The sequence below is a fragment of the Saccharothrix lopnurensis genome (assembly GCF_042658445.1).
Lineage (GTDB): Bacteria > Actinomycetota > Actinomycetes > Mycobacteriales > Pseudonocardiaceae > Actinosynnema > Actinosynnema lopnurensis.
The window spans coordinates 112731-170401 of sequence record NZ_JBHSQO010000016.1 but is presented as its reverse complement, the minus strand read 5'-3'; the positions used below and the strand labels follow the sequence as shown (position 1 = coordinate 170401).

Genomic DNA, 57671 nt, shown 5'->3' with positions numbered 1-57671 from the left:
GGATGCCGCCGGCGATGAACACCTCGTCGGGGGGTTAGTCCCACCGACCGCGGTGGCGCGGGCCGGGAGGACCCGGGCCGGTGGCGATCGCGCCGTTCGAACGGCCCGATCGCCGCGCGGCTGTTCGTCACCGGGAAAGCGGCGGGCAAACACATCGCGAACATCTTCGGGAAGTCGGACCCGCCGTTGTCCGAGGACGACAACCGACGGGTGCTCGCCGTACCCGCCTATTCGGATGGGGTGCAAATCGTTTCTCCGGCTAAGTACCATTTGGTTCAACTACGAAGGCGGAGGGTCTCCATGGGTACGACGGCGGAGTTGGCCGACGAACTGCTCGACGTGGTTCTCCGGCACTCACCGACCGGTGCGACGGTCCTCGGTGTGCCCGGTTACGACCACCTGCTCCCCGACCACCGCGCGGAGGCCGAGCAATCGCTGCGGGCGCGGGCCGCGGACATCGCGGAGCGCGCCCGCGCGCTGCCCTCCGACGACGACCCGGTGACCCGGGCGGTGGTCGTGCAGCAGGCCGGGGCGATGGTCGACCTGATCGACGCCCGCGGTGTCGAGTACACGATCACCGACACGTTCATGGGCGCCGTGGGCGAGCTGCTGACCGTCCTGCCGATGACCGTGCCGGGCGGCCCGGAGGGCGAGCAGGCGTACCTGGACCGGCTGGCCGGGGTCCCCGCGTTCCTGCGCGCGGTCGCCGAGCGGCACCTGGACGGGGCGGCGGCGGGCCGCACGCCGGTCCGGCACCTGGTGGCCAACGCCGTGGCCCACCTGGACCGCTACCTGGCCGCCGACGAGGACCCGCTGGCCAGGCCGGCGGGCGGCGAGGCGTTCGCCGCCGAGCGGGACCGGCTGCTGGCCGAGGTCGTGCGGCCCGCGGTGGCGGGCTACCGGGACGTCATCGCGGACATCGAGGGCCGCCCGGCCGACCGGGTCGGGGTGGGCCTGCTGCCCGGTGGCCAGGAGATCTACGCCGCGCTGGCCCGCCTGCACACCACCACCGACCGCACCCCCGACGACCTGCACCGGACCGGTCTGGAGCTGATCGCCGGGCTGGCCGCGGAGTACGCCGAGGTGGGGCGGCGGGTGTTCGGCACGTCGGACGTGGCCGAGGTGTTCTCCCGGATGCGCACCGACCCGGCGCTGCGCTGGGACTCGGCGGAGGAGCTGCTCACCGCCGCCCGCGCGGCCGTGGCCCGCGCCGAGGAGGCCGCGCCGCGCTGGTTCGGCCGGCTGCCCGAGCAGCGCTGCCGGGTCGAGCCGGTGCCCGAGGCCGACGCGCCCGGCCAGCCGATGGCGTTCTACGCCCCGCCGTCGCTGGACGGCCTGCGCCCCGGCACCTACTTCGCCAACACCCACCGGGTCGGGGAGCGGTTCCGCTACCAGTCGGAGGCCACCGCGTTCCACGAGGCGGTGCCGGGGCACCACTTCCAGTTCAGCCTGGCGCAGGGCCTGACCGGGCTGCCCGCTCTGCGCCGGTTCGCGCAGGTCACGGCCTACGCGGAGGGCTGGGGCCTCTACACCGAGCGGCTGGCCGACGAGATGGGCCTGTACTCCTCGGACGTGGCGCGGCTGGGCATGTTGGCGCTGGACTCGATGCGCGCGGGGCGGCTGGTGGTGGACACCGGGGTGCACGCGCACGGCTGGAGCCGGCAGCGGGCGGTGGACTACCTGGTCGAGCACACGCCGCTGGCCCTGGTGGAGATCGAGAACGAGGTCGACCGGTACATCGCCGCGCCGGGCCAGGCGCTGGCGTACATGGTGGGCAGGCTGGAGATCCAGCGGCTGCGGGCGGGGGCCGAGCGGGCGCTGGGCGACCGGTTCGACGTCCGGGACTTCCACGACCTGCTGCTCGGCGGCGGCCCGCTGCCGCTGGCCGTGCTCGACGAGGTGGTCACCGCGTGGGTGGCCGAGAGGTCCTGACGTGGTGGGGGACTCCGGTGGCGGGGTCCCCCTTCCGCGCGGCGCCGGGACCATGATCACCCGGTAGAAGGGTGAAACCGCGAACGGCGCAGGACGTGCCCCCGACGGGATTCGAACCCGTACTGTGACTCTTTTAAGGAGCCTGCCTCTTCCGATTGGGCTACGGGGGCAGCGGGGAGCTTAAGCCGTTACCGAGCGTTCGTGGGGCAGGTTCGATAGAAGTCGCCCGCACGGCTCAATGCGATCCGCTATTGCGCTCATTCAGGTAAAGGCCCCAGCGCGCTCATCCCGAGCACTACTTCGTGATAAGCGTCACACCGGAGTGCCTGTTCCAGGAGCTCATCCCGCAATGCTGCGGTGAAGCCGATACCAAAACCCATGGCCGTAGCAACCAGATATGCGGTTTGGGACAGATGTCCGACATCCATTTGCACAACGCGGTACGCGCGGGCCGTGTCGTAGCGCCAACTCGTCCGTTCCAGGACCCCGGTGTAGGCCAGGACGAGCGGCGCCCGGCCGACCCACTCCTGGTCCCCCGCCGCCCTCGCCATCTCGGCCGGCTCCCACGCCACCCCGAGGGGCTCCAGGGCGTGGGTGAGGCCGTCGTAGTGGTACCAGCCGGGCGCCAGGCCGTCGACGCCGCGCGCGTGCGCGTAGAGCTCCACCGGGTGCCGCCCGCCGCCGGACGGGCTGGTCTTGAACACCGTGCCGGAGCGGCCGATCCGGGAGCGCGCGGGCGACGGGCCCGCCAGCACGGCCAGCAGGTCGCCCACCCGGGTCACCGACATCCGGCCGGGGCCGAACTCCCGGGTGGTGCGGCGGGCCAGCAGCACCTCGCGCAAACCCCGGTCGCCCCACGCCGGTTCCTCCGAGGGCGGCGGCAGCAGCACGGCGGTGCCGCCGAGGCTGCGGAACGGGGCGGGGGCCGGGCGCACCGCCAGCTTGGCGTCCAGCGCCGCGTCGTGCTCGTCGGCGTCCTGGAACGGCGCGTCGACCAGGGTGCGGCTGGCGAAGTGGAAGTGCCGGGCCGCCTGGCCCCAGTCGCGCCAGCCCGCCAGCAGCCGGCGCTCCCGCTCGTGCCGCGGCGAGCCCTCCACCACCAGCACGCCCGCCTCGACCAGCTCGTCGACCACCTTGCGCAGCGCCGCGCGGTCGTCCTCGGCGAGCGGGGCCAGCAGCTCGTCCACGTCGGTGAACTCGGCGAACTTGCGGCACAGCAGCTCCGCCGTCTCGCTGATGGCGAACCGCCGGTGGTGCAGGTAGTCGTCCCAGACCACGGCGCCGTCCTGGTAGAACAGCGTCGCGTGCTCAGCGACCTTTGCCCGCACCCAAGAGCTCCTTGAACCGCGCCGCCACCCACTCGTGCACCGCCGCGGACACCCGGTGGTCCCCGGCGCGGTGCTCGAACCACCGCCAGTCGCAGTTGACGTTGACCTCCAGGAACACGTGGTCACCGCCCGCGACGAGCAGGTCGAACGCGGCCACCTGGAGGCGCCAGTGCCTGGCCAGCGCCAGCAGCCGGTCGGCCAACCCGCTCGGCACCTCGACGGGTGTCACCCGGACGGCCCCGGGGTCCACCCACAGCTGCGCCGGGTCCAGCTTGTCGACCTGGAAGGCCAGGCAGCTCTCCCCCACCACGAACACCCGCAGCTCGGTCTCGGCGGGCACGTACTCCTGCACGATCACCGGCGCGGACTCGGGCACGTCGCCGGCGCGGCTGGTCTCCAGGGGGCGCGGGAACAGGCCGTGCTGCCTGCCGGGGCGCGGCTCCAGCAGGTGGCGGCCCGAGGTCTTGACGATGCAGCGCCCGCCGCCCGGCCGGGTGCGACCGGGGCGGGTGGTGACGGTGGTGCGCGGCACGCGCAGGCCGAACGCGGCGGCGTCGGCCAGCTGGGTGAGCCGGTCGAGGTGGGCGGTGGCGCGGCTGGGGTTGACGTGCGCCCAGTCGCCGCGGCTGGCCAGCCAGTTCGCCACCGAACCCCACTGGTCCACGGCGTAGGCGCCGGCCAGGGTGCCCGGCTCGACCGGGATGGAGGCGAGTTCGAAGTGCCGCCGCCACACCAGCAGCGGGCGCAGCAGCCAGCGGTCCAGCTCCAGCAGCGGCTGGTCGGTGTAGACGGTGAGCGGCAGGTCGACCGAGCGGTCGGCGTCGATGCGGGCCATCCGGATGCCGCGCTCGGCGAGCGCCACGGACAGCTCGTTCATCTCCATGTCGGCGGCGCGGGCGAGCACCAGCACGCAGGGCACGGGGCCGCCGTCGCCCTCGTCGACCATGCCGAGGCGGTGGACCTGCTCCTGGAAGTCCAGGCACCGGGGCTGCGACCGGAAGAGGTAGTCCTGGCCCTGGAGGAGGAGCGGGACGGGTGGCGCCGGTGCGGCGGGCCGGGGCGCGGGCGGCGCGGCGGGCCCGGTTTCCGCAGGTCTGGCGACCTCGGGCGGTGGGACCCTCTCGTCCCCCCGCCCGGCGGCGGTCATCCTCAGTCGTCTTTCTTGCTGCAGAAACGCTTCTCCGCGGTGGCGTACTCGGCGGAGAACTCCGCCAGCGCGCGATCCTCGATCTCACCGCGGCGAAGCTGTGCGGCCAGCTCCTCGAGCGACATCGCGGTCACCTCTCTCCCACTGATGCATCACACATTCAGGCGATACATCAGCCGTATTCTTCGGATCACGTAACGCAATGTCAAGCCGATCGGAGCCTGGTTAGCCCGATCGGGTGCTCAAGTTGCGGCACTGAGCCAGATGGTCCTCGCCCGTGGCCACCCGAACGGCGCAGCGTGACGAGGACCGTTCGCGGATCAGCTCTTCACGGCCCGGTCGAACTCGGCCTTGGGCTCGTGGATCTGCCCGAGCGCGACCACCTCGCGGCCCGAGAACAGCGCCTGCGTCCAGTCCACGAAGACCCGGAACTTGCGGTTCACCGTGGGCATGAACATCACGTGGTAGCTGCGGTGCATGAACCAGGCGACGACGCCCTTGAAGCGCATCCCGTACACGTCCGCGACGCCCTTGTAGAGGCCGAGGCCGGCCACCGAGCCCACGTACTTGTGGTGGTAGTCCTTGGGCTTGTGGCCGCGCAGGGCGGCCACGATGTTCTTGCTCAGCAGCTTCGACTGGCGGATGGCGTGCTGCGCGTTGGGCACGCAGGTCGCCGACGGGTCCTCCTCGGTGCGCGAGAGGTCCGGCACGGCCGAGCAGTCGCCCGCGGCCCACACGCCCGGCAGGCCGACCACCTGCATGGCCGCCGTGCACTGCACCCGGCCGCGCGCGTCCAGCGGCAGGTCGGTGTTGCGCAGCACCGGGTTGGCCTTCATGCCCGCGGTCCAGATGATGGTGTCCGAGTCGAACTCGGTGCCGTCGTCGAGGACGACGTGGCCGCCCTCCATCGACTTCACCCGGGTGTCGAGGTAGCACCTGATGCCGCGCTTCTCCAACTGCTCGACGGTCCAGACGCCGAGCCGGGCGCTCACCTCGGGCATGATCCGGCTGGTCGCCTCGACCAGCACCCAGTGCATGTCCTCGGGCTTGAGGCCCTCGTAGTAGCGCAGCGCGTAGCGGGCCATGTCCTCCAGCTCCGCCAGCGTCTCGATGCCCGCGAAGCCGCCGCCGATCACCACGAAGCTCAGCAGTCGCCTGCGCAGCTCGGGGTCGTTGGTGCTGGCCGCCTGGTCCAGCCGCGACAGCACGTGGTTGCGCAGGTAGATGGCCTCGCCGATGGTCTTCATGCCGATGCCGACCTCGGGCAGGCCGGGGATCGGCAGGGTGCGCGAGATCGCGCCGAGCGCCGAGACCAGCACGTCGTACTCGAACTCCTCGACGTGCCCGTCGGCCAGCTCGACCGTCACGGCCTTGCGCGCGTGCTCGACCTTGGTGGCGCGGCCGGTGACGACGTGGCAGCGCTTGAGCACCTTGCGCAGGGGCACCACCACGTGGCGCGGCTCGATCGAGCCCGCCGCCGCCTCGGGGAGGAACGGCTGGTAGGTCATGTGCGGCTGGGGGTCGATCACCGTCACGGACGCCTCGCCGGAACGCAGCTTCCTCTGCAACCCCAGCGCGGTGTACATGCCGACGTACCCACCGCCGACGATCACGATCCGTGTGGGTTGCGACTTCACAGCAGCCATACACACATGGTCCCACCGGGGACCTGGTTCACGCGCATCGGAGCACCCCGTTGTGACCACTGTCGCCGGGTGACGCCCGACACCACCCGACTGACCAGCGCGTCCCGGAGAACCCGCTGAGAGGAACGATCCAGTTGTTCAGCTCGCGCTGAGCCGGGAGGCCCCTTTTCCTCAGCTCCTGCGGCGCAGCAGGAGCACGGTCACGAGCACCAGTCCCACCGCGCACGCCAGCCCGATCAGCTCGACCGGCGCGTCCGTTCGGCGGGCGGGCAGCAGGGTGACCAGACCGGCCAGCGCGAACACGGAGAGTTGGACGAGGGCGAACCGCCTCGCGGGTGCCCCTAGCGCTTCCGGGTGAATCCTGGAGTGGAGCGGGAGGACCGCCGCGTAGGCGCACAGCACGTGCACCAGGTGCAGCAGGACGACCAGCGCGAGGACCGCCGGCCAGGACGGGCCGTCGGTGGCGAACACGACGGCCACGGCCGGGTACCCGATCAGCAGCGCCGCCGCGGCGGTCGTCGGGATCGCCGCGGCGGCGACCGCGATCGCCAGGTAGAGCGCCAGGGCCGGGGACTCGACCCCGACGGCGGCGAGCACCGCCGCCACCGCGCCGCAGGTGAGCGCGATGGCGGCCCGCAGCACCCAGCCGGGGAGGCCGGGGCGCAGCTCGATGCGCTCGCCGGGGTTCGGGCTCGGCCTTCCTGGGGGCAGGTCGGGCTCACCGGGGCGCGGGTCCGGCCCTCCGGGGCGCGGGTCGGGGTTCGCCGCGCCGGTCCCGCTGTTCGCGGGGCCGCTCACCGGGCCGCTCACCGGGCCGGTCACCGGGCCGGTCACCGGGCCACCCGCCGGGCCGCCCGCGCCTGCCGCAGCACGCCCCCGATCGGCGCGCCCCACGACACCACGGCCACGCCGTGCTGCCGCATCGCCTCCAGCCGCACGTCGTGCTCCAGCCGGATCACCTTCATCGCGCTCTCCCCCCACACCGACTCCCCGTCGGCCCGCAACCGCTCCGGCAGCACGTCCACCGCCAGCACGAGGTTGCCGCGCCGGGCCGCGTGCACGGCCAGCTCCACCACGTCGGCGTCCAGGAACGGCGACAGCACCACCACCAGCGCGCCGTGCGGCACCTGCTCGGGCCGCAGCACCGGCCGCTGCGCCCAGCCCGCCCACCGCGCGCACACCACCAGCTGGTTGCGCAGCCGCAGCAGCTGCCGCCGCCCCACGCCCGCCCGCAGGCTCAGCCGGGGCCGGGCCAGGTCGACCAGGCTCACCCGGTCCCCCTGCCGCAGGTAGCCCGCCGCCAGCGAGGCCGCCGCCCGCACCGTCCGGTCGAGGGTGCCGCCGCGCCGGGCCGTGGTGTCGCGCAACGCCACCGCCCAGTCGCCGACGTCCTCGCCCAGGTCGACCCGGGTGTCCAGGGCCAGCACCACGTCGGCGTCGGCCTCCGCGTGGTGCTCGCGGACGTGCAGGGCCCCGGTGCGCACCGACACGCGCCAGTCGATCCGCCGCAGCCGGTCGCCCGGCTGGAACGCCCGGATGTCGCGCAGCTCCACCGAGTCGCCCGGTCGCCGCGCCCGGTGCGCGCCGACGACGACCGCCGCGCGGGCGGGCAGCAGGCCGGCCGGCAGCCGCTCGACCGGCGGCAGGATGACCCGGCCGCGCTCGGGCGCGGTGACCGGGCCGTGCACCAGCAGCGCGTCCGGGCCCGCCACCAGGTGGTCGGGGCGCAGGTCGACGCCCTCGCCCCAGGCGTCGCGGCGCAGCACGAACCCGATCTCGCGGGCCGAGGCCGGCAGCAGGTGCACCGGGCCGATGCCCTCGCCCGCCACCGGCAGGCGGATCGCCAGCACCTCCGCGCCGACACCGGCGTCGACCTCGACCGAGGACTTCGCCGCGCCGACCTCGCCGGTGAGGGGCAGGCCGCGGACCCCGACCACCGGCGTGCCGCCGACCGGGGTGACCAGCGCGAGCAGCGTGGAGATCAGCAGCGGCGCGCCGATCAGCACCAGCTCGACCCGGTGCAGCACCGCGCCCGCCACCACCAGGCCGACGCCCAGCACGAGCCCGCGCACCAGCGCGTCGGTGGGGTGCCACCGCGCGCCGCGCCCGCCGGTCAGCGCCTCCCGCAGCCGCTCCGCGCGGCTCACGAGCGGCTGCTCGCGGGACCCGCCACCCGGCCCAGCAGCTCCGTCACGACCTCGACGCCGGTGGTGCCGGAGGTCCACGTCTCCGGGCGCAGCGTGAGCCGGTGGGCCAGCGCGGGCACCGCGCACTCCTTGACGTCCTCGGGCAGCACGAAGTCCCGCCCGTCGAGCACCGCGAGGGCCCGGCCGACCAGCACCAGCGCCTGCGCGCCGCGCGGTGACGCGCCGACCTCGACGGCCTTGTGCCCGCGGGTCGCGGCGGCGAGGTCCACGCAGTAGCGCAGCACGTCGTCGTCCACGCCCACCCGCTCCACGCCCTGCTGGAGGGCGAGCAGCCGCTCGGTGTCGAGCACCGGCGGCACCTCGGTCTCCTCCTGCCGGCGGACCAGCCGGCGGCGCAGCACCTCGACCTCCTCCTCCGCCGGCGGGTAGCCGACGTCCAGCCGGAGCAGGAACCGGTCCAGCTGCGCCTCGGGCAGCGGGTAGGTGCCCTCGTACTCGACCGGGTTGGCGGTGGCCAGCACGTGGAACGGGCGCGGCAGCCGGAAGGTGCGGCCCTCGACCGTGACCTGGCGCTCCTGCATGGCCTCCAGCAGCGCCGACTGGGTCTTCGGCGGGGTGCGGTTGATCTCGTCGGCGAGCAGCAGGCCGGTGAACAGCGGGCCCTCGCGGAAGGCGAACTCGCGCGTGCCCGGGTCGTAGAGGAACGAGCCGGTCACGTCCGCCGGCAGCAGGTCGGGGGTGCACTGGAGGCGCGTGAAGTCCAGCCGCAGGGCCTGGGCGAGGCTGCGGGCCATCAGCGTCTTGCCCAGGCCGGGCACGTCCTCCAGCAGCACGTGGCCGCCCGCGAGGACGGCGGCCAGCGCGAGCCGCAGCGACCGCTCCCGGCCCACGACCACCGTGCCGACGGCGTCGAGCACGGCCCTGGCCTCGGCGGCGATGGTGCTGGTGTTCGGCGGCGTCACAGGTTCTCCAACAGGTCGGCGAGCCGCGCGGGCCCCGGCAGGGGCGCGCCCGGGTCGGTGAGCAGGCGGTGCAGTTCGGGGCCGAGCAGGCCCGGGGCCCGGGGGTCGTCGAGGTCGGGCACGCCGTGCCGCTGGCGCAGGCGCGCCTCGGCGAGGCGGCGCAGGCGGGGCTGGACGCGCCGGGCGAAGCGGGCCTGGTCGACCGCGGCCTCCGCGAACCGGCCGGCCAGCCCGCTCGCCCGGGTGGACGTGGCGCCCGCGACCTGCGCCGGGGGCGGCGCCCAGAGCACGTCGGTGGCCCGCGGCAGGCACGAGACGAGCAGCGCCAGCGCGCCGACGGGCAGCGCGAGGACCACCGCCCAGTGCACCGGCGCGCCCACGCGGTAGAAGACGAACCCGGTGACGACCACCCCGAGGAGCCCCACCGCGGCCGCCTTGCCCAGCGGGAGCAGCGGGGTCGCGGCGAACCCGGCCGCCCGGTCGCGCCCGGTCACCGCACGACCCCCTCCAGCCCCCACCCGGTCGCGCCCCGTCACCGCAGCCCCCGCACGATCGTCTCCAGCGCCTCGGTCGCGGCGCGGGCGTCATCCCGGGTCACCGCGGCCGTGCCGAAGCGGGCCCGCTGGTACGCGCGGCGCAGCGCGGCCGTCGCCGCCTCGTCGACCCGGTAGCGGGCCAGCAGGTCGCCGGTGAACTCGGTGGAGGTCTGGTGACCCCGCCGCGGCAACCCGCTGTCCCCGGCCGCCCGCTCCAGCGACAACCAGGCGGCGATCACCGCGTCACCCGGCGGGCCGTCACCCCGTTCCCGCAGCTCCCGCAGCGCCTCGGCGGCGCGCCGGACGAGGATCTCGGGCGGCGGCGCGTGCCCCTCGTCGAACTCCGGGTTCTCCACCCCGCGCCCCGTGGCCCGCCGCCGGCGGCGCCGGGCCTCGCCGAACGCGTAGAGCAGGACCGCCAGCACGCCGACGACCGCGACCACCACGACGACGAGCACGAACACCAGGAACGACCCGGCCGCGGTCGAGCCCTCCACGTCGCCGAGCGGGGCGGGGCTCCGGGAGGGCGGCGTCGGGGTGGGCGTGTCGTCACCGCCGCCACCCCCGCGGTCGACGTAGGTCACCGGCGACGTCCCGCGCGCGGCCAGCGCCACCAGGACGAGCGCGGAACCCACCGCGAGGGCGAGCGCGAGCCGGGGTTTCATGGCACCAGGATGCCCGGCACCCCCTGGTTCCCGCCGGGGTTTCGCGGCGGACGGGGTCCCGGACCGCCGCCCGCCACCCCCTCCCGCCACGCCTCCGACCACCAGCGGGCCCGGCAAGTGGTAACGCCTCCGCCCGGGGCGGAAAGCCCGCGCGGGACCGACCCCGCTCGTAGAGTTCCGGGCATGACCGACAAGGACACCGCCGACGAGCAGCCCGTCAACGACGAGTCCGCCGGCGCGGAGGACCTCCCCGCCGACGACCTCGTCACCACCCGGCACAGCATCACCGTCAAGCGGCGCAAGCTGAACTACACCGCGACCGCCGGCCGGGTCGTGCTGCGCCAGGAGGTGCTGACCGACGGCAAGTTCGACGGCCACCTGCCCAAGGCGGAGGTCTTCGTCACCGCCTACACCCTGGACGGGGCCGACCCCTCCCGCCGCCCGGTGACCTTCGCGTTCAACGGCGGCCCCGGCTCGTCCAGCGTGTGGCTGCACCTCGGCCTGCTCGGCCCGCGCCGGGTGGTCTCCGGCGACGCCGGCGCGCCCGTCCCGCCGCCGTACGACCTGGTCGACAACGCCGAGACCCTGCTCACGCACAGCGACCTGGTGTTCATCGACCCGGTGTCGACGGGCTACTCGCGCGCGGTCAAGGGCGAGAAGCCCGGCGCGTACCACGGGTTCCAGGGCGACCTGGAGTCCGTCGGCGAGGTGATCCGGCTGTGGACCTCCCGCAACGGCCGCTGGATGTCGCCGAAGTTCCTGGCCGGCGAGTCCTACGGCACCCTGCGCGCGGCCGGCCTCGCCGAGCACCTCCAGAGCCGCTACGGCATGTACCTCAACGGGCTGATGCTGATCTCCTCGGTGCTGGACTTCACCACCCTGGACTTCAGCGACAACAACGACGTGCCGCACACCCTGTTCCTGCCGACCTACGCGGCGATCGCGCACTACCACGGCCTGCACGGCGACCGGTCGCTGGAGGACGTGCTGGCCGACGCCGAGGACTTCGCCTCGCGCGACTACCCGTGGGCGCTGGCGCGCGGCAACCGGCTGTCCGCCGAGGAGCGCGCGGGCGCGGTGGCGCGGCTGGCGGCGCTGACGGGCCTGTCCGAGGACTACGTGGACCGGGTGGACCTGCGCGTCGAGCACGTGCGGTTCTTCACCGAGCTGCTGCGCTCGCGGCGCCTGGTGGTCGGCCGGCTGGACTCGCGGTTCACCGGGCCCGAGCACGACCACGGGCGCGAGCACTTCAGCCAGGACCCGTCGTACGCGGCGATCCTCGGGCCGTACACGGCGGCGCTGAACCACTACGTGCGCGTCGACCTCGGGTACGAGAACGACCTGCCCTACGAGATCCTGACCGGCAACGTGCGGCCCTGGTCGTACAAGGAGTTCGAGGGCGCGCACGTGTCGGTGGCGGACAAGCTGGCCACCGCGATGCGCGCCAACCCGCACCTGAAGGTGCACATCGCCTACGGCCACTACGACGGCGCGACGCCGTACTACGCGGCCGAGCACGTGGTGGCGCACCTGCGGATCCCCCAGGAGCTGCACGACAACATCGAGTCGGCGTACTACCCCGCCGGCCACATGATGTACGTCCACGAGCCGTCGCGGGTCCGGCAGTCGAAGGACCTGGCCGACTTCGTGCAGGCGTCCTCGAACCGCTGAACCCCGGTCCGCCCGGCCGGGGATCGACCCCCGGCCGGGTGACCGCGCGCCTCAGACCTGGGAGAACGCGATCCCGTCGAGGATGTCGTGCTCGCTCGCCACCAGCTCGGTCACGCCGCGCTCCGCCAGGTGGTCGGCCAGCGCGCGCACGATCAGCGCCCCACCGCAGATGACGTCCACCCGGCCGGGGTGCATCGACCCGAGCGCGGCCCGCTCGTCGTGGTCCATGGCGAGCAGCGCGGCCGTGGTCTCCCGGACCTGGTCGGTGGTCAGCCGGGCCAGGTGGATCTCGGCCGGGTCGTAGCGCGGCAGCCCCCTGGCCGCCGCGACCAGCGTGGTCACCGTGCCCGCGACGCCGATCCAGGTCTTCGCCCGGTCCACGGGCACGGCGTCGAACGCCTCGCCCAGCACCTCCCGCGTCACCCGGACGGCGTCCTCGACCTCGCGCCCGGTGGGCGGGTCGGAGCGCAGGCAGCGCTCGGTGAGCCGCACGCACCCGATGTCGACCGACCGGGCCGCCGCGACCTCGCCCCGGACGCCGTCCCAGTCGCCCAGCACCAGCTCGGTGGACCCGCCGCCGATGTCGGAGACCAGGAACGGGCCGTCCGCGCCGTCCAGGTCGGACACGGCGCCGGTGAAGGACAGCCGGGCCTCCTCGTCGCCGCTGATGACCTCGGCCTCGACGCCCAGCACCTCGCGGGTCATGGCGAAGAACTCGTCCTTGTTGGCCGCGTCGCGGGTGGCCGAGGTGGCGACCATGCGCACCCGCTCGGTCCCCTTGCGGCGCAGCACGCCCGTGTAGTCGACGAGCGCGGCCCTGGTGCGCGCCAACGCCTCCGTGTGCAGCTCGCCGGTCGCGTCCACGCCCTGGCCCAGGCGGACCACGCGCATCTCCCGGTGCACGTCGCGCAACCAGCGCGCGCCGTCGTCCGAGGTGGTCACGTCGGCGACGAGCAGGCGGATCGAGTTCGTCCCGCAGTCGATCGCGGCCACGCGCGCCATGCCTGGTCCCTCCGGTCGGTGGTCGTCCCACCGGCAGCGTAGTCCGCCGTTCAGGGGATCAGGCGGGCCGCATCGAGGAGGTCACCGACGAGGAACCCACCGACGAGCCCACCGACGAACCGGCCGACGAGCTGGACCCGGCCGACGAGCTCGCGCCCGGCGTGGAGGCCGGCCCGGTCGTCGCCGCGGAGCTCTCCGCGGCCGTGGTGGTGGCGGTGGTCGTCGTGGTGGTCGGCGTGGTCGTCGTCGGGCAGTTCGGCGGCACCGGCGCGGTCGTCGTGGTCGTCGTCGGGGACGTCGTGGTGGTGCTGGTCGGGGTCGGCGTCCCGGTCGGGCACTGCGGCGTGGTCGTCGTCGTGGTCGTGGTGGTCGTCGTCGGGTTCGACGGGACCAGCGTGATCGTGGTCGGGCTCGTCGACGGCGGGTTCGTGGTGCTCGGCGGGGTGCTCGTCGACGGCGGGTTCGACGAGCCCGGCGGGGTGCCGCCCGGCGAGTCGCTGCCGTCGTCGCCGAAGTCGTCGTCCGAGCCGATCACGTCGGGGGTCGGCGTCACACCGTTGGCGTACAGGTCGGCCCAGTACAGCACCGTCGCCACGTACGAGTTCGACTGGTTGTAGCGGAACACCGACCGGGCCCGCTGCTGCGGGTCGCCCAGGTCGGCGTCGTGGGCGCACAGGTAGTTGCCCGCGCCGATGGTGGCGTCGTAGACGTTGTTCGGGTTGCGCTCGCCGTCCTCGTTGCCGTCGGCCGCGTAGCCCGCCCAGGTCGAGGGGATGAACTGCATGGGCCCGACCGCGCGGTCCCACGTGGTGTCGGCGTCGAACCGGCCGCCGTCGGTGTCGCGGATCGCCGCGACGCCCGGCGAGCCGTTCAGCACCGGGCCGAGGATGCGCTCGACCGTGTCGCCGTTCTCCGCGACGCGCCCGCCCCTGGCGTGGCCGGACTCGATGCGGCCGATGCTCGCCAGCAGCGGCCAGTCCAGGTTGCAGCCGGGCGTGGTCTCGGCCAGCCGGTCGGCCGCCCTCAGGTACGCGTCGAGCATGACGCCGGGGATGCCGTGCTGGCCCTCGCGCAGGAAGCCGCCCTCCAGCGGGGGCAGGTCGTCCTCGAACCCGCCGGGGTCGTCCGCGTCGGCCAGCAGGGACGCGCTCAGCTCGTCGGTCTCCGGCAGCTGGCCGGTGGCGCCCAGCGCGCCCCCGTCCAGGGCGAGCGTGCCGAGCACGTCACCGGGCCCCGGTGGGACGGCCTCGATGTCGGTCCGGCCGGCCAGGTTGACCCAGTCGAGCGGGACGCCGCCGTGCAGCAGCGTGGGGACCAGCATCGCGCCGATCGCGGCGGACGCGAAGCCCCACTGCCGAGGCGTCATCGTGCCCGGCCGGACCCTCGTCCGCTTCCTCGCCCGTCGCTTGGACTTCGGCACAGCCACGAACTCCCCATCGCCTCGTCACCCGGCCCCGCGATCCAGCCTGCCTGATCCGAACGGCGGTGTCACGGTGATGTGCCCGCTTTGTGCGTGGAGAACTGCCCGTAGGGTCAGTTTTTCACCTTTGACGCGCAATCCCCTCCGGGCCACTCGTCCGCCAACAGGTCCAGGGCCTCGTCGCCGAACGGGTTCACGCCCCGGCCGGCGGCCAGCGAGTGCGCCACGTGCACGTGCAGGCACTTCACCCGGCTGGGCATCCCGCCGGCGGTCACGGTGGTGCCCAGCGACTCGATCGCGTCCCGCTCGGCCAGGTACGCCTCGTGCGCCCGGAGGTACCGGCCGGCCAGCTCCTCGTCGACCGCGAGCCGGTCGGTCATCCCCCTCATCACCCCGGCGCCCTCCAGCGTGCTGACCAGGGAGGTCAGCCGGGGGCAGGTCAGGTAGTAGAGGGTCGGGAACGGGGTGCCGTCCTCCAGCCTCGGGTTGGTCCGCACGACCGCCGGGTGCCCGCCGGGGCACCTCGCCGCGATCGCCCTCATGCCGCGCGGGGCGCGCCCCAACTGCGCCGCGACCGCCGCCCGGTCCTCGTCGCTCACCGTCATCGCGCCGCCGCCGAATCCCACAACTGCTCGTACCACGCCTTGTCCTCGGCCGGCTTGGTCGCCGGTCGTTGCTGTTCCAGTTCGCGTTCCGCGTCACCGGGGAGCTGCACCACGTACGGTGTCTCGCCGGGTCGGACGTAGTGCAGCCGGCGCCGGGCCTCGGCCTCCAGGTGCGCCGGGTCGGCCAGTTCCCGCTTGCGCTGCTCCAGCCGCTCGACCTCGGCGCGCAGCGTCTCCTGCGAGGCGCCGACCTCGCGCAGCTCCTCGCGCTGCGCCAGGTACGTGCGCAGCGGCACGGCGATGCTCAGCGCCAGCGCGCACACCACCATGGCCAGCAGCGCGGCGCGGCGGGTGCCGGTCATGCCGAACGCGCCGCCGGTGCCGGCGCCCGCGCCCGCCCTGGTCCGGGCCCTCGACTGGGGCCGCCGCGCCTGCGGGCGGGCCGTCGACCCACCCCCGGCGGTCCTGCCCCTCGGGACCGGACCCCTCTGAGCCGAACCCCTCGGAGCCGAACCCTTCGGGGCCGAACCCCCGGTGGTTGAACCCGGCGGCACCGAACCCGGCGTCGAACCCCGGGGAGCCGAACCCAGGGGGACGGGCCCGCCCTTGGGCGGCGTCGACCTGCCTGACGAGGGCGTCGGTCCGCCCTCGGAGGCCGCCGACCGCCGGGCCGCGCCCCCCGCCCGGTCGGTCCCCTGGCCGGGGGTCGCGCCCCCGGCGGTCCCGCCCCGGTCCGCGCGCTCGGCCGCCCGGCGGTCCCGGGCAGCCCGGGACCCCCGCGCGGCGTCGCGGTCGCGCACGGCGTCCCGGTCCCGACGTGCCATCAGCCCTCCGGCGTGTACCGCGGGAAGGCCAGGTCGCCGGCGTAGCGCGCGGCGTCGCCCAGTGCCTCCTCGATGCGCAGGAGCTGGTTGTACTTCGCGGTGCGCTCACCGCGGGCGGGGGCGCCGGTCTTGATCTGGCCCGCGCCGACGGCCACCGCGAGGTCGGCGATCGTGGTGTCCTCGGTCTCGCCGGAGCGGTGGGACATCATCGACTTGTAGCCGTAGGAGGTGGCCAGCGCGACCGCGTCCAGCGTCTCCGACAGGGTGCCGATCTGGTTGACCTTCACCAGCAGCGCGTTGGCCGCGCGGCGGGAGATGCCCTCCTCCAGCCGCTCCGGGTTGGTCACGAACAGGTCGTCGCCGACGATCTGCACGCGCTCGCCCAGCTCGGCGGTCATCTGCACCCAGCCGTCCCAGTCGTCCTCGGACAGCGGGTCCTCGATCGACACCATCGGGTAGGCGTTGACCAGCTCGGTGTAGTAGCCGGTCATCTGCTCGGCGCTGCGCTTGGTCTTCTCGAACGTGTAAGCGCCGTCCGAGAAGAACTCGGTGGCGGCCACGTCGAGGGCCAGCGCGATGTCGCGGCCGGGGGTGAAGCCGGCCTTCTCGATCGCGACCAGGATCAGGTCCAGCGCGTCGCGGTTGCTCGACAGGGACGGCGCGAAACCGCCCTCGTCGCCCAGACCCGTGCCCAGGCCCTTCGACTTCAGCACCGACTTCAGCGCGTGGTACGTCTCCGCGCCCCAGCGCAGGGCCTCGCGGAAGCTCTCCGCGCCGATCGGCGCGATCATGAACTCCTGGATGTCCACCTCGGTGTCGGCGTGCGCGCCGCCGTTGAGGATGTTGAGCATCGGCACCGGCAGGACGTGGGCGTTCGGGCCGCCGATGTAGCGGAACAGCTCCAGGCCGCTCGACTCCGCGGCCGCCTTCGCCACGGCGAGCGACACGCCCAGGATGGCGTTCGCGCCCAGGCGGGACTTGTCCGGCGTGCCGTCCAGGTCGACCAGCTTCTGGTCCACCACGCGCTGCTCGACGGCCTCGATGCCGACCAGCTCCGGACCGATCTCGTCGAGCACCGCGGCGACCGCGCGCTCCACGCCCTTGCCCAGGTAGCGCTTGGCGTCGCCGTCCCTCAGCTCCACCGCCTCGTGCTCACCGGTCGAAGCCCCCGACGGCACCGCGGCGCGCTCCAGCGTGCCGTCGTCCAGCGCCACCTCTACCTCGACGGTGGGGTTGCCTCGCGAGTCCAGGATCTCGCGGGCGCCGACCTGCTCGATGACCGCCACGTGCGCTCCCTAGTCAGACCATCTTCTGTATCGGTGACGAGCCTAGTTGGTGCAAGGTGTGGGACGGCCCCGGCTCGGGTGTTGGGGCCGGGGTCGGGAGGGGTTCACGCGTGGTTCACGTCTCGCGGGGTGGTGACGGCCCCCTGCTGGTGCTGCTGCACGGGCTGGGTGCGACGGGGTCGGTGTGGCGCGGAGCTGCGCGGACGTGGCCCGGGGCGTGGTTGGCGGTGGACCTGCCGGGGCACGGGCGGTCGGCGCCGCTGGAGCGCTACACGTTCGGCGCGCTGGCGGAGGCGGTGGCGACGGCGGTGCCCGCCGGGCAGGTCGCCGTGCTGGGGCACTCGCTGGGCGGCGTGGTGGCCCTGGAGCTGGCCGGCGGGTCGTCCGGGGTGGACGTGCGCGCCGCGGGCGCGGTCGGCGTGAAGCTCCGGTGGACCGACGACGAGCTGGCCAGGGCGGCGGGGCTGGCGGCGAAGCCGGCGCGGGTGCTCCCCACCCGGGAGGAGGCCGCGGCCTGGGCGGCGAGGCTGGCCGGCGTGCCGCTCCCGGACGGGGTGGTCGAGGCGGACGGCGGGTGGCGGGCGGCGCTCGACCCGGCGGCGTTCGGGGTGGGCGCGCCGGACGTGGACGGGCTGCTCGCGGCGGCCCGGTGCCCGGTGGTGCTGGCGGCCGGAGAGGAGGACCCGATGTGCCCGCCGGAGCACCTGCTCGCGGCCGACCCGGGTGGAATCGTGCTGCCGGGGGTGGGTCACAACGCCCACGTGGAGGACCCCGCGTCGATCACGCCGGTGCTGGAGCGGCTCCACCACGCTCTGGTGGCCTGACACGCCGGTCCCGTCATCCGGTCGGCTGTCGTACGCCGGGCGGGTGCGCGGGTAGCGTTGATCGGACCATGACTGACGGCACCTTCGAGGCGTTCCGCCGGGCCGAGGCGCTGCTCGCGGAACGCCGACCGCTGGAGGCGCTGCGCGAGCTCGCCGTCGTGCTCGAAGCGGCGCCGGAGCAGGCGGGCGTGCAGCTGCTCGCCGGGCGCGCCTACCTGGGGTCCGCGCAGCTCAAGCGGGCCGAGGCGGCGTTCCGGAAGGTGGTGGAGCTGGACCCGAGCGACCACTACGCGCGGTTCGCGCTGGGTCGGACGCTCCAGCGGCAGAGCCGGTTGCCGGAGGCGTTGACGCAGCTGCGGATGGCGGCGGCGATGAACCCGTCGCCGGAGTACCAGGAGGCGCTGGGCGAGGTCAGCGCGCGGATGGCGGTCGAGCGGGACCGCTGAGAGCGGCCGGTGCCGGCCCAGCCCTCAGCCCGGCTCCAGCCCTCAGCCCCGGTGCTGGCCCGACCCTCGGTCCGGACTCGGCCTCAGCCCCCGGCCCCAGCCCTCAGCCCCAGCCCCAGCCCGGCCTCAGCCCCTGGCCCCGGCCCCCGTTGCTGGCCCCCGGCCCGGCGTCAGCCCCCGGTGCTGGCCCGCGCGTAGGCGTCGGCCCCGCTGAAGACCTCCTGGCCGTACTCGGTCGAGTTGTTGTAGTCCAGCACCGCGTCCCACCAGCCGGCGCCCGTACCCAGGTCACGACCGCCCGAGCAGAGGTAGCGGGCGGCGGCCAGGGCCGCGTCGTCGATGTTCTGCGGGTCGGGCGCGGCGCCGTCGCCGTTCGCGCGGACCGCGTAGCGCGCCCACGTGGTGGGGATGAACTGCATCGGGCCCACCGCGCGGTCCCAGCGCGTGTCGCCGTCGAGGACCCCGCCGTCGCTGTCCGCGATGGCCCGGACGCCCGGTGACCCGTCCAGCGGGATGCCGACGATCGGGCTCGACGGACGGCCGTCCTCGCCCAGGCGCAGGCCGCCGATGGTGCCGTGGTGCGACTCGATGCGGCCGATGCCGGCCAGCGTCGCCCACGAGATGCGGCACGCCGGGTCCTGGGTCCGCATCGCCAGATCCGCGACGGCGTAGGCGCGCAGCGCGCGGGCCGGGACGTCGATCTTCTCCGACAGCGCGGCGGCCCACTGGCGCAGCGGCTCCGAGGTCTCGGTCACACCGGGTGAGACCCGGGGTTCACCTGAAGTGGGGACATCACCACCCGAACCGGGAACACCGGCACCCGGCTCGACCTCCTGGAACGGCACCGGGAACGGCGGGTCGGCGGCGTTCCCCGGCGCGGACCGGTTGAACGTGGCCAGGGCCCAGGCGCCACCGGCCACGAACGCCAGCAGGAGCGCGACCAGCGCCAATCGTCCGACGAGGTTGCCGATGCGGCCGCGCGCCGGCGGGCGCGGCTCCTCGGTTTTCGACGGCGGCGGAAGGACCACGACCCCAGGCTACGTGCTCGTGACGCGTACTCCGGGTCTCGACCCGAACAACCTCGCGTTCACGAACGGGGGACCTCGATTGGGGGACGGCCCAGGAGGAGTCAGGACCCGCCGGGTTCGGTCGTCGGCGCGCCGGCACCGGGCGCGGTCGGCGCGGTGGTGCCCGGGTCGGTGGTACCCGGGACCGTCGTGCCCGGATTGGTCATGCCCGGGTCGGTCGTGTCCGGGTCGGTCGTCCCGGGCGCGGTCGGGACCGGGGTGGTGGGTTCGGTCGCGGGCGGCGCGGTCGTCGGCGGGACGGTCGTCGACGCGGTGGTGGGCGCGGTCGTCGGGTCGTCCGGCGAGGTCGGCCGGGGCCTGGTGGGCCACCCGGTCAGCACGGCGGAGGACGGCCGCGGCGACAGCGGTGGCGGCGTCGACCGGGACGGCTCGCCCCGCGCCGGCCCGACGGGCACGGCGGGCGCCGAGGTGTCGGGCCGACCGGCCGGCACCTTCCCCCCTTGGAGCCCCCGGCGGTCCGCACCGACCCGGACCGCGCCCGCCCGCGGCTCCGGTGACCGCACGGGCGTGGCGGGCAGCGCGGTGGCCCGCGCGCTCACCGGCACCTGCCCGGTGACCCGCACGGCGTCGCCGGCCCCGGTGCGCGCCGGCGGCTCGGGCCGCGCGACCACCAGCACCAGCACGGCCAACCCGCCCACCGCGAACAGCGGCGCCAGCACCACCGCCGACAGGTACCCGCGACGACTCTGCGTCAACGAACGATGACTCAACGTAACCAACCCCTGCCCCGATCTGGTGATGTCCATTGATCGGGTTCAGCCCACCGGTCGCAATGACCCCGGTGTCACACGCCTGGGTGGACTCGATCGGGTAAGCCGCCTGACCTGGCCCAACCGGCACGACCGGCTCGCCCCGGCACGACCGGCCACCCCAGCCCACCCAGCTCCCCTCAGCGCTCCCCCGGCTCCCCCCAGCGCCTCTCCAGCTCCCCCCGGCTCACCCCAGCGGGGGCAGCTCGGGCGGGGTGGCGGCCGGGCGCGACTCCAGCGCCTCCAGCGCCAGCCGCACCGCCGTGTCCAGCTGCGGATCGCGTCCCGCCACCCGGTCCTGCGGCGTCACCACCACCTCGACGTCCGGGTCCACGCCGTGGTTCTCCACGCCCCACCCCGGCCCGGCGAACCACGTCGCGTACCGGGGCTGGGTCACCAGCGTCCCGTCCACCAGCGTGTACCGCATGTCGATGCCGATCACCCCGCCCCACGTGCGGGTGCCGACCACCGGCCCGATGCCCATCTCCCTGATCGCCACGTTCACGATGTCCCCGTCCGACCCGGCGAACTCGTCCGCGATCGCCACCACCGGCCCGCGCGGCGCGTCGTTCGGGTAGCTGTCGGCGGTGGTGTAACCGCGCGCCACCGACCAGCCGATGACCCGCCGCCCGAGCTTCTCCACGACCAGCTCCGAGGTGTGCCCGCCGCCGTTCTCGCGCACGTCCAGCACCACCGCCTCGCGCGCCAGCTCCACCCGCAGGTCGCGGTGCAGCTGCGCCCAGCCCGCGCCCGTCATGTCCGGCACGTGCAGGTACCCGACCCGCCCGTCGGACAGCTCGTGCGCCCGCGCCCGCCGGTCGGCCACCCACGCGTGGTAGCGCAGCGGCTCCTCGTCGGCCAGCGGCACCACCACCACGCGCCTCGGCCCGCCGCCACCGCCCGGCCGCACGGTCAGCTCCACCGGCTTGCCCGCCGTGCCCACCAGCAGCGGCGCGGGGCCGGTCACCGGGTCGACCTGCCGCCCGTCCACCGCCGTGATCGCGTCCCCCGCGCGCACCGCCACGCCGGGCGCGGCCAGCGGCGACCGCGCCGCCGGGTCCGACGTCTCGCCCGGGATCACCCGCGCGACCCGCCACGCGCCCTGCTCGTCCCGCTCCAGGTCCGCGCCCAGCAGGCCCACGGCCCGGCCGCGGGAACTCCCCGAGGGGATGACGTAGGCGTGGGACGTGCCCAGCTCGCCCTGCACCTCCCACAGCAGGTCCACCAGGTCGCCGTAGCCGCCCAGCCGGTCCACCAGCGGCCGGTAGCGCTCCAGCACGCCCGCCCAGTCCACGCCGCCCATGTCGGTGCGCCAGAAGTGGTCGCGCATGAGCCGACCGGCCTCGGCGTACGCCTGGCGCCACTCGGCCCCCCGGTCCACCACCACCCGCAGGCGGGACAGGTCGACGTCCACCGAGTCATTGTCCTCCGCGTCGACCTTGCGGTCGGCGGGCACCACCCGCAGCTCGTCGCCGTCCTGCACGACCACCCGCTGCCGGTCGCCGGTCACCTCGAACGCGTCGACGTCGTCCACCAGCGCTTCGGCCCGGCACCTGGTCAGGTCGAACCGCTCCAGCACGGCGCGCGGCGCGCGGGCGGCGGGGGTGGCCAGGTTGTCGCCCAGCACCCCGCGCAGCGGCGAGCGCAGCCACAGCAGGCCGCCCTTGGCGGCGGTGAGGCCGGCGTAGCGGGCGGCCGGCACGGGCACCGCCACCACCCGGTCGGCCAGGCCCTCCAGGTCGACCACGGTGATCGGGTTCTCGTCGTCCTTGTCCTTGTCCTTCTCGGCCGGGTCGTCGCCGACCGGGCGGCCCAGGCGCAGCGGGTCGAACGGCGACGGCGTGGTGGCCGCGAGCGGCACCAGGTGGGGGCGGCAGCCGGTGGGGAAGGACAGGTCGAACACGTGCGCGTCGTACACCGGGTCGAAGCTGCGCACGGACAGGAACGCGAGGTAGCGGCCGTCCTCGGTGAACGTGGGCGAGAAGTCGGAGAACCGCAGCGGGGTGACGTCCACGACGGACAGGTCGGTGGTGTTGGTCATCCGGATGTGCTGGAGCGGGCGCGGGCCGGGGTGCGACCAGGCCAGCCAGTTCGAGTCCGGGGAGAACGCCAGGTCGTCGACGTGCGGGTTCGCGCCCCGGAGGACCTCGCGCACCTCGCCGGACTCGACGTCGACCAGCAGCAGCCTGCCGTCGTGGGTGGCGACCGCGAGCCGCCGGCCGTTCGGCGACACGGCCAGCTCCAGCACGCGGCCGAGCCTGCCGACCGCCACCCGGCGCGGTTCGTCGCCCGGTTCGGCGCCGCCCACCGGGGAGAACTCCAGGCCCTCCTCGCCGTCGGCGTCGGTCACCCACACCACGCCGTCGCCGACCACGCGCGGCAGGCGGGCCCGCACGCCCGGCCGCTCGGCCAGCGCCCGGACCGGGCCGTCCCGGTGCGTCACCCAGTGCACGGTGCCGCGCACCTCGACCACGCTCGCGCGGCCGGTCCGGTCGGGGTGGAAGTCGTCGGGGTGCGGCGCGACGTGGCGGGGGCGGCGGGCGGTGCGCGGGCCGCCGAGGGAGACCTCCAGCCTGCGGGGCGTCGCGCCGTCGAGGTCGTCGAGGAGCCACAGCTCGCCCGCGTGCTGCCAGACGACCCGCGTGCCGTCGGTGGTGGCGACGCGCGCGTAGAACTCCTGCTCGGTGTGGCGGCGCAGGTCCTCGCCCGCCGGGGTGGCGGAGTAGAGGCTGCCGACGCCCTCGTGGTCGGACAGGAACGCGATCCGGTCCCCCACCCACAGCGGCGAGGTCAGCGAGGAGGTCAGTCCGGGCAGGATGCGCGCGAACCCGCCGTCGCCGGTGCGGTCGACCCACAGCTTGCCCGCCGCGCCGCCCCGGTAGCGCTTCCACCAGGCGGGGTCGCGGCCGTAGACGGAGGTGACGACGACCTGGCGGTCCGGGCCGAACGCCACGTCGTCCACCCAGCCGAACGGCAGCCGGCGCGGCGGCCCGCCGTCGACGGGCAGGGCGTGGGCCCACTGCCGGTTCGCGGTCGCCTCGCCGGCGGTGGTGACCGCGACGACCTCGCCGTCCCCGGTCCACCCGCGCACCCCGGTGCACCACGAGCCCCAGTAGGTGAGCCGGGTGGCCTCGCCGCCCGCCACGGGCGCCAGGTGGACCTCGGGCGCGCCGTCCCGCCTGCTGGTCCACGCCAGGCGCGTGCCGGTCGGGTCGAAGCGCGGGGAGGACACCGGCACCCGGTCGGCGGTGACCCGCCAGGCCCGGCCGCCGTCGAGCGGCGCCAGCCACACGTCGTCCTCGGCCACGAACGTGACGAGGTCGCCGTGCAGGTGCGGGAAGCGGAGGTAGGCGGGTTCGCTCACCCCCTCGACGTTAGCGCCCCGGTGACCGCCCCCAACCCCACCCTCGCGAGTCGTACGCCCAGACCCCGCGTGTCGTACGTACAGACCCCCCGAGTTACACGTTCAGCCCGCGCGAGTCGAACGTTCAGGACCACCGTGTCGAACACCCAGGACCCCCGAGTTCCACGTTCACGACCCACGGCACGGCCTGAGCAGGTGCGCGAATGTGGAACTCACCCGTCCTGAGCGTTCGACACGGTCGACGTGGGTGTTCGACTCGCGGGCTGAACGTGTAGTTCGGGGGGCGTGAACGTGTAACTCGGGGGGTCTGGACGTACGACACGCGAGGTCTGGAGGTACGACTCGCGGGTTTAGGTGGGCCAGTGGGTGCGCCAGGCTTCGGGAGGCAGGGGGGTGGTCAGGCCGGCGGTGCGGGCCGAGAGTTCGGCGGCGCGGACCCGCTGGGCGAAGGCGCGGGCGGCGGCGCGCAGCTCGGTTTCGGGGTCCTCGCCGGCCAGCTTGGCCAGGGCGGCCACCGCGAAGAGGGTGCTGCCGGTGTCGTCGCCGGTCGGGAGCAGGTCGGCGGGGAGGCCGGCGCGGGCGGCCCGCTGGACCAGCTTGGCGGCCAGGGCCACGGCGGGCTGGGTGGTGGCCACGCCGTCGAGGCTGGAGGTGCGCTGCTTCTCGGCCTGCTTCAGCTCCTCCCAGCGCTGCTGCTGGGTGGTCGCGTCGCGCACGGCCGGATCGCCGTCGCCGGAGAACACGTGCGGGTGCCTGCCGACGAGCTTGGCGACCAGGTCGGCGGCCACCTCGTCGATGCCGAACGGGGCGGACGGGTCCTCGGCGGCGATGCGGGCGTGGAAGAGAACCTGGAGCAGCACGTCGCCCAGCTCCTCGCGCAGGGCCGCGCGGTCGCCGTCCTCGATCGCCTCCAGCAGCTCGTAGGTCTCCTCGACCAGGTACTGCCGCAGCGACTTGTGGTCCTGCTCCGCGTCCCACGGGCAGCCGCCCGGCGAACGCAGCCGGTCCATCACGGCCGCCGCGTCCAGCAGCGGCGCGCCGGGGGTGCGGATCACCGGCGAACCGGCGGCCACCAGCGCGCGGGCCGCGGGCTCGGCCGGGTCCGTGGTCAGCAGCACCACGTCGGTGGCGGGGGTGAAGGCGGCGGCCGGCGGTACCGGCTCGGCGCCCCAGACCCCCGGGTCCACGCCCTCCCCCGCGTACACCGCCGCCGCGCCGCGCACGGCGGGCAGCGCGGCGGCGGGCAGCACGGGGGCCTCCCCGACGAGGACGACCGTCACGAGTCGGTCTGGCGGGCCGCCGCCTGGAAACCGGACAGCTCGCCCTCCGAGGGCGCCAGGGAGATCGCGGTCGGGTCCCACACGCCGTACCGCGGGTTGACCTCGACCTCCGGGTTGCCCGCGAGCGTCTGCACCAGCCGCAGGCCGATCTGCTCCAGCAGCTGCGGCGTGAGCTGCTCGGTGGACGACTCGCCGGAGACCCGCACGTCGGTCTTGCGGTCGGTGACGTACGCGACGATCCACTGGGCGCTGCCCGGGTCCGGCGGGAACGCCACCACGGTGCCCGGCTCGACGCCGAACAGCGGCGACTGCACCGACTGCGGCGACTCGGCCGACCGCACCACCTGGCCGAGCCGGCCCAGGGACTGGCCCTGCTGGCTGCGCGGCGCGGCCTCGACGAACGCGGCCATCCGCCCCGGGTCCGCCGCGACCTGCCTGGCCTTCTCGACCGCGTCGGCGTTGTCCTCGGCGAAGAAGTAGTCGAACGTGACCTCCATCCGGTCCACGTACCGGCGCGCCAGCTCCACCAGCAGCAACTGGTCGCGGGCGCGCTCCCGGAAGGTGGCCGCGTCGTACACGGTGTTCTGCGAGGCCAGGTCCGCGCCGCCCGCCTGCTCGACGGACTCGGTCACGTCCTCCTCGGACACCGCGATGCCCTCGCGCCGCGCGGCCAGGTCGATGAGCTGGTGCTGCACGCCGAGCGTGACCAGCTGCCGGGAGACCTGGTCGAGCTTGCGCTGGTCGTGCAGCTTCCGGGCCTCGGGCTCCTTCTGGAGCACGACGTCCAGCCGCTGCTGCACGGTGTTCAGCGGCAGCGCGGTGTCGCCGACGATGGCGGCCGCGCCGACCTGGCTGGGACCGCTGCCGCAGCCCGCCACGAGCAGTGCGACGGCCGCGCCGATCAGGGTGAAGCGCCTCTGCACAGTCCTCACGACCGGTACCTTCTCACGACCGCGATGAAGCCCCCGTGACGGGGCTCACCGCCAGGGACCGCAGGAACTGGGCGCACCAGTCCAGCAGCTCCTGGTCGCGCAACTGGGGCGCGCCCATCCGGCCGCCGGCCGCTCCCTCCGTCGGCCTAGGCACGCTGACCGAGGAGGTCGCCTGCTTGTGCACCGCCTTGGGGTGCAGCCGCCGCAGCCGCACCAGCTGGCTGTCCTTCAGGTCCAGCGGCGTGAACCGGATGTTCTGGCCCATCAGCACCACCTCGGTCACGCCGTGCTCGCGGCACCCCTGCCGGAACCGCGCCACCGCCAGCAGCCGCTCCACGGGCAGCGGCGGCGTGCCGTAGCGGTCCTTCAGCTCGTCCCACACGGCCTGGAGCGCCGCCTCGTCGACCGCCGCCGCGATCTTGCGGTACGCCTCCAGCCGCAGCCGCTCGCCCGGCACGTAGTCGTGCGGGATGTGCGCGTCGACCGGCAGGTCCACCCGGACCTCGGCCGGCTCCTCCTCGCCGTCCGCGCCCGCGTGCCGCCGGAACGCCTCCACGGCCTCGCCCACCAGCCGCACGTACAGGTCGAAGCCGACGCCCGCGATGTGCCCGGACTGCTCGGCGCCCAGGATGTTGCCCGCGCCGCGGATCTCCAGGTCCTTCATGGCCACGGCCATGCCCGCGCCCAGCTCGGTGTTCTGCGCGATGGTGGCCAGCCGGTCGTGCGCGGTCTCGGTGAGCGGCGACTCCGGCGGGTACAGGAAGTAGGCGTAGCCGCGTTCCCGACCGCGCCCGACGCGCCCGCGCAGCTGGTGCAGCTGCGAGAGGCCGAGCAGGTCGCCGCGCTCCACGAGCAGCGTGTTGGCGTTGGAGATGTCCAGGCCGGTCTCCACGATCGTGGTGCACACGAGCACGTCGTACTCGTTCTCCCAGAAGCCCTGGATGATCTTCTCCAGCCTGTCCTCGTTCATCTGGCCGTGCGCGGTGATCACGCGGGCCTCGGGGACCAGCTCGCGGATGCGGCGGGCGGCCTTCTCGATCGTCGACACGCGGTTGTGCACGTAGAACACCTGGCCGTCGCGCAGCAGCTCGCGGCGGATGGCCGCGCCGACCTGCTTGTCGTCGTACTGGCCGACGTAGGTCAGGATCGGGTGCCGCTCCTCGGGCGGGGTGAGGATGGTGGACATCTCGCGGATGCCCGCCAGCGACATCTCCAGCGTGCGCGGGATGGGGGTCGCGGACATGGTCAGCACGTCCACGTGCGTGCGCAGCGCCTTGATGTGCTCCTTGTGCTCGACGCCGAACCGCTGCTCCTCGTCCACGATGACCAGGCCCAGGTCCTTGTAGCGCAGGCCCTTCTGGAGCAGCCGGTGCGTGCCGATGACCACGTCCACCTCGCCGTCGGCCAGGCCCGCCACGGTCTGCTCGGCCTCGGCCGCGTCGGTGAACCGGGACAGGCCCCGGACGTTCACCGGGAACGCGCGCATCCGCTCGGTGAAGGTGTTCAGGTGCTGCTGGGCGAGCAGCGTGGTCGGCACGAGCACCACGACCTGCTTGCCGTCCTGCACCGCCTTGAACGCCGCCCGCACCGCGATCTCGGTCTTGCCGTAGCCGACGTCGCCGCAGATCACCCGGTCCATCGGGACGCCGCTCTCCATGTCGGCCTTGACCTCGTCGATCGCGGCCATCTGGTCGACGGTCTCGGTGAACGGGAACGCGTCCTCCAGCTCCCGCTGCCACGGCGTGTCGGAGCCGAACGCGTGGCCGGGCGCGGACTGGCGGGCGGCGTAGAGCTGCACCAGCTCGGCGGCGATCTGCTTGACCGCCTTCTTCGCCTTGGCCTTGGTGTTCTTCCAGTCGCTGCCGCCGAGCCGGTTGAGCGTGGGCAGCTCGCCGCCGACGTAGCGGGACACCTCGTCGAGCTGGTCGGTGGGCACGAACAGCCGGTCGCCGGGCTGGCCGCGCTTGGACGAGGCGTACTCCAGCACCAGGTACTCGCGGGTGGCCCCGGCCACGGTCCGCTGCACCATCTCCACGTACTTGCCGATGCCGTGCTGCTCGTGCACCACGAAGTCGCCGGCCTTGAGCGCCAGCGGGTCCACCGCGTTGCGGCGGCGCGAGGGCATCCGGCGCATGTCCTTGGTGGACGTGCCGTGCCGCCCGCCGGTCAGGTCGGTCTCGGTGAGCACGACCAGGGCCAGCTCGGGCAGCGCGAACCCGTCCTCCAGCGCGCCCCGGACCACGGTGACCTCGCCCGGTCGGGGCGCCGCGGTGAGGGCGTCGGCGCAGGTGGCGGCCACCTCGGCGTCGCGCAGCTGCTCGGTGGCGCGGTGGGCGGTGCCCGCGCCGGGCACGACCAGCACGGCCGTGCCGCCGGCCGCGGTGTGCGCGCGCAGGTCGGCGAAGGCGCGGTCCACGTCGCCCTGGTACGCCTCGACGTGCTCGAACTCCATCCGCAGGACGTCCGAGCCCTCGGTGGTGAGCTGGCTCAGGGTCCACCACGGCCGGCCGGCGGCGCGCGCGGCCTCGCCGACCTCGGCCAGGCCGCGGTAGGCCGACGCGCCCAGGTCGATGGGCGCCTTGCCGCCGCCCGCCGCGGCCATCCACGACGCCTCCAGGAACTCCTGGCCGGTGCGCACCAGGTCGTGGGCGCGGGCGCGGATCTTCTCGGGGTCGTTGAGCACCACGTGCGTGCCCTCGGGCGCCACGTCGGTGAGGAGCTGGAGCGCGCCCTCGCACAGGGCCGGGATGAGGGCCTCCATGCCCTCCGACGGGATGCCGTTGGCCAGCTTCTCCAGCATCTCGTGCAGCTGGGCGTCGGCCTCGTGCTCGGCGGCGAGCGCGGCGGCCCGCGCCCGGACCTGCTCGGTGAGCAGCAGCTCCCGGCACGGCGGCGCGGTGAACGCCCGCACCTCCTCCGGCAGCGAGCGCTGGTCGGCGACGGAGAACGGGCGGATCTCGCTGACCTCGTCGCCCCAGAACTCCACCCGCAGCGGGTGCTCGGCGGTCGGCGGGAACACGTCCAGGATGCCGCCGCGCACGGCGAACTCGCCGCGCTTCTCGACCATGTCCACGCGGGTGTAGGCGAGGCCGGTCAGGTCGACGAGCAGCTGCTCGAAGTCGTGCTCGGAGCCGACCTCCAGGTCGACGGGCCGCAACTCGCCCAGGCCCGGCGCCATCGGCTGGATCAGGCTGCGGACCGTGGTGACCACGACCCGCAGCGGGTTGTCGCCGGGGTGGGCGAGCCGGCGCAGCACCTGGAGGCGGGCGCCGACGGTGTCCGCGCGCGGGGACAGGCGCTCGTGCGGCAGCGTCTCCCAGGACGGGAACAGCGCCACCTGCTCGGGCCCGATCAGGTCGCACAGGACGGCCCGCAGCTCGTCGGCCTCGCGGCCGGTGGCGGTCACCGCCAGCACGGGGGTGCTGCCCGCCAGGGCCGCGGCGACCAGCGGCCGGGCCGCCGGTGGTCCCTCCAGCTCCAGTTCGGGCACGCCGACGGAGTCGACGAGGGCGCGCAGCGCCTTGTCGGGCAGGACGGCGGTCAACAGGCCGGACAGCGGACCGGGCTGGGGCATCGTGAGCAGCTCCCGGGGGCGATGCGGACAGACCCCTGCCCGGGACCTGGAGGAAGCCGCCGCGGGAGGGGTTCTCTGGACACCAGCCTACGGGCACGCCCGACGGGCCGCGCGCGGATTGGCGGGGACGGGGGCGGGGCGGGAGGTGGGGGCCTGGTGGGCGCACCACCGCCCACCAGGGCTGTTCGCGCGCGGGGGCGGAGCGCCCGGTCGACGCCCCGGCAGGATCACCCGATCGTGGTCGGCCGGGAGGAGCTGCGGGGGAAGCTGCCAGGGAGCCGCCGGGGAGCCGCGGGGCCGGAAAGCCGCGGGAGTCCGGGAGCAGCCCGGGGAAGGCCCCGCAGACGGCGAGCACACGGCCGACCCGTCATGCTGGGCGACATGCGCCGAGTCGTCGGGTTTGCCGCTGTCGTGGTGTTGGCCGGGTGCACGTCGCAGGAGGCCGGCGGCAGCGCCCCCTCCGCCGCCGCGCCCGCCGGTCTCAAGGTCGAGGTCGTGGCGTCCGGCCTGTCCCACCCGTGGGACGTCGGCTTCCTGCCCGACGGGCGGATGCTCGTCCCCCAGCGGCCCGGCCGGATCGCCCTGGTCGACGACGGCGCGGTGACCGACGTCGAGGCCGACCTCGGCGACGTGGCCGCCCGGGGCGAGGGCGGGCTGATGAGCCTGGTCGTGCACCCCGACTTCGACACCTCGAAGAGGTTCACCACCTGCTTCAACACCGACTCGGACGTGCGGCTGGTGACCTGGGTCCTCGACGGGACCAGGGCCACCAGGGTGAAGGACCCGCTGCTCGCCGGCCTGCCGAGCAGCTCCGGCGGGCGGCACTCGGGCTGCCGGATGGCGCTGGACGACGAGGGCCGCCTGCTCGTGGGCACCGGCGACACCGCGCGGGGCGAGGTCCCGCAGGACCTGGGCAGCCTCGGCGGCAAGGTGCTGCGGATCGACCTGGAGACCGGCGAGGGCGCGCCCGGCAACCCGTTCGGCGACCGGATCTACACCTACGGCCACCGCAACATCCAGGGCGTGGCCGTGCGCGAGGACGGCCTGGTCCTCACCGCCGAGCACGGCCCGAGCACCGACGACGAGGTCAACGTGCTCCAGCCGGGCGGCAACTACGGCTGGGACCCGTCCCGCGGCGGCACGACCGGCGGCTACGACGAGAGCGTGCCGATGACCGACCTGGAGCGCTTCCCGGACGCGGTGCCCGCGGCGTGGTCGTCGGGGCAGCCGACCGAGGCGATCTGCGACGCCGCCTTCCTGCGCGGCGCGCGGTGGGGCGACCTGGACGGCGTGCTGGCGGTGACCGCGCTCAAGGGCGAGAAGGTGCTGCTGTTCACCATCACCCAGGAGGGCGGGGTGCACTCGGTGGCGATCCCGCCGGAGCTGGAGGGCACCCACGGCCGGCTGCGCGGCGCCGAGGCGGGGCCGGACGGCGCGCTGTACGTGACCACGTCCAACGGCGAGGACGACGAGGTCCTGCGGATCACCAACGGCTAGCGGTGGCGCAGCCGGGGCTTGTGGTCCATGTGCGACAGGCCGTTCCAGGCCAGGTTGACCAGGTGCGCGGCCACCTCGTCCTTCTTCGGCCGGCGCGCCTCCAGCCACCACTGGCCGGTCAGCGCCACCATGCCGACGAGGGCCTGGCTGTAGAGCGGGGCGAGCTTGCGGTCGTAGCCCTGCCGGGAGAAGTGCAGGCCCAGTATCGACTCGACCTGCGAGGCGATGTCGTTGAGCAGCGACGAGAAGGTGCCGCTGGAGGAGGCGACGGGTGAGTCGCGCACCAGGATGCGGAACCCGTCCGTGGAGCCCTCGATGTAGTCGAGCAGCGCGCACGCGGCCTGTTCGAGCAGTTCGCGCGGGTGCCCGCCGGACAGGGCGTTGACGATGTGGTCCATCAGGGACTGCATCTCGCGGTCCACCACGACCGCGTAGATGCCCTCCTTGCCGCCGAAGTGCTCGTAGACCACGGGCTTGGACACGCCCGCCCGGTGGGCGATCTCCTCGATGGAGGTGACCTCGAAGCCCTTCTCGGCGAAGAGGGCGCGCGCCACGTCGAGCAGCTGTTCCCGACGCTCCTTGCCGGTCATCCGCACCCGGGGGACCGGTGTGTCGTCGCCGCGCCTTCTCCCGACCATTCAGACCACACTAAACACCCACCCCTCGCGCCGGGCGCGAGGGGCGGGTGCGGTAAAGGGGCGTCGAGCTCACTTCTTGGCGGTGATCCGCGCCAGGCGCTGCTCGGTGGGCCAGCGCACGTCCGTCGCCCAGCCGAACTTCTCGAACAGCCAGATCGCCCGCGCGGAGATGTCGAGCTGACCGCGCTTGACGCCGTGCCGCGCGCAGGTCGGGTCGGCGTGGTGCAGGTTGTGCCAGGACTCGCCGAAGCTCAGGATCGCCAGCGCCCACACGTTGGCGGAGCGGTCGCGGGCGGCGAAGGGGCGGTCGCCGACCATGTGGCAGATCGAGTTGACCGACCAGGTGACGTGGTGCAGGAACGCGACGCGCACGAAGCCGGCCCAGAAGAACGCGCTCAGCGCGCCGCTCCAGGACATGGTGATCAGGCCGCCGAGCAGGGCGGGGGCGAGCAGGCTGATCGTGGTCCACAGCGGGAACAGCCGGTCGATCCGGACCAGGTCCTTGTCGGCCAGCAGGTCGGGCGCGAAGCGGGCGGCGTTGGTCTGGTCGCGGTTGAACAGCCAGCCCGTGTGCGCGTGCCAGAAGCCCTTGGCCAGCGCCACCGGGCCGGTGCCGAACAGCCACGGCGAGTGCGGGTCGCCCTCGCGGTCGGAGAACGCGTGGTGGCGGCGGTGGTCGGCGACCCAGACGATCACCGGGCCCTGGAGGGCCATGCCGCCCGCGATCGCCAGCGCGATCTTCAGCGGGCGGTTGGCCTTGAACGAGCCGTGCGTGAAGTAGCGGTGGTAGCCCACCGTCACCCCCATGCCGGCGAGGTAGTAGAAGACGACGAACAGCGCCACGTCCACCCAGCCCAGGCCCCACCCCCAGGCGAGCGGGACTGCGGCGAGCAGGGCCAGGAACGGCACGATGACGAACACGTACACGCTGAACTGCTCGACGTGACCGCGTCGTCCGCTGATCAGCGGCTTGGGCCCGCGGTCGGATCCGTCCTGCGACCTGCTGTCCAGGGTGCTGGTCATACATCTACCTCTTGGGTTCGGGGCTACCTACGGGACCGTAACTTACGCAAGCGTAGGTTGGGTGACCCGATCCCGCCACACCCTGGCGGAAAGTCACGGCGTGTTCCCGGAAGCCGGGCGTGTCGGGCGCGTCGCGGGCATCATGCGGTGGTGGGTTCACCGAACGGTCGGGCACGACGTCGCACCAGGCTCCTCGTGATCACGGTGGTGGTGGTGTCGGTGCTGCTCAGCGCTGGTGCGCTGGGTGGCGGCTGGTACTACAGCGGCGAGCTGCTCGACCCCGCGAACGCGCGCCCCGGTTACCGCGACGAGGTCGTCTCGTCGACCGCCGGAACGGTGGTGTTGCGCGAGTCGAGGGTCACAGCGCTCCCCGGCACCTGGGGCCTCGTCTGGCCGGGCGGCAGCGCGGAGGTCGGCGCGGTCGTGGAGCGCGCCGGGGGCGGGGTGGTGCGCGAGCTGCGGGGCGCGGCGCCGCCCGACGGCACGCGGGTGCGGCTGGAGACGGCCGTGTGGCCGACCGACCCGCGGACCGCGCGCGGCCTGGACTACGCGGAGGTGCCGATCCGGACCGAACTGGGGGACGCGCCCGCGTGGCTGGTGCCCGCGACCTCGTCCACCTGGGTCGTGGCGGTCCACGGCCGGGGCGGGTCGCGGGCGGAGGTGCTGCGGGTCGCGCCCACCCTGCACGCCCTGGGGCTGCCCGTGCTGGCCGTGACCTACCGCAACGACGAGGGCGCGCCGCGCTCCCCCGACGGGCTCTACCACCTGGGCGACACCGAGTGGCGCGACGTGGAGGCGGCGGTGCGGTACGCGCTGGAGCACGGGGCCCGCGAGGTCGTGCTCTACGGGTGGTCCATGGGCGGCGCGGTCGTCGGGCAGTTCCTGGGCCGGTCCGCCCAGGCGGGCGCGGTGGCCGCCGTGGTCCTGGACGCGCCGGTGGTGAGCTGGACCAGGACGCTGGAGCTCCAGTCGCGCGAGCGGGGCGTGCCGAAGGCGTTCGTGCCGGTCGCGGAGCTGGTCTCGGACTGGCGGGCCGACCTGGACTTCGACCGCTTCGACCTGGCCGAGCACCCGCCCGCGCACCGGCCGCCGACGCTGCTGGTCCACGGCGGCGCGGACGGCACCGTGCCGGCGGGCGCGTCGCGGGACCTGGCGGCCGCCGCGCCGGGCCTGGACTGGCCGGTGCGCTACGTCGAGGTGCCCGGGGCCGAGCACACCGCGGCGTGGAACGCGGACCCCGCCGCCTACGAGCGGGTGGTGGCGGGGTTCCTGCGCGCGGAAGTCGTCCGCTGACCCGATCAGGCGATGGTTCGGCCACCCGGGGAGACGATGTCCACGCCTGTTCACCGGGGACCAGGAGTGCATATGCACTGTCCCCCGGACCCCAACTTTGACCCCCTGACCAGTCAGAACACGGTTAGTCATGATCGGGTTACCCAGGGCGTGCCGCCACTTGAGTGGTGCTGCTGACCTCCGAGGGGGACTCGTGACAACATGTCTTCGCGCGGTCGGGGTCAGCCCGGCCGTTCCGCCATGGTGTAAAGGCAGCACCTCGGATTTTGGTTCCGATGGTCCAGGTTCGAATCCTGGTGGCGGAGCGAGGGTCGGGTCGGGGCGTCCGGGTCGGCCGCCCTGCGTCTGCATGGGGGTGGGGGTCGCTGCACGGGGAAGCGGTCGACGAGCAGGGCAACGTGGCGCCGACGCTCCACGAGATGTCCGACGCGTGGCTGGTGGGCCGCGCCAGCGAACTCGTGGCCGTGGCCCAGAGCAGCCACCTCTCTGACCAGCTCGACGCCGCCCACGAGGTCGACGACATCCTCGCCGAGGCCCAGGGCCGCGGTGAGCCCCGGATCGTCGGCCAGCTCCTGCGCGCGGCCGCGGTGGTCCGGATCGTCACCCCCGGCCTGGTCGACCTGTCGGACTCCGTCCTGGACGAGATGCTGGCGCACTGCCGCCGGCACGGCCTGGTGGTGCTGGAGGCCGAGGCGCACGCGCTGCGCGGCCGCCGCTACCTGCTGGGCGGGTTCGAGGACAAGGCGCTCACCGAGGTCGCCGGCGGCCTGGCCATGCTGGAGGAGAACCTCACCCCCGACCCGGTGATGGACAAGCGCACCTGGGACCGGCTGCTCGCGTCCGCGCTCCAGACCACCGGCCTCGTGCTCACCCAGCTGGGCGTCTACGAGATGGCCGACGAGGTGCTGGCCCGCGCGCACAACGCGATCCGCGACAGCGCCAACCCGCACCTGATCTACGTGCACCTGGTCAACCGGGCCCGCCTGCTCATCGGCTGGGGCCTGCGCCTGGAGCGGGTGGACAACCTGGGCGAGGCGACCGAGCGGTTCGCCACCGCCTCGGCCATCGCCACCGCCTCCGAGCTGCCGTTCCGCGAGTCGCTGCACCCCGGCAGGCGCGACCGCTCCGCCGCCGAGCAGGTGCCGGTGATCGGCGCGGCCCACGCGCTGGCCAAGCCGGGGGCGGGGCACATCTCGCGGCTGTGGACGCTGCGCGAGCTGGCCATGTACGCGCGGGAGCTGATCATCGTCTCCATCGCGCTGGCCCGCTGCCTGGAGATGGAGGAGCTGCCGCAGCAGGCGCTCCAGGTCCTGCACGACGCCCGCGGCCGGCTGGAGCACGACACCTCCGAGCCGACCCTGATGCTGTGCCTGACCCGCGAGTTCGCCCGCATGTCCGGCCCCCGCGGCGAGCGCACGATCTCCGCCCTCCAGACCTACGCCAACGCGCTGGAGGTCGAGCTGTGGCTGATGCAGGAGGCCCGCACGGCCACCCTGCTCACCCGCCGCGACCACGAACGGCTGACCCGGGCGCACGGCGCGATCGCCCAGCAGGCGCTCCAGGACCCGCTCACCGGCCTGCCCAACCGCCGCGCCCTGGACGACCGCCTCGACGCGCTCATCAGCGCCCAGACCCACCCGATGGCCATCGCGCTGGTGGACCTCGACGGGTTCAAGGTGGTCAACGACAAGTACTCGCACGCCGAGGGCGACAACGTCCTGCGCGTGATTGCCAGCACACTCCGGAGTGCCCTGCGGGGTGACGACCTGGTGGCCCGGTACGGCGGCGACGAGTTCGTCGTGCTGCTGCCCGGCGCGCCGCTGCACGCCGCCGAGGCGGCCCTCGGCCGGGCCGTGGATGCCGTCGCGGAGCTGCCTTCCGACCTGTCCAGGGGGGTCACGCTGTCGGTCGGCGTGATCTCCGTGCGCCCCCTTGAGGCCGCCCACGCGGCCCTCGCCCGAGCCGACTCCGCGATGTACGCGGCGAAGCGCAGAGGTGGCTGCCGGGTTGCCGCCGTGGAGGGCGAGCCCTCCTCGGAGGCTTAGTATCAACACCTGGCGGGAGCCAGGTCTCTCCCGCCGCCAGGCACGCCTAGCTAGGGAGAGCGCTGATGCTTGAGGGTGTTCCCACCCCGGTCAGCACCATCGTCCTCGCGGCGGGTGAGGGCACCCGCATGCGCTCAGCCGTCCCCAAGGTCCTGCACCGCATCGCGGGCCGCTCCCTCGTGGAGCACGCGGTGCGCGCGGCCGCCGGGACCGACCCCGATCACCTGGCCGTCGTGGTCGGGCACGGCCGCGCCGCGGTCACCGGGCACCTCGACTCGCTGTCCACCGCGCTGGACCGCAAGGTCACCGTCGCGGTGCAGGAGGAGCAGAAGGGCACCGGGCACGCGGTCGGCTGCGGCCTGGCCGAGCTGCCCGCGGACCTCGGCGGCACCGTCGTGGTGACCTACGGCGACGCGCCCCTGCTGGACTCCGACACCCTGCGCGCCCTGCTCGCCGAGCACGGCGGGCGGGGCAACGCGGTGACGGTGCTGACCTCCGTGGTCGCCGACCCCACCGGCTACGGCCGGATCGTGCGGTCGGCCGCCGGCGAGGTGGAGGCCATCGTCGAGCAGAAGGACGCCACCGAGGCGCAGCGCGCGATCGCCGAGGTCAACTCGGGCGTGTACGCGTTCGACGCGGCCGTGCTGCGCGACGGGCTGTCCCGGCTGTCCACCGACAACGCCCAGGGCGAGCTGTACCTGACCGACGTGCTCACCATCGCGCGGTCGGACGGCCGGCGCGTGGGCGCGCTCGTCATCGACGACCCGTGGCTGGTCGAGGGCGTGAACGACCGCGTGCAGCTGGCGCGGCTGGGCGCGGAGCTGAACCGCCGCCTGGTCGAGGCCGCGATGCGCGCGGGCGCGACCGTGGTCGACCCGGCCACCACGTGGCTGGACGCCGACGTGCGGCTGGGCCGGGACGTGCTGGTCGAGCCGGGCGTGCAGCTGCGCGCGGGCACGGTCGTCGGCGAGGGCGCGGTCGTCGGCCCGGACACCACCCTGAGCGGGTGCTCGATCGGCGCGGGCGCGACCGTGGTGCGCACCCACGGCAGCGGCGCGGAGATCGGCGCGGGCGCCTCCGTCGGCCCGTTCGCCTACCTGCGGCCGGGCACCCGGCTGGGCGCGGACGGCAAGATCGGCACGTTCGTCGAGGTCAAGAACTCCGACATCGGCACCGGGTCGAAGGTCCCCCACCTGAGCTACATCGGCGACGCCACCATCGGCGAGCACTCCAACATCGGCGCGGCGAGCGTCACGGTGAACTACGACGGCGTGCGCAAGCACCGGACCACGATCGGCTCCCACTGCCGCACCGGCTCGGACAACATGTTCGTCGCGCCGGTGACGGTCGGGGACGGCGCCTACACCGGCGCCGGGACCGTCGTGCGGCGCGACGTGCCGCCGGGCGCCCTGGGCGTGTCGGGCGGACCGCAGCGCAACCTCGACGGCTGGGTGATCACCCGCAGGTCGGGCACCGCCGCCGCGGAGGCGGCGGAGCGCGCCCTGTCGCCCGACAATGCAGGCACAACCGACGGAGGGCGCTGACGTGAACCCCACGATGGCCGGGACGCCGAAGAAGAACCTGATGCTGTTCGGGGGGCGGGCCTATCCCGAGCTGACCGAGCAGGTCGCCAAGCACCTGAACGTGTCGATCACCCCGCAGTCGGCCTACGACTTCGCCAACGGCGAGATCTTCGTGCGCTTCGAGGAGAGCGTGCGCGGCTGCGACGCGTTCGTGGTCCAGTCGCACTGCGCCCCCATCAACCAGTGGCTCATGGAGCAGCTGATCATGGTGGACGCGCTCAAGCGGGCCTCCGCCAAGCGCATCACCGTGATCATGCCGTACTACCCGTACGCGCGGCAGGACAAGAAGCACCGCGGCCGCGAGCCGATCTCCGCGCGCCTGGTGGCCGACCTGTTCAAGACCGCCGGGGCCGACCGCCTCGTGTCGGTCGACCTGCACACCGCGCAGATCCAGGGCTTCTTCGACGGCCCGGTGGACCACCTGTGGGCCATGCCGCTGCTGGCCGAGCACATCCGCGACAAGTACGCGGGCCAGGAGCTGACCGTGGTGTCGCCGGACGCGGGCCGCACCAAGCTGGCCGAGAAGTGGGCGGACACCCTGGGCGGCACGCCCATCGCGTTCATCCACAAGACCCGCGACCCGCTGCGGCCGAACGAGGTCGTGGCCAACCGCGTGGTCGGGCAGGTCAAGGACCGCCTGTGCGTGGTGATCGACGACATGATCGACACCGGCGGCACCATCACCAAGGCGGTCGAGCAGCTGCTGGCCGAGGGCGCGTCCGACGTGGTCATCGCGGCCACCCACGCGATCCTGTCCGGTCCGGCGGTGGAGCGGCTGCGCGACTGCGGCGCCCGCGAGGTCGTGTTCACCGACACGCTGCCGATCCCGGCCGAGAAGCGGTTCGACGCGCTGACCGTGCTGCCGATCGCCCCCCTGCTGGCCCGGGTGATCCAGGAGGTCTTCGAGGACGGCTCGGTGACGTCCCTGTTCGACGGCAACGCCTGACGCGGCGCGCCGCGAGGGGCCCCGACCGCCGGTGCGGTCGGGGCCCCTCGCTCGTCCACGGGCGCGGCGCGGGTGTGCTGTTCGGTGCGGGTGCGGGTGCGGGTGCGCGGTCGGTGGTCGGCCACTTCGCCGGCCCGGGTTCACCACCCGTTCGGAGCACCACCCGAATGGCCCGACAGCACTGGACAGCGCGGCCGGAACGCCCACCTGAAGTCGAGCTGAACAGGGGGTTTCACCGGCGGGTGGCGGGGAAACAACCCCCGGTTGGGACTCGTCGCGGGTCCGGCTTACACTGGTCGGGTTGCCTCGGCGAGGGCGAGCTCCAAGCTCGGCGTGATCGACGCGGCGGTGTTGTGATGCCGCGCGTGTCCACCATCCGCGCGCACCCGCCGCCGCAGGCCGACAAGCCCCCGCTCCTCGCCAGCCCGACGTCAGGCCATACCGTTAGGAGAGCCCCACCGTGTCCGAGGTCCGTCTCGCCGCAGAACAGCGCACCGAGTTCGGCAAGGGCGCCGCCCGCCGCACCCGCCGCGCAGGCAAGATCCCCGCGGTGCTCTACGGCCACGGTTCCGACCCGAAGCACCTGGCCCTGCCGGCGCTCGAGTTCGCCCGTGTCGTCCGCGAGCACGGTCACAACGCAGTGCTGACGCTGGACATCGACAACGCCAGCGAGCTCGCGCTGACCAAGACCGTCACCACCCACCCCATCAAGAACTACATCGAGCACGTCGACCTGCTGCTGGTGCAGCGGGGCGAGAAGGTCACCGTCGAGGTGCCCGTGGTCGTCACCGGCGAGCCCGCCTCGGGCACGCTGGTCCAGCAGGACCTGACGACCGTCCAACTGGAGGTCGAGGCCCTCAACATCCCCGACCAGGTCGAGCTGTCCATCGAGGGCGCCGAGGCCGGCACCCAGGTGCACGCCTCCGACCTGACCCTGCCGCAGGGCGCCACCCTGGCCACCGACCCGGAGGCCATGGTCCTCGCGATCGGCGCCGCGCCCACCGCCGAGCAGATGGAGGGCGGCGACGCCACCGAGGCCGGCGAGGCCGGCGAAGAGGACTGAGCCCATCACGTCGGGCAGTTCTGACGGCACGCCTCCCCCGCCTCACGGCTGGGGCGGCGTGCCGTTCCCGTACCTCAGCCCGGCGCAGGTGCGCTCGACGCGGTTCCCGCACAAGCGCGGCAAGGGCTACGACCCGGCGCAGGTCGACGCGTTCGCGCTGCGCATCGCCGACTCGCTGGCGGGCCGCGTGCCGCTGCACCCCGACCAGGTGCGCGGGGCCGTGTTCACCGAGGTGCCCGGCGGGTACGACCAGCGCGCCGTGGACGCCTTCCTGACCGCCCTGGAGCAGCAGCTGCGCAGCGGCCACGTGCCGCCGACCAGCCTCCAGAGCGGCGAGGCGCTGCTGGCGGTGAAGCTGGCGAGGTCGTCGAACGGCTACGATCGCGGCGAGGTCGACGCGTTCCTCGGCCGGGCCGCCGCGACGCTGGACGGCCGGGGCCGGATGACCTCGGTCGAGGTCCGCCACACCAGGTTCAGCACCACGTCGGGGCTCCGGCGCGGGTACCGGGTGGACGCGGTGGACGCCCTGTTGGACGAGCTTGAGCAGGAGTTGCGGTTCCGTGGCCGATGACGTGCACCTGGTCGTGGGGTTGGGCAACCCGGGCCCCAAGTACGAGGGCAACCGCCACAACGTCGGCTTCCTCGTGCTGGACGTGCTCGCCGACCGCGTGGGCGGCCGGTTCAAGGCGCACCGGGGCGGCGCGGAGGTGCTGGAGGGCCGGTTGGCCGGGCGCCGGGTCGTGCTGGCCAAGCCGCGCGGCTACATGAACACCTCCGGCGGGCCGGTGGCCGGCACCGCGAACTTCTACAAGGTGCCGCCCGCGTCGGTCGTCGTGGTGCACGACGAGCTGGACCTGCCGTTCGGCACGGTGCGGCTCAAGCTCGGCGGCGGCGAGAACGGGCACAACGGCCTGCGGTCGATCACGAAGTCGCTGGGCACCAAGGACTACCACCGGGTGCGCTTCGGCATCGACCGGCCGCCGGGTCGGATGGACCCGGCCGACTACGTGCTGCGCGACTTCTCGGTGGTGGAGCGCAAGGAGCTGGCGTTCGAGCTGGACCGCACGGCCGACGCCGTCGAGGCGCTGCTGGAGCTGGGGCTGGAAGGCGCCCAGAACAAGGTGCACTGAACAAGGTGCACTGAACAAGGTGCACTGAACAAGGTGCACTGAACAAGGTGCACTGAACGAGGCGCGCTGAACCGAGGCGCCCTGAACGAGCGCCGTCGGCGCCCGAAGCGGGCTGGCAGGTGCCAGACCTCACCCGCGGGGCGCGGTCCAGGGGTGGCCCCTCGACCGCGCCGCCACGTGCGCGAGTGCCCGCCGCGCCGCCGTCACCCCGCCGTCACCCCGCGGCAGGCACCAGGACCGCGGCGGCCGAGCGGCGCAGCTTGCCCGAGGGCGTCTTCGGCAGGCTGCCGGGCTTGAGCACGACCACCGAGTACGGCCGCAGCCCGACCGCGTCCACGACCCGCGCGCCGATCTCCTTGGCCAGCACGCGCACCGCCTCGTCGTCGCCCGCGAACCTCGACTCCACCACCACGGCGAACCGCTCGCGCCGGGTGCCCGCGTCCAGCCGCACGGCCACCGCGTTGCCCGCGCGCACGCCCTCGACGGAGGTCGCGGCGCGCTCGATGTCGGTGGGGTAGATGTTGCGGCCGCCCATGATGATCACGTCCTTGCGGCGCCCGCAGACCACCACCTGGCCGTCCACCACGTAGCCCTCGTCGCCGGTGTCGAGCCAGCCCTCGTCGTCGCGGGTGGCCCGCGGGCCGTCCACGGTGAGGTAGCCGGGGGTCACCGCCTCGCCGCGCACCCGCAGCCGGCCGACGCGCCGCTCCCCGAGCGCCTCGCCCGCCTCGTCGACGACCCGCACCTCCAGGCCCGGCAGCGGCGGCCCGAGCAGCGGGAACGCCCGCGCGTTGGGGTGGTCGGCCGGGACCGGGGCGGCGTGCTTGCCCGCCTCCAGCTCCTCCGGGTCGACCACGTCCACCGCCATGCCGGTGAACACGGGCGCGAACGCCACGCCCAGCGTCGTCTCCGCCATGCCGTAGGCGCACAGGATGCTCTCGGGGCGCAGGCCGAACCGCTCGCCCTCGTCGGTGAACGCCGTCACCGCGGCCGGGTCGATGGGCTCGGCGCCGTTGAGCGCGATGCGCAGCCTCGACAGGTCGTACGCGCCGTCGTCCACGCCCCTCATGCGGCGGGCCGCGATGGCGTAGGCGAAGTTCGGGGCGGCGGTGATGGTGCCGCCGTACCGGCTGATCAGGTCGGGCCACAGGGTGGGGCCGGCGAGGAAGTCGACCGGGGTGACCTTGACCAGTTCGAGGCCGAACAGCATGGGCACGGTCAGGAAGCCGACCATCCCCATGTCGTGGAACAGCGGGAGCCACGACACCATCACGTCGTGCTCCGGGTCCAGCTCGGCGGCGGTCCACATGGCCTCGGCGTTGGACCACAGGTTGCCGTGGGTGATCCGGACGGCCTTCGGGTCGGCGGTGGAGCCGCTGGTGAGCTGGAGCAGGGCGGACGCGTCCTCGTCCACCCCGACCGGCGCGGGCAGCGGCTCGCCGTCCAGGTCCTCGATCCGGCGGTAGGCGACGCCGTGCCGGTCGAGCACGTCGGCCAGGGCGTCGAACGGCGCGCCCAGCAGCACCAGCTCCGCGCCGATCATGCGCAGCACGCGCAGGGTGTCCTCGGCCCACTCGGCCAGGTCGGTGCGGGCGGTGGGCTGGTGCAGCATGGTGGTGCTGCCGCCCGCGAGCCACACCGCCTGCACGGCGGGCGCGATGGCCGCCGGGTCGCCCGCGAGGACCGCGACCGCCGCGCCCCGCTCGACGCCGCCCGCCACGAGCGCCCCCGCCGCGCGGGCCGCCCGCTCGTGCACCTCCAGCCACGTCCGGCGGACCGGGGTGCCCGGCTCCCCCGTGGTCATGCCCTTGTCGCGCCCCCGGGCGCCCGCGGCGGTTGCCACCATCGTGTCCACGAACCGGCTCATGACCGTCAGGGTAGAGCGATCCGGTGGGCTCATTGAGCCGATAGGGCGAAACATCCGGCCCATCGGCCCGCGATACTCCCCGGTACACCACACGGAGGAGGTAACCGGGTGACCGGGTTCGACTCGCGTCAGCACACGCCGGCACACCCGGCGCCGCTGCTGAGCGCCCGGGACCTGCGGCAGGTCTCCTTCCACCGCCCGCCGCCCGGTCGACCGGGGTACGACGAGGGCCAGGTGGACGCCTTCCTCGACCGGATCGAGGAAACCCTGCTCGGTCGGGACGACGTGACCGAGCGGGACGTGCGCCGGGTCCGGTTCAGACCCGCGCTGCCCGGTTACCACGCGGCCGAGGTGGACGCGTTCATGGACCTCGTCGCGGACACCCTCGGCTCCACGCCGCAACGCCGCCAGGCGTCCGCGCCCGCCATCGGCGCGCACGCCACGTCCACCGGGATGCGCCCCGCGCCGCGGCTGACGCCCGAGGACGTGCGCGGCGTGCGGTTCCACAAGCCCAGGCCCGGCAACCGCGGGTACCACGAGGGCCAGGTCGACGCGTTCCTGGACCGGATCGAGGAGACGCTGGCGGGCCGGGACGTCCTGACCGCGACGGAGGTCCAGGACAGGGAGTTCGACCACGCGCCGCCGGGCACGGTCGGCTACGACGAGGACGACGTGGACACGTTCCTCGACCTGGTCGTGGTGACGCTGGAGCGCACCCCGCCCCCGCCGCCGACCCGGCCGCGACCGGGGCCGGGCACCCGGCCGCTGACCGCGCGGGACGTGCGCACGGTGTCGTTCGGCAAACCGCCGCGCGGGCGGCGCGGCTACCTGGAGTCCCAGGTGGACAGGTTCCTGGACCGCGTCGAGAACACCATGCTGGGGCAGGACGACCTGACCGCGGGCGAGGTGCGGGAGGTCCGCTTCAGCCGCCCCGTGTTCGGCCGGCGCGGGTACGACGAGAACGAGGTGGACGCGTTCCTGGCGCGGGTGGAGAAGCAGCTCACCGAGGGTCCGCCGCGACCGGCCGCGCTGCCCCCGATCACGTCGTGGAAGCAGCTGCGGCAGCTCAAGATCCCCCTGGCGGGCCCCGCGGCGCGCGGCTACCGGACGTCCCAGGTGGACCGGGTGCTGGAGGAGGTCGGCATCGCGCTGGACGGCATGGTCGGCGCGTCGGCGGCGGAGGTGGCCAAGACCCGGTTCGCCCAGTCGCTGATGACCGGGCAGGGCTACGACTGCGCGTTCGTCGACGAGCTGATGCCGCTGCTGGTGGCGGAGCTGCGCCGCCGGGGGAGGTAGGGGCGCGCGGCGGGGTCGTCCCGTCGTGGGGCCCCGCCGGCGCGCCTCAGCCCTCCACGACCTCAGCCCTCCACCGCCTCCGCCGCCTCCAGCCACCGGGCCTCGACGTCCTCCGCCTCCGCCAGCACGGCCTTCAGCTCGGCGTCCAGGGCCAGCAGCCGCTCGGGGTCGGTGGCCGCCCCCGCCAGCTTCGCGTGCAGGTCGGTCTCCTTCTTCTGCAACGTCTCCAGCCGCCGCTCCAGGCGGGCCAGCTCCTTGCGCGCCGCGCGCTGGTCGGCGCCCGTCGTCGGGGCCGCCGCGGGCTTCGCCGCCGGGACCGCGACCTCCAGCTGCCGGTCGCGCCGCCGCAGGTACTCCTCGATGCCGCCGGGCAGGTCGGTCAGCCCGCCGTCGCCGAGGAGGGCCACCACCTGGTCGCACACCCGCTCCACCAGGTACCGGTCGTGGGAGATGACGACCAGCGTGCCGGGCCACGAGTCGAGCAGGTCCTCCAGCTGCTGGAGGGTGTCGATGTCCAGGTCGTTGGTCGGCTCGTCGAGCAGCAGCACGTTCGGCTCGGCCATCAGCAGCCGGCACAGCTGGAGCCGCCGCCGCTCGCCGCCGGACAGGTCGCCGACCGGGGTCCACTGCCGCTGCGAGGAGAACCCGAACCGCTCGGCCAGCTGCGAGGCCGACATCTCCTGCTTGCCCAGCACCACCCGGCGGGCGATCTCCTCGACCGCCTCCAGCACCCGCATCGAGCCGTCGAGGTCGTGCAGCTCCTGGCTCAGGTGCGCGAGCTTCACCGTCTGGCCCTGGACCCGGCGGCCCGCCACCAGCGGCTGCTCGCCGGCCAGCGCCCGCAGCAGCGTGGTCTTGCCCGAGCCGTTCACGCCGACGATGCCGACCCGGTCGCCGGGCCCGATGCGCCACGTCAGGTCGCGCACCAGCACGCGGTCCGGCACGGCGAGCGTGGCGTCCTCCAGCTCCAGCACCGTGCGGCCCAGGCGGCGCTTGGCGAAGGCCAGCAGCTCCACCGAGTCGCGCGGCGGCGGCACGTCCGAGATCAGCGCCTCGGCCGCCTCGATCCGGTAGCGCGGCTTGGACGTGCGGGCGGGCGCGCCGCGGCGCAGCCACGCCAGCTCCTTGCGGGCCAGGTTGCGGCGCTTCTCCTCGGCCGTGTCGGCCAGGCGGGCGCGCTCGGCCCGCGCGAAGATCCAGTCGGCGTAACCGCCCTCGTACTGCTCGACCCGGCCGCCCGTGACCTCCCACGTCCGGCTGCACACGGTGTCCAGGAACCACCGGTCGTGGGTCACCACGACGAGGGCGGTGCGCCGGGCCAGCAGGTGGTCGGCCAGCCAGCGCACGCCCTCCACGTCGAGGTGGTTGGTCGGCTCGTCCAGGACCACCAGGTCCAGGTCGCGCACCAGCGCCGCGGCCAGCGCGACCCGCCGCCGCTCGCCGCCGGACATGGTGCCCACCGGCGAGTCCAGCCCGAAGCCGGTGATGCCCAGGCCGTCGAGGATGGAGCGGACCCGCGCGTCCGCCGCCCACTCGTGCTCCGCGCCGTACCCGAGGGGGTCGAGCACGGCGTTGCGCACGGTCGAGCCCTCGGCCAGCTCGGTGCGCTGCGTGACCACGGCCATGCGCAGGCCGCGGTTGCGGCTGACGCGCCCGTCGTCCGGGTCGGCGACGCCGGCCAGCACCTCCAGCAGCGTGGTCTTGCCGCCGCCGTTGAGGCCCACCACGCCGATCCGGTCACCCTCGCCGACGCCGAGGGACACGCCGTCGAGCAGCGGGCGCACGCCGAACGACTTGGACACGTTCTCAAGATTGACCAGGTTGGCCACTACCAGCACCTTCGTCGAGACGGGCGGAACGGTCGAGCTCAGGCGTGCACTTCCGGCGGGGTCGGCCGGGGCTCCTCGGTGCCGATCACGCGGGCGCCGTGCACCGGGCCCTGCGCGACGCGCACCGTCCGGCACACCCCCGCGCCCGCCAGCTCGGCCGCCACCCGGACCGCCGAGTCGCCGTCCGTGCACAGGAACGCGCAGGTGGGGCCGGACCCGGACACCATGCCGGCCAGCGCGCCCGCGTTCACGCCCGCGCGCAGCGTGCGCCGCAGGTTCGGGCGCAGCGACACCGCCGCGGCCTGGAGGTCGTTGCCCAGCAGCAGCGCGAGCTGCCGCGGGTCGCCGGACGCCAGGCCCTCCAGCACCGCCTCCGCGTCGCCGACGCGCGGCGGGTCGCCGTCCGCGCGCAGCCGGTCCAGCTCGTCGAACACCTCGGGGGTGGCCAGGCCGCGCCGGTCGAAGGCGAGCACCCAGTGGAACGGGTGGCGCGCCAGCACGGGCACGATCCGGTCGCCGCGGTCGGTGCCCAGCGCGGTGCCGCCGTAGAGGGCGAACGGGACGTCCGCGCCGATCTTGGCGGCCAGCCCGGCCAGCTCGTCCCGGGAGACCTCCAGCCGCCACAGCGAGGACAGGCCGACCAGCGTCGCGGCCGCGTCCGCGCTGCCGCCCGCCATGCCGCCCGCGACCGGGATGGACTTGCGGATCACCACCCGGACCTTCGGGTCCTCGGGGTCCCGGCCGACGTGCTCGGCCAGCACCCGCACCGCCCGCCAGGCCAGGTTGGACGCGCCGGTGGGCACCGAGTCGGCGCCCTCGCCGTGCACCTCCACCCCGGGGTCCTCGGCGATGGCGACGGTGACCTCGTCGGTCAGCGACAGGGCCTGGAAGATCGTCACCAGGTCGTGGTAGCCGTCCGCGCGCGGATCACCCACGGCCAGGTGCAGGTTGACCTTGGCCGGGACGCGGACGGTGACCGGGGGCGGGACGACAGCGAGCACGCCCTGAAGCCTACGGGCGTCCCGGGGGTGCCCGCGCCCACCCACCCCTGACCAGCACCGGATCCCCCGAACGCTCAACTCGGGGGTCCCGAACGTACGACACGACAGTCCCGAACGTACGACTCGCGCGAGTCGTACGTCCGGACCCCGCGAGTCGTACGTTCGGACCCCGCGAGTCGTACGTCCAGGACCCCCGAGTTACACGTTCAGGACGGTCAGACCGGGAGGACCGAGCCCGAGAAGGTGGCGGCGATGTAGTCCTTGACCTGCTGGGACTGGAGCAGGGCCAGCAGGTCCCGGACGCGCCGGTCGTCCTTCAGCTCGGCGCGGGTGACCAGGCCGTTGGCGTTGGGGTTGCCCTCGGTCTCCTCCAGCGCCAGGGCGTCGTCGGCCGGGTTGAGGCCCGCGTCGATGGCGTAGTTGCCGTTGATCACGGACGCGTCGGTGTCGTCGAGCGAGCGCGGCAGCTGGGCGGCCTCCAGCACGACGAACTCCAGGTTCTTCGGGTTGTCCTCGACGTCCCGGACCGTCGCGGTCCTCTCGGTGCCCGCCTTCAGCTTGATCAGGCCGTTGGCCTGGAGCAGCTGGAGGCCGCGCGCCTCGTTGGTCGCGTCGTTGGCCACCGCGATCCGCGCGCCGTCCGGCAGGTCGGCCGCGGCCCGGTGCCTGTTCGAGTACAGGCCCAGCGGTTCGAGGTGCACCGGGCCGATCCACTCCAGGTCCGCGCCGCTCTCGGCCTTGAACGTGTCCAGGTACGGCACTGTCTGGAAGTAGTTGGCGTCCAGCGACCCGTCGACCAGCGCGGTGTTCGGCTGCACGTAGTCGGTGAACTCCACCACCTCGATCCTCAGGTCCTTCGAGGCGGCCAGGTTCTCGGCCACGTACTTCAGCACCTGGGCGTGCGGGACGGGGCTCACGCCGACCTTCAGCGGCGCGCCCGGGTCGGAGGCGGCGCCGGTCGGCTCACCGCTCCCGCAGCCCGCCGCGGTCAGCAGCACGGCCAGCAGGGCAGCACGGATACGCATGTCGTTCCTTCGGGGAGAGAGGCTCGCGGGGGTGTGCGAGACGAGGTCAGACGGAGGCGTGGCGGCGCCGGTCGACGGCCCGCGCCACGCGGTTGGAGGTGAACTGGATCGCGGTGGCGACGACCGCGAGCACGGCGACCGTGCTCCACAGGTAGCGGTCGTTGAACCGCTGGTAGCCCTCGCGCACGGCGAGGTCGCCGAGCCCGCCGCCGCCGACCACGCCCGCCATGGCCGAGTAGCCGAGCAGGGCGATCGCGGTCACGCCGATGGCGTTGACCAGCGCGGGCAGCGATTCGCGCAGCAGCACGCTGCGCACGATGCGGGTGGTGGAGGACCCGGTGGTCACCGCCGCCTCCACCACCGAGACGTGCACCTCGGACAGCACGTTCTGGACCAGCCTGCCGACGAACGGGATGGCGCCCACGGCCAGCGGCACGATGGCCGCGGTCGGTCCGATGGTGGTGCTGAGCAGGAGCCTGGTCAGCGAGGTGAGCACCACCAGCAGGACCAGGAAGGGCATGGAGCGGCCGAGGTCCACCACGAACCCGAGCACCTTGTGCGCCAGCGGCCGGGGCTTCAGCCCACCGGGTGCGGTGAGCTGGAGCCAGATGCCGACGGGGGTGCCGAGCAGGACCGCGATCAGGGTGGAGACGCCCACCATGTACAACGTCTCGCCGGTGGCGAGCAGGACCTCGTCGAACACGGTGGACCAGGGTGTCGCAGACCTCACGCAGCGACTCCCTGCGGCCCCGTCAGGGTCCGCCGCACCGAGCCGCCCGCCTCCGAGATCCACTCCAGCGCCGAGTCCGAGCGCTCGCCCTTAAGCCCGACGCGGAACCGCGCGACCGGGGTCTCCCCCAGCCTGGTCAGGCCGCCGCCCAGCAGGTTCAGCTCGATGCCGAACCGGTTGGTCACCTCGGGCAGCAGCGCGCCGACCGCGGCGAAGCCGACCAGCACGACGTCGGCGACCCGGTCGTAGGCGCTGTCGACCGCCGGGTTCTGGTCCGCGGCGGGCAGCAGCGACGCGGCCGTGCGGCTGCCGGCGTCGGACACCAGGTCGAGCACCTTGCCGTGCTCCACCACGCGCCCGTCCTCGAGCACCGCGACGTCGTCGCAGATCCGGCGCACCACGCCCATGTCGTGGGTCACCACGAGCACCGTCACGCCCAGCTCGGCGCGGGCCCGGTCCAGCACGGTGAGCACCGAGCCGGTGGTGTCCGGGTCCAGCGCGGAGGTCGGCTCGTCGGCCAGCAGCACCGAGGGCTGCGCGGCGAGCGCGCGGGCGACCGCGATGCGCTGGCGCTGGCCGCCGGAGAGCTGGTCGGGGTAGCTGCCGGCCTTGTCGGTCAGGCCCACCAGGTCCAGCAGCTCGGCGACGCGGGTGCGGCGCTGCGGCCCGGCCACGCCGGCGGCCTCCAGCGGCAGCGCGACGTTGCCCGCCGCGGTGCGCTGGCGCAGCAGGGAATCGCCCTGGGGCACGACGCCGATGCGCCGGCGCGCGGCGCGCAGGGCGGTGCCGTCGAGGGAGACGAGGTCGGTGCCGTCGACGCGGATCGCGCCGCTGTCGGGGCGCTCCAGCAGCGCGACGCACCGGGCGAGGGTGGACTTGCCGGCGCCGCTCGGGCCGACCACGCCGAGCACGGTGCCCGCGGCGACGTCCAGGTTCACGCCGTCCAGCGCGCGAACCTGCCCGGTACTCCCGGGGAAGGACTTGGTGAGGTTCTCGACAGTGATCACGTTTTCACTCCACGACTGCGTGCGGCAGCGCGCGCTCGGGGCGCGGGCGACCGGGGGTCTTCAGCTGGCAGGTGCGTCCGGACGGGGACGCGGCGGTGGGGAGGGGAGGAGCGCCGGGGCGATCAGCTCGTCAGCTGCGACAGCCGGAGACCGTGCGGCGGCCGTGGTCCACGACTCGCCGGCGCGTGAGCATTCGCATCCTGGGCACGTGATCCTCCATCGTTCCTGGCTGAAGCACCTGCCCCCAGGTGGGGTGGTTGCTGCGGCGTCGTGGAGCCAGGTCTCTCGGCCGCTCGGGATGGCAAGTCGAGTACACCTGAAGGACCCCGCCCGACGCAAGCCCGTAACGGAACCGTCCGGCAAATCACACTGATGGCCGAAAAGATCGACGTTTAAAGGGGGGTGACGACCTCGACTATCCGGATGAAGTCTCTGATACCGAGCTTTTCGCCGCGCGCGCCCGGGTCGACCCCGGCGGCCAGCAGCACGCGCTCGGCCTCGGCGGCCGACCCGGCCCACCCGGACAGCGCGCCGCGCAGGGTCTTGCGCCGCTGCGCGAAAGCCGCGTCCACCAACGAGAACAGCGCTTTGCGGTCCACAGTGGACAGAAGCTCGTGGCGCTCGAACGCGACCAGCGCGGAGTCCACGTTGGGCACCGGCCAGAACACGGAGCGGGACACCGGGCCCGCCCGGCGGGCGTCGGCGTACCAGGCGAGCTTGACGCTGGGCACCCCGTAGACCTTGCTGCCCGGACCGGCGGCCATCCGGTCGGCCACCTCCGACTGCACCATCACCAGGCCGGTGCGCAACGACGGCAGCTCGGCCAGCAGGTGCAGCACCACGGGCACCGCCACGTTGTACGGCAGGTTGGCCACCAGCGCGGTCGGCGCGTGCGGCAGCCGCGCGGCCGTGACGCGCAGCGCGTCCGCGTGGACGACGGCGAGCCGGTCGGCCAGGTCGGGCGCGCGCTCGGCGACGGTGACCGGCAGGCGGTCGGCCAGCGCCCCGTCGATCTCCACCGCCACCAGGGCCCGGCACGAGGGCAGCAGCGCCAGGGTCAGGGAACCCAGACCGGGCCCCACCTCCAGCACGACGTCGTCCGGCCGCAGCGCGGCGGAGGACACGATGCGGCGCACCGTGTTCGGGTCGTGCACGAAGTTCTGGCCCAGCTTCTTGGTCGGGCGGACGTCGAGGTCGGCGGCCAGCCGACGGACGTCGGCCGGGCCGAGGAGCGCGCTGCTCCCCGGCCCGGCCGACGATGAAGCTCCGGTCACGCGCCCATTCTTACGGCAGGCCCAGCTTGGACCGGCAGCCGGGCCACGCGGAGTAGCCGCCGCGGGCGTCGCGCAGCTTGGTCGCGATGGCGATCTGCTGCTCGCGGGACGCCTGGTGCGGGTACGCGGCGTACTGGCTGCCGCCGTAGGCGTCCCAGGTGCCCTTGTTGAACTGGAGGCCGCCGTAGTAGCCGTTGCCGGTGTTGATGGCCCAGTTGCCGCCGGCCTCGCACTTGGCCAGCGAGTCCCACACCGCGCCGTCCGGCGGCAGCTTGGTGCCGACCTTGACCTTGCGGGCCTTGGGCTCCTTGGTGATCTTCACGCCCAGCTTCTCGCGGGCGATCTCCTTGCCGTTCTTGGTGGTGACGCGGTAGGTGACGATCTGCTCGCCCGCCGCGCCCTCCTCCACGACCTGCTTCTGGCCCTTCATCATGGTGTCGTCCTTGACCTCCTCGACGGCCGGCTGCACCGGCTCCGTCGCGTTGATCACCGAGACACCGGTGCGGCTGATGTGGACCTCGGCGCCGCTGGTGATGCGCAGGTCCGAGGCCGTCTCCAGCCTGTCGTCCGGGCCCAGGGCGAGGTTCTCGACCCGCATCAGCTCCTCGACCGTCACCGCGGTCGTCCGGAGCTGGCGCGGCTCGTGCCCGCCGTCGTAGAGCGTGATCGTCTTGAGGCTCTTGACCTCCAGGGCCATGCCCGAGAGCGGGACGTCCATGCCGCGCTCGTGGGAGACCCAGGCGCCCTCGTCCTCGATCCTGAGCTGGTCCAGGGCCTCGTCCACGGTGACCGAGCGGACCCAGCCCTCGCGCTGCTCGCCGTCCACGGTGGCCTTGACCAGGCGGCCGCGGTCGAGCGTGATCCGGCCGCCGTCGCCGACCTTGGCCTGGGGGCTCGGGCTCAGGGCGTCATGCGCGCCGACCGTGATGCCCTCGTCGGCGAGGATCTCGCCCACGGTGCCCTCGTAGGTCCGCACGGTCTTGGCCTCGCCGTCCACGTCGACCGTGATCGACTTGTCCATGGCGATGGCGGTCGCGCCGCCGCCGGAGATCGTCACCAGCACGGTGGCGACCGCGGCCTTGAGGAAGCGGCGCTTCCACTTCCCGGCGGCCTCGACCAGGGCGGCGGGCGGGGCGTCGGGCCGCTCGGCGGCCGGGGCGCCCGCCACGCGGTCCTGGGAGACCTCGTCCGGGATGATGATCGGCGGGAGGAGCGTGGTCTCGGCGTTGATGAGCCGGATCAACTCGTCGACGTCGACGTTGGCGCTCGCGAGCAGCTCGTCGGCGTCGGGGCCGAGGACGTCGAGGACGTCGTTCGGCGTGATCGTGAAGACCGCGGTCTCCCAGTTCGCGTTGTCCCACTCGACGGACGCGGTCGGCCGCTCCAGGACGTCGACCGAGGCGGCCGGGACGTCTGTCACGGGCGTAAACCAGTCGGTGTCCTCGTTGAACGAGTTCACGGGGTTCCATACCTCCTGAAGGCGCGAAGTCCCGCAACGCGCACGGTCGTCGTCGGCGGTCAGCTACTGATCTCCGGCAACTCCCGTGCTGTTGGTCCTTCTCGCTTCTGGTGTGTCGACCCGCCCCGACCGCGGGTGCGCCCCGGCACTGGATACGTGGGGCACGGTCACGGGACCGTAACGGGTGTCGGGGGGTTGTGCAAACACCCCGGCGGGACTTGTGAGTTCAGTCACCCCGTCGGCGGTGCGGGGCGGTACTCCGTTCGTCGCAAGGGGCATCAGTGCTGCGCTGCGTCACGGAGCCCGAAGATCCGCTCGGCGTTCCGGGTGATCGCGGAGGCGAGTTCCGCCAGGTCAACCTCACGCAGGGTCGCCAGGTCCCGCAGCGTGTAGTTCGCGCAGTAGGGTTCGTTCGGACGACCCCGGTACGGGTGGGGGGTGAGGAACGGCGCGTCCGTTTCGACCAGCAGGCGTTCCTCCGGCGTCCACCGCGCGGCTTCCCGGAGCGCGTGGGCGTTGCGGAAGGTCGCGGGGCCCGCGAAGGACAGCGTGAAGCCCCGTTCCACGCACCGCCGCGCGAAGTCGAGGTCGCCGGAGAAGCAGTGGAACACCACCTCGGCCGGCGCGCCCTCCTCGTCCAGCACCCGCAGGACGTCCTCGTGCGCCTCGCGGTCGTGGATCATCAGCGGCTTGCCGGTGTCCTTGGCGAGCCCGACGTGCCACCGGAAGGCGGCGCGCTGGTCCTCGGGGGAGGCGTAATCCCAGTAGTAGTCCAGCCCGGTCTCGCCGATGGCGACCACGCGCGGGTGCCCGGCCAGCTCCGCCAGCACGGCCCGCTCGTGCTCGCCGAAGCCCGTGGTGCGCGTGGGGTGCAGCGCGACGGCGGCGAAGACCCGGTCGTCCCACGTGGCCGCCTCGGCGGCCCAGCGGGCGGCCTCCAGGTCGTCGGCGACGGTGATGACGCGGTCGACCCCGGCCGCGGTGGCCCGGTCGAGCAGGGCGGCCACGTCCCGCGGGGTCTTCGCGCCGCAGGCGTCGAGGTGGGTGTGCGCGTCGACCACCGGCGCCGGGAGTGGTTCCGGCGCCGGCGGTCGTTCGCCCCTGCGCCCGGTCACCGGACGATCGGGGCCCACTCGGGGCCCTTCTCGCCCAGCTCCGGGTCGAGCTTCGCGAACAGCGGGGTCGGCTTGTCCAGCGGCCGGCCCACCTCGATCGGCGTGGACCCCCACGTCGCCTGCTCGGCGGCGTAGTCCCCGGTCAGCACGGGGTACTCGCGGTCGGGCACGTCGAGGTCGGCCACCTCGGTGATCTCCGGCTGCGCCGCCCACACGCCCCGGCCGCCCAGCAGCTCGTGCACCTTCTGCGCGGAGTGCGGCAGGAACGGCGTGAGCAGGGCGTTGGCGTCCTGGACGACCTGGAGGGCGGTGTGCAGGACGGTGTCCCGGCGCTCCGGGTCGTCCTTGAGCTTCCACGGCTCCTGGTCGGACAGGTAGCGGTTGGCCGCGCCGACCACCCTCATCGCCTCGGTCGACGCCTGCTTGAACCGCGAGCGGCGCAGGTGGCCGCCGACGACGTCGAACGCGGTACGGCTCAGCGACAGCAGCTCGTGGTCTGCCTCGGTCGGCCTGGTCGGTCGCGGCACCGCGCCCACGTTCTTGTGGGCCAGCGAGAGGGACCGGTTGACCAGGTTGCCCCACTCGTTGGCCAGCTCGAAGTTCGTGCGGCGGACGAACTCCTCCCAGGTGAAGTCGGTGTCCTGGTTCTCCGGGCCGGCGACCGAGATGAAGTAGCGCAGCGCGTCCGGGCCGAACTCGCGCAGGAAGTCGGTCACGTAGATGACCGTGCCGCGCGAGGTGGAGAACTTCGAGCCGCTCATGGTGAGGAACTCGGACGACACGACCTCGGTCGGCAGGTTCAGCGGGCCGAACGAGCCGGGCTCGCCGCCCTTCGCGCCCTGCCCGTTCTGGCCCAGCAGCAGCGACGGCCAGATCAGCGAGTGGAAGACGATGTTGTCCTTGCCCATGAAGTAGTACCCCTGGGCGTCGCCGGTCCAGAACTCGCGCCAGGCGTCCGGGTTCCCGCTGCGGCGGGCCCACTCGACGCTCGCGCTGAAGTAGCCGATCACCGCGTCGAACCAGACGTAGAACCGCTTCATCGGCTGGTCGCGCCAGCCGTCCAGCGGGATGGGGATGCCCCAGTCCAGGTCGCGGGTGATGGCGCGCGGGCGCAGGTCGCCGATCAGGTTCCGGCTGAACTTGAGCACGTTCGGGCGCCACTCGGTGCGCGTCTGGAGCCAGGTGCCCAGGGCGTCGATGAACTGCGGCAGGTCCAGGAACAGGTGCTCGGTCTCGACGAACTTCGGGACCTCGCCGTTGATGCGCGAGCGCGGGTTCTTCAGGTCGACGGGGTCGAGCTGGTTGCCGCAGTTGTCGCACTGGTCGCCGCGGGCGCCGTCGTAGCCGCAGATCGGGCAGGTGCCCTCGATGTAGCGGTCGGGCAGGGTGCGGCCGGTGGACGGGCTGATCGCGCCCATCTCCGTCCTGGGGACGATGTAGCCGTTGCGCCAGAGGGAGAGGAACAGCTCCTGGACGACGTGGTAGTGGTTGCCCGTGGTGGTGCGGGTGAACAGGTCGTAGGACAGGCCCAGGCCGTGCAGGTCCTCGGTGATCACGCGGTGGTACTTGTCGACCAGCTGGCGGGTGGTCAGGCCCTCCTTCTCGGCCTGGACCGAGATGGGGGTGCCGTGCTCGTCGGAGCCGGAGACCATGAGCACCCGGTGGCCCGACATGCGCATGAAGCGGGAGAACACGTCGGAGGGGACACCGAAACCGGAGACGTGACCGATGTGGCGGGGGCCGTTGGCGTAGGGCCACGCCACCGCGGTCAGCACGGAGGCACTCATGCGTTAAGCCTACGGAGGGGGTGCGAGCGGGTTTGCGCGGGTGGGCGGGTCGGCCCGGACGGGTGACGCGGCCGTTAACGATCACCCCCCGCCGGTCGATGTGCAGCGGTACCCACCTCCGAGCCCACCATTTCCGGGAGCACGCGTGTCGAGCCCTTACCCGCCGCAGTTACCGCCGCAGGGCCAGCCCACCGACGGGTGGCACTACCCGACCGGGCCGCAGTCCGGGCCCTACCCGCCACCCGGTCCCGACCCGGAGTCCGGCTCCTACCCGGTCCAGCCGTACCAGCAGCCGACGTACCCCTACCCGGTTCCCCCGCCCTACACCGCTCACCAGCCCTACCCCGCTGCCCAGCCGTACCCGCACCAGCAGCCCTACCCGCCCCAGCAACCGCCGGTCTTCGTGGTGGCGCCGCAGATGACGCAGATGACGCACGTCAGCGTCCGCGCCGGCGGCGGCACGAACCACGCGTTCCACCTGGTCATGACGCTGCTGACGTGCGGTCTGTGGCTGATCGTCTGGGTCGTGGTGGCCATCGCCAACAGCGGGAAGGGGTGAGCGCCGGGCGGTAGCGGGTCCGGGGAGGTCGGCGGCGAGCGCGGCCGGCCGCCCGGTCGGCCTGCGGGTCCCCCTCCGCGCGGGGCCGCCCGGCTCGCGGTGGTGAGCCCCCGGACGAGGGCACCGGCGCGCACCCCGCCGGTCACCCCCCGCTGATCGCGGCGTCGTACAGCGCCTTCTTGCTCACCCCCGCCGCCGCCGCGACCTCCGCCGCCGCCGTCTTCAGCCGCTCGCCGTCGGCCACGCGCTGCTTCACCTCGGCCACCAGGGACCCCATCGAGGGACCCTCGCCGGGCTCGGCCGGCGCGAGCACCACGGTGACCTCCCCGCGCACCCCGTCGGCCGCCCACTCGGCCAGCTCGCCCAGCGTGCCCCGGCGGACCTCCTCGTAGGTCTTGGTCAGCTCCCGGCACACCGCCGCCCGCCGGTCGGGGCCCAGCTCCGCCACCGCGTCCGCCAGGCTGTCGGCCAGCCGGTGCGGCGACTCGAAGAACACGCAGGTCCGGGGCTCGTGGGCCAGGCCGGCGAACCAGCGCCGCCGCTCGCCCGCCTTCCGGGGCGGGAAGCCGTCGAAGCAGAAGCGGTCGGACGGCAGGCCCGAGACGGCCAGCGCGGTGGTCACCGCGGACGGGCCGGGCAGGCACGTGACCCGGATGTCCTCCGCCGCGCACGCCGCCACCAGCCGGTAGCCGGGGTCGGACACGCTGGGCATGCCCGCGTCCGTCACCAGCAGCACCGTCGAGCCCTCCCTGAGCGCCTCCAGCAGGCCGGGCAGGCGGGCCTGCTCGACCTGGTCGTAGAAGCTCACCACGCGGCCCGAGGGGGTCACGTCGAGCGCGGCGGCCAGCGACCGCAGCCGCCGGGTGTCCTCGGCGGCGACCACCTCGGCCGTCGCCAGTGCGTCGACCAGGCGAGGCGAGGCGTCCCGAACGTCTCCGAGCGGAGTAGCCGCCAGCACCAAACGGCCTGATCCCGATACAGGTCTCACACCGCTCACCCTACGATCGGCCTCGTGAGCCTGATCGCACCGCAGTCCGCAGACGACGTGGTCGCCCCCGGGGAAGTGCCGGCGGCCGGCCCGCCACCGGGCAACGACCGCGAGTCGCGGGCCCGCTCGCTCGAACCCGGCCCGGTGAGCGCCCCCCTGCGGGGCTGGCTGATCACCCTGGCCGTGGCGCTGGTCGGCGGCGTGGTGCGGTTCTGGAACCTCGGGTTCCCGACCGACAAGGGCACCCCGATCTTCGACGAGAAGCACTACGTGCCCCAGGCGGCGCAGGTGCTGCGCAACGGCGGGTACGAGGACAACGCCGGCTACGAGCTGATCGTCCACCCGCCGCTGGGCAAGCAGCTGATCGCGATCGGCGAGTGGCTGTTCGGCTACGACGGCGTGGGCTGGCGGTTCGCCTCGGCGGTGGCGGGCACGCTGACCATCCTGCTGGTGGTGCGGATCGCGCGGCGGCTGACCCGGTCCGACCTGATCGCGGCCATCGCCGGCGTGCTGCTCATCGCGGACGGCCTGAGCCACGTGCAGTCGCGGATGGGGATGCTCGACGCCGCCCAGGCGTTCTTCGTGGTGGCCGCGTTCGCGTGCCTGGTGGTGGACCGCGACCAGGTCCGCGCCAGGCTGGCGGTGGCGGTGCGCGAGGGCTGGGTGACCGACTCGCCGTACGGGCCGTGGCTGGGTTTCCGCTGGTGGCGGTTCGCCGGGGGCATCTCCCTCGGCCTCGCGTGCGGCGTGAAGTGGTCCGGCCTGTGGTACATCGCGTTCTTCGGCGTGATGTCGGTGCTGTGGAGCGCCACGGCGCGGCGGGCGGCGGGCGTGGAGCGGCCGTGGCTGGGCTCGTTCGCCAAGGACCTGCTGCCGTCGCTGTTCGCGCTGCTGGTCGTGCCGCTGGTGGTCTACCTGGCGACGTGGTGGTCGTGGTTCGCCTCGGAGACCGCCATCGACCGGCACGTGGTGGGCTCGAAGCTGCCCGACGACTCGTGGGTGCCCGACCCGCTGCGGGCGCTCTGGTACTACAGCTCCAACGTGTTCGAGTTCCACACCAACCTGGTGACGTCCGCGACGAACCAGCA

50 protein-coding genes, 2 tRNA genes and 1 riboswitch (2 of these 53 cut by a window edge) are annotated in these 57671 nt (G+C 73.9%); of the genes, 18 read left to right on the top strand and 34 right to left on the bottom strand.

Translation table 11 applies throughout. The features are described 5' to 3' along the window. Together ACFP3R_RS18280 and ACFP3R_RS18275 are read left to right on the top strand one after the other, a co-directional pair. Nucleotides 1-38 carry the final stretch of a polysaccharide deacetylase family protein gene (locus ACFP3R_RS18280; protein ID WP_380637421.1) on the top strand. Its footprint begins 1126 nt before the window's first position, so 38 of the gene's 1164 nt are visible here — the last part of the coding sequence; its start codon lies off the left edge, out of view; it ends in the stop codon at nt 36-38. 262 nt (nt 39-300) lie between these two features. Beyond that, nucleotides 301-1932 (top strand): DUF885 domain-containing protein, encoded by a 1632-nt coding sequence (locus tag ACFP3R_RS18275; RefSeq protein ID WP_380637420.1) that lies wholly within the window; start codon nt 301-303, stop codon nt 1930-1932. A gap of 96 nt (nt 1933-2028) precedes the next feature. Here ACFP3R_RS18275 and ACFP3R_RS18270 read toward each other — a convergent pair. From ACFP3R_RS18270 to ACFP3R_RS18225, 10 genes are all read right to left on the bottom strand, one after another. Next, nucleotides 2029-2102 (bottom strand) — tRNA-Leu (locus ACFP3R_RS18270). Nucleotides 2103-2189: 87 nt separating this feature from the next. Further along, on the bottom strand, nt 2190-3260 hold the full coding sequence (locus tag ACFP3R_RS18265) for a SagB family peptide dehydrogenase (protein WP_380637419.1): 1071 nt from the start codon (nt 3258-3260) through the stop codon (nt 2190-2192). After that, complete coding sequence (locus tag ACFP3R_RS18260) at nt 3241-4407, bottom strand: ATP-grasp domain-containing protein (protein WP_380637418.1); 1167 nt, start codon at nt 4405-4407, stop codon at nt 3241-3243. The genes ACFP3R_RS18265 and ACFP3R_RS18260 overlap by 20 nt, the downstream gene beginning before the upstream one ends. A 2-nt stretch (nt 4408-4409) precedes the next feature. Further along, a complete protein-coding gene (locus ACFP3R_RS18255; RefSeq protein ID WP_344033734.1) occupies nt 4410-4532 on the bottom strand; it encodes a hypothetical protein in 123 nt (40 codons plus the stop codon). A gap of 195 nt (nt 4533-4727) precedes the next feature. Next, nucleotides 4728-6053 (bottom strand): NAD(P)/FAD-dependent oxidoreductase, encoded by a 1326-nt coding sequence (locus tag ACFP3R_RS18250; RefSeq protein ID WP_380637417.1) that lies wholly within the window; start codon nt 6051-6053, stop codon nt 4728-4730. Nucleotides 6054-6224: 171 nt separating this feature from the next. Next, on the bottom strand, nt 6225-6887 hold the full coding sequence (locus ACFP3R_RS18245) for a hypothetical protein (protein ID WP_380637416.1): 663 nt from the start codon (nt 6885-6887) through the stop codon (nt 6225-6227). Continuing rightward, entirely contained in the window at nt 6884-8200 is a 1317-nt protein-coding gene (locus tag ACFP3R_RS18240) for a DUF58 domain-containing protein (RefSeq protein WP_380637415.1), read from the bottom strand. Before ACFP3R_RS18240 ends, ACFP3R_RS18245 begins: the two co-directional genes overlap by 4 nt. Continuing rightward, nucleotides 8197-9162, bottom strand: a complete 966-nt coding sequence (locus ACFP3R_RS18235) for an AAA family ATPase (RefSeq protein WP_380637414.1) — start codon at nt 9160-9162, stop codon at nt 8197-8199. Before ACFP3R_RS18235 ends, ACFP3R_RS18240 begins: the two co-directional genes overlap by 4 nt. Next, a complete protein-coding gene (locus tag ACFP3R_RS18230; protein WP_380637413.1) occupies nt 9159-9656 on the bottom strand; it encodes a hypothetical protein in 498 nt (165 codons plus the stop codon). Before ACFP3R_RS18230 ends, ACFP3R_RS18235 begins: the two co-directional genes overlap by 4 nt. A 38-nt stretch (nt 9657-9694) precedes the next feature. Then, on the bottom strand, nt 9695-10363 hold the full coding sequence (locus tag ACFP3R_RS18225) for a DUF4129 domain-containing protein (protein WP_380637412.1): 669 nt from the start codon (nt 10361-10363) through the stop codon (nt 9695-9697). A gap of 183 nt (nt 10364-10546) precedes the next feature. Between ACFP3R_RS18225 and ACFP3R_RS18220 the strand changes: the two genes are divergently transcribed. Then, nucleotides 10547-12034, top strand: coding sequence for a S10 family peptidase (locus ACFP3R_RS18220; protein WP_380637411.1), 1488 nt, complete (start codon nt 10547-10549; stop codon nt 12032-12034). Between the two features lie 51 nt (nt 12035-12085). On the opposite strand, the gene ACFP3R_RS18215 is transcribed toward ACFP3R_RS18220, so the two are convergent. The 4 genes from ACFP3R_RS18215 to ACFP3R_RS18200 all read right to left on the bottom strand — a co-directional run bounded on the left by ACFP3R_RS18215 (nt 12086) and on the right by ACFP3R_RS18200 (nt 15423). Next, on the bottom strand, nt 12086-13036 hold the full coding sequence (locus tag ACFP3R_RS18215) for a Ppx/GppA phosphatase family protein (RefSeq protein WP_380637410.1): 951 nt from the start codon (nt 13034-13036) through the stop codon (nt 12086-12088). A 58-nt stretch (nt 13037-13094) separates the two neighbouring features. After that, a complete protein-coding gene (locus ACFP3R_RS18210; RefSeq protein WP_380637409.1) occupies nt 13095-14402 on the bottom strand; it encodes a lytic transglycosylase domain-containing protein in 1308 nt (435 codons plus the stop codon). A 167-nt stretch (nt 14403-14569) separates the two neighbouring features. Beyond that, nucleotides 14570-15061 (bottom strand): DUF501 domain-containing protein, encoded by a 492-nt coding sequence (locus ACFP3R_RS18205; protein WP_380637431.1) that lies wholly within the window; start codon nt 15059-15061, stop codon nt 14570-14572. Further along, nucleotides 15058-15423, bottom strand: coding sequence for an FtsB family cell division protein (locus tag ACFP3R_RS18200; protein ID WP_380637408.1), 366 nt, complete (start codon nt 15421-15423; stop codon nt 15058-15060). Before ACFP3R_RS18200 ends, ACFP3R_RS18205 begins: the two co-directional genes overlap by 4 nt. Between ACFP3R_RS18200 and ACFP3R_RS18195 the strand changes: the two genes are divergently transcribed. Continuing rightward, complete coding sequence (locus ACFP3R_RS18195) at nt 15422-15553, top strand: hypothetical protein (protein ID WP_380637407.1); 132 nt, start codon at nt 15422-15424, stop codon at nt 15551-15553. The two genes, ACFP3R_RS18200 and ACFP3R_RS18195, sit on opposite strands and share 2 nt — an antisense overlap. 331 nt (nt 15554-15884) lie before the next feature. On the opposite strand, the gene eno is transcribed toward ACFP3R_RS18195, so the two are convergent. Then, nucleotides 15885-17171 carry a phosphopyruvate hydratase gene (gene eno, locus ACFP3R_RS18190; RefSeq protein ID WP_380637406.1) on the bottom strand — a complete coding sequence of 429 codons (1287 nt, stop codon included), beginning with the start codon at nt 17169-17171 and terminating at the stop codon, nt 15885-15887. 110 nt (nt 17172-17281) lie between these two features. Between eno and ACFP3R_RS18185 the strand changes: the two genes are divergently transcribed. Beyond that, nucleotides 17282-17995 (top strand): alpha/beta fold hydrolase, encoded by a 714-nt coding sequence (locus ACFP3R_RS18185; RefSeq protein WP_380637405.1) that lies wholly within the window; start codon nt 17282-17284, stop codon nt 17993-17995. A 68-nt stretch (nt 17996-18063) separates the two neighbouring features. Then, nucleotides 18064-18441 carry a tetratricopeptide repeat protein gene (locus tag ACFP3R_RS18180; protein WP_380637404.1) on the top strand — a complete coding sequence of 126 codons (378 nt, stop codon included), beginning with the start codon at nt 18064-18066 and terminating at the stop codon, nt 18439-18441. Between the two features lie 170 nt (nt 18442-18611). Here the strand turns inward: ACFP3R_RS18180 and ACFP3R_RS18175 are convergent, their stop codons facing one another. From ACFP3R_RS18175 to mfd, 6 genes are all read right to left on the bottom strand, one after another. Next, entirely contained in the window at nt 18612-19469 is an 858-nt protein-coding gene (locus tag ACFP3R_RS18175; protein ID WP_380637403.1) for a lytic transglycosylase domain-containing protein, read from the bottom strand. Between the two features lie 101 nt (nt 19470-19570). After that, nucleotides 19571-20224, bottom strand: coding sequence for a hypothetical protein (locus ACFP3R_RS18170; RefSeq protein ID WP_380637402.1), 654 nt, complete (start codon nt 20222-20224; stop codon nt 19571-19573). A gap of 241 nt (nt 20225-20465) precedes the next feature. After that, entirely contained in the window at nt 20466-23642 is a 3177-nt protein-coding gene (locus tag ACFP3R_RS18165) for a S41 family peptidase (protein ID WP_380637401.1), read from the bottom strand. 350 nt (nt 23643-23992) lie between these two features. After that, on the bottom strand, nt 23993-24922 hold the full coding sequence (locus tag ACFP3R_RS18160) for a nucleoside triphosphate pyrophosphohydrolase (RefSeq protein WP_380637400.1): 930 nt from the start codon (nt 24920-24922) through the stop codon (nt 23993-23995). Next, nucleotides 24919-25854 (bottom strand): SurA N-terminal domain-containing protein, encoded by a 936-nt coding sequence (locus ACFP3R_RS18155; RefSeq protein ID WP_380637399.1) that lies wholly within the window; start codon nt 25852-25854, stop codon nt 24919-24921. Before ACFP3R_RS18155 ends, ACFP3R_RS18160 begins: the two co-directional genes overlap by 4 nt. A 13-nt stretch (nt 25855-25867) precedes the next feature. After that, nucleotides 25868-29428: a transcription-repair coupling factor gene (gene mfd / locus ACFP3R_RS18150; RefSeq protein WP_380637398.1), complete on the bottom strand. Its 3561-nt coding sequence runs from the start codon at nt 29426-29428 to the stop codon at nt 25868-25870. A 381-nt stretch (nt 29429-29809) separates the two neighbouring features. Between mfd and ACFP3R_RS18145 the strand changes: the two genes are divergently transcribed. Further along, nucleotides 29810-30925 (top strand): PQQ-dependent sugar dehydrogenase, encoded by a 1116-nt coding sequence (locus ACFP3R_RS18145; RefSeq protein ID WP_380637397.1) that lies wholly within the window; start codon nt 29810-29812, stop codon nt 30923-30925. Here ACFP3R_RS18145 and ACFP3R_RS18140 read toward each other — a convergent pair. Together ACFP3R_RS18140 and ACFP3R_RS18135 are read right to left on the bottom strand one after the other, a co-directional pair. Next, nucleotides 30922-31515, bottom strand: coding sequence for a TetR family transcriptional regulator (locus tag ACFP3R_RS18140; RefSeq protein ID WP_380637430.1), 594 nt, complete (start codon nt 31513-31515; stop codon nt 30922-30924). The two genes, ACFP3R_RS18145 and ACFP3R_RS18140, sit on opposite strands and share 4 nt — an antisense overlap. A gap of 117 nt (nt 31516-31632) precedes the next feature. Next, nucleotides 31633-32586, bottom strand: a complete 954-nt coding sequence (locus ACFP3R_RS18135) for an acyl-CoA desaturase (protein ID WP_380637396.1) — start codon at nt 32584-32586, stop codon at nt 31633-31635. 195 nt (nt 32587-32781) lie between these two features. Between ACFP3R_RS18135 and ACFP3R_RS18130 the strand changes: the two genes are divergently transcribed. The 8 genes from ACFP3R_RS18130 to pth all read left to right on the top strand — a co-directional run bounded on the left by ACFP3R_RS18130 (nt 32782) and on the right by pth (nt 40646). Then, the gene (locus tag ACFP3R_RS18130) at nt 32782-33879 is read left to right on the top strand and encodes an alpha/beta hydrolase family protein (protein WP_380637395.1); all 1098 of its coding nucleotides are present in this window, start codon (nt 32782-32784) and stop codon (nt 33877-33879) included. A 234-nt stretch (nt 33880-34113) separates the two neighbouring features. Next, a tRNA-Gln gene (locus ACFP3R_RS18125) sits at nt 34114-34184 on the top strand. Then, on the top strand, nt 34155-35924 hold the full coding sequence (locus ACFP3R_RS18120) for a GGDEF domain-containing protein (RefSeq protein WP_380637394.1): 1770 nt from the start codon (nt 34155-34157) through the stop codon (nt 35922-35924). Before ACFP3R_RS18125 ends, ACFP3R_RS18120 begins: the two co-directional genes overlap by 30 nt. A gap of 65 nt (nt 35925-35989) precedes the next feature. After that, nucleotides 35990-37468: a bifunctional UDP-N-acetylglucosamine diphosphorylase/glucosamine-1-phosphate N-acetyltransferase GlmU gene (gene glmU / locus ACFP3R_RS18115; protein ID WP_380637393.1), complete on the top strand. Its 1479-nt coding sequence runs from the start codon at nt 35990-35992 to the stop codon at nt 37466-37468. A 13-nt stretch (nt 37469-37481) separates the two neighbouring features. Beyond that, the gene (locus ACFP3R_RS18110) at nt 37482-38453 is read left to right on the top strand and encodes a ribose-phosphate diphosphokinase (RefSeq protein ID WP_380637429.1); all 972 of its coding nucleotides are present in this window, start codon (nt 37482-37484) and stop codon (nt 38451-38453) included. A 460-nt stretch (nt 38454-38913) separates the two neighbouring features. Then, nucleotides 38914-39516, top strand: a complete 603-nt coding sequence (locus tag ACFP3R_RS18105) for a 50S ribosomal protein L25/general stress protein Ctc (RefSeq protein WP_380637392.1) — start codon at nt 38914-38916, stop codon at nt 39514-39516. 58 nt (nt 39517-39574) lie between these two features. Beyond that, nucleotides 39575-40087 (top strand): DivIVA domain-containing protein, encoded by a 513-nt coding sequence (locus tag ACFP3R_RS18100; protein WP_380637391.1) that lies wholly within the window; start codon nt 39575-39577, stop codon nt 40085-40087. Continuing rightward, the gene (pth, locus tag ACFP3R_RS18095; protein ID WP_380637390.1) at nt 40077-40646 is read left to right on the top strand and encodes an aminoacyl-tRNA hydrolase; all 570 of its coding nucleotides are present in this window, start codon (nt 40077-40079) and stop codon (nt 40644-40646) included. Before ACFP3R_RS18100 ends, pth begins: the two co-directional genes overlap by 11 nt. Nucleotides 40647-40860: 214 nt before the next feature. On the opposite strand, the gene ACFP3R_RS18090 is transcribed toward pth, so the two are convergent. Next, nucleotides 40861-42513: a fatty acyl-AMP ligase gene (locus ACFP3R_RS18090; protein WP_380637389.1), complete on the bottom strand. Its 1653-nt coding sequence runs from the start codon at nt 42511-42513 to the stop codon at nt 40861-40863. 108 nt (nt 42514-42621) lie between these two features. Here ACFP3R_RS18090 and ACFP3R_RS18085 point away from each other — a divergent pair, with 108 nt between their 5' ends. Then, the gene (locus tag ACFP3R_RS18085) at nt 42622-43809 is read left to right on the top strand and encodes a DivIVA domain-containing protein (protein ID WP_380637388.1); all 1188 of its coding nucleotides are present in this window, start codon (nt 42622-42624) and stop codon (nt 43807-43809) included. Between the two features lie 62 nt (nt 43810-43871). Here ACFP3R_RS18085 and ACFP3R_RS18080 read toward each other — a convergent pair whose 3' ends face one another. The 9 genes from ACFP3R_RS18080 to metG all read right to left on the bottom strand — a co-directional run bounded on the left by ACFP3R_RS18080 (nt 43872) and on the right by metG (nt 55036). Further along, the gene (locus ACFP3R_RS18080; protein WP_380637387.1) at nt 43872-45638 is read right to left on the bottom strand and encodes an ABC-F family ATP-binding cassette domain-containing protein; all 1767 of its coding nucleotides are present in this window, start codon (nt 45636-45638) and stop codon (nt 43872-43874) included. Between the two features lie 38 nt (nt 45639-45676). Next, the gene (locus ACFP3R_RS18075; protein WP_380637386.1) at nt 45677-46639 is read right to left on the bottom strand and encodes a 4-(cytidine 5'-diphospho)-2-C-methyl-D-erythritol kinase; all 963 of its coding nucleotides are present in this window, start codon (nt 46637-46639) and stop codon (nt 45677-45679) included. A 215-nt stretch (nt 46640-46854) separates the two neighbouring features. Next, on the bottom strand, nt 46855-47664 hold the full coding sequence (locus ACFP3R_RS18070; protein ID WP_380637385.1) for a MetQ/NlpA family ABC transporter substrate-binding protein: 810 nt from the start codon (nt 47662-47664) through the stop codon (nt 46855-46857). A gap of 46 nt (nt 47665-47710) precedes the next feature. Next, a complete protein-coding gene (locus ACFP3R_RS18065; protein ID WP_380637384.1) occupies nt 47711-48394 on the bottom strand; it encodes a methionine ABC transporter permease in 684 nt (227 codons plus the stop codon). Further along, entirely contained in the window at nt 48391-49401 is a 1011-nt protein-coding gene (locus ACFP3R_RS18060) for a methionine ABC transporter ATP-binding protein (protein ID WP_380637383.1), read from the bottom strand. The genes ACFP3R_RS18065 and ACFP3R_RS18060 overlap by 4 nt, the downstream gene beginning before the upstream one ends. A 213-nt stretch (nt 49402-49614) precedes the next feature. Then, a riboswitch (SAM riboswitch) is annotated at nt 49615-49706 on the bottom strand. A gap of 87 nt (nt 49707-49793) precedes the next feature. Further along, on the bottom strand, nt 49794-50675 hold the full coding sequence (rsmA, locus tag ACFP3R_RS18055; protein ID WP_380637382.1) for a 16S rRNA (adenine(1518)-N(6)/adenine(1519)-N(6))-dimethyltransferase RsmA: 882 nt from the start codon (nt 50673-50675) through the stop codon (nt 49794-49796). Between the two features lie 10 nt (nt 50676-50685). Further along, the gene (locus tag ACFP3R_RS18050) at nt 50686-52134 is read right to left on the bottom strand and encodes a transglycosylase family protein (protein ID WP_380637381.1); all 1449 of its coding nucleotides are present in this window, start codon (nt 52132-52134) and stop codon (nt 50686-50688) included. Nucleotides 52135-52412: 278 nt separating this feature from the next. Continuing rightward, complete coding sequence (locus ACFP3R_RS18045; RefSeq protein ID WP_380637380.1) at nt 52413-53249, bottom strand: TatD family hydrolase; 837 nt, start codon at nt 53247-53249, stop codon at nt 52413-52415. Beyond that, a complete protein-coding gene (gene metG, locus ACFP3R_RS18040) occupies nt 53246-55036 on the bottom strand; it encodes a methionine--tRNA ligase (RefSeq protein WP_380637379.1) in 1791 nt (596 codons plus the stop codon). Before metG ends, ACFP3R_RS18045 begins: the two co-directional genes overlap by 4 nt. Nucleotides 55037-55181: 145 nt before the next feature. Between metG and ACFP3R_RS18035 the strand changes: the two genes are divergently transcribed. Further along, nucleotides 55182-55595 carry a hypothetical protein gene (locus ACFP3R_RS18035; RefSeq protein ID WP_380637378.1) on the top strand — a complete coding sequence of 138 codons (414 nt, stop codon included), beginning with the start codon at nt 55182-55184 and terminating at the stop codon, nt 55593-55595. A gap of 142 nt (nt 55596-55737) precedes the next feature. Here ACFP3R_RS18035 and rsmI read toward each other — a convergent pair whose 3' ends face one another. After that, on the bottom strand, nt 55738-56556 hold the full coding sequence (gene rsmI, locus ACFP3R_RS18030; protein ID WP_380637428.1) for a 16S rRNA (cytidine(1402)-2'-O)-methyltransferase: 819 nt from the start codon (nt 56554-56556) through the stop codon (nt 55738-55740). 51 nt (nt 56557-56607) lie between these two features. Here rsmI and ACFP3R_RS18025 point away from each other — a divergent pair, with 51 nt between their 5' ends. Then, nucleotides 56608-57671, top strand: the 5' portion of a protein-coding gene (locus ACFP3R_RS18025) for a dolichyl-phosphate-mannose--protein mannosyltransferase (protein WP_380637377.1). Its footprint extends 508 nt past the window's final position; only the first 1064 of its 1572 coding nucleotides appear in the window; the start codon lies at nt 56608-56610; its stop codon lies beyond the right edge, outside the window.

Excerpts from the sequence above, each read along its gene's own strand:
- ACFP3R_RS18275 (WP_380637420.1), top strand. The coding sequence starts at position 301 with ATGGGTACGACGGCGGAGTTGGCCGACGAACTGCTCGACGTGGTTCTC.
- ACFP3R_RS18260 (WP_380637418.1), bottom strand. The coding sequence starts at position 4,407 with ATGACCGCCGCCGGGCGGGGGGACGAGAGGGTCCCACCGCCCGAGGTC.
- ACFP3R_RS18255 (WP_344033734.1), bottom strand. The coding sequence starts at position 4,532 with ATGTCGCTCGAGGAGCTGGCCGCACAGCTTCGCCGCGGTGAGATCGAG.
- ACFP3R_RS18250 (WP_380637417.1), bottom strand. The coding sequence starts at position 6,053 with ATGGCTGCTGTGAAGTCGCAACCCACACGGATCGTGATCGTCGGCGGT.
- ACFP3R_RS18225 (WP_380637412.1), bottom strand. The coding sequence starts at position 10,363 with ATGAAACCCCGGCTCGCGCTCGCCCTCGCGGTGGGTTCCGCGCTCGTC.
- ACFP3R_RS18220 (WP_380637411.1), top strand. The coding sequence starts at position 10,547 with ATGACCGACAAGGACACCGCCGACGAGCAGCCCGTCAACGACGAGTCC.
- ACFP3R_RS18215 (WP_380637410.1), bottom strand. The coding sequence starts at position 13,036 with ATGGCGCGCGTGGCCGCGATCGACTGCGGGACGAACTCGATCCGCCTG.
- ACFP3R_RS18210 (WP_380637409.1), bottom strand. The coding sequence starts at position 14,402 with ATGACGCCTCGGCAGTGGGGCTTCGCGTCCGCCGCGATCGGCGCGATG.
- ACFP3R_RS18205 (WP_380637431.1), bottom strand. The coding sequence starts at position 15,061 with ATGACGGTGAGCGACGAGGACCGGGCGGCGGTCGCGGCGCAGTTGGGG.
- ACFP3R_RS18195 (WP_380637407.1), top strand. The coding sequence starts at position 15,422 with ATGCCGAACGCGCCGCCGGTGCCGGCGCCCGCGCCCGCCCTGGTCCGG.
- ACFP3R_RS18200 (WP_380637408.1), bottom strand. The coding sequence starts at position 15,423 with ATGACCGGCACCCGCCGCGCCGCGCTGCTGGCCATGGTGGTGTGCGCG.
- ACFP3R_RS18180 (WP_380637404.1), top strand. The coding sequence starts at position 18,064 with ATGACTGACGGCACCTTCGAGGCGTTCCGCCGGGCCGAGGCGCTGCTC.
- mfd (WP_380637398.1), bottom strand. The coding sequence starts at position 29,428 with ATGCCCCAGCCCGGTCCGCTGTCCGGCCTGTTGACCGCCGTCCTGCCC.
- ACFP3R_RS18145 (WP_380637397.1), top strand. The coding sequence starts at position 29,810 with ATGCGCCGAGTCGTCGGGTTTGCCGCTGTCGTGGTGTTGGCCGGGTGC.
- ACFP3R_RS18140 (WP_380637430.1), bottom strand. The coding sequence starts at position 31,515 with ATGACCGGCAAGGAGCGTCGGGAACAGCTGCTCGACGTGGCGCGCGCC.
- ACFP3R_RS18135 (WP_380637396.1), bottom strand. The coding sequence starts at position 32,586 with ATGACCAGCACCCTGGACAGCAGGTCGCAGGACGGATCCGACCGCGGG.
- ACFP3R_RS18120 (WP_380637394.1), top strand. The coding sequence starts at position 34,155 with ATGGTCCAGGTTCGAATCCTGGTGGCGGAGCGAGGGTCGGGTCGGGGC.
- glmU (WP_380637393.1), top strand. The coding sequence starts at position 35,990 with ATGCTTGAGGGTGTTCCCACCCCGGTCAGCACCATCGTCCTCGCGGCG.
- ACFP3R_RS18110 (WP_380637429.1), top strand. The coding sequence starts at position 37,482 with ATGGCCGGGACGCCGAAGAAGAACCTGATGCTGTTCGGGGGGCGGGCC.
- ACFP3R_RS18090 (WP_380637389.1), bottom strand. The coding sequence starts at position 42,513 with ATGAGCCGGTTCGTGGACACGATGGTGGCAACCGCCGCGGGCGCCCGG.
- ACFP3R_RS18070 (WP_380637385.1), bottom strand. The coding sequence starts at position 47,664 with ATGCGTATCCGTGCTGCCCTGCTGGCCGTGCTGCTGACCGCGGCGGGC.
- metG (WP_380637379.1), bottom strand. The coding sequence starts at position 55,036 with ATGAGTGCCTCCGTGCTGACCGCGGTGGCGTGGCCCTACGCCAACGGC.